Origin of the sequence: Streptomyces sp. 35G-GA-8, assembly GCF_023534745.1 — a bacterium.
In the GTDB taxonomy this organism is placed as follows: Bacteria; Actinomycetota; Actinomycetes; order Streptomycetales; family Streptomycetaceae; genus Streptomyces.
The window spans coordinates 173,015-229,105 of record NZ_JAMHJQ010000014.1 but is presented as its reverse complement, the minus strand read 5'-3'; the positions used below and the strand labels follow the sequence as shown (position 1 = coordinate 229,105).

Annotated in this window: 55 protein-coding genes (2 of these 55 only partly in view); 23 read left to right on the top strand and 32 right to left on the bottom strand. The window is 70.5% G+C overall.

All coding sequences use genetic code 11. The annotated features are described in order from the left end of the window. From M1203_RS29755 to cseC, 6 genes are all read left to right on the top strand, one after another. On the top strand, nt 1–87 hold the 3' end of the coding sequence (locus M1203_RS29755) for a phosphatase PAP2 family protein (protein ID WP_249952905.1). 573 nt of this gene lie to the left of the window's left edge; only the last 87 of its 660 coding nucleotides appear in the window; its start codon lies off the left edge, out of view; it ends in the stop codon at nt 85–87. Nucleotides 88–276: 189 nt separating this feature from the next. Beyond that, nucleotides 277–1,212, top strand: a complete 936-nt coding sequence (locus M1203_RS29750; protein ID WP_249952904.1) for an A/G-specific adenine glycosylase — start codon at nt 277–279, stop codon at nt 1,210–1,212. 227 nt (nt 1,213–1,439) lie between these two features. After that, nucleotides 1,440–2,102: a SigE family RNA polymerase sigma factor gene (locus M1203_RS29745; RefSeq protein WP_249952936.1), complete on the top strand. Its 663-nt coding sequence runs from the start codon at nt 1,440–1,442 to the stop codon at nt 2,100–2,102. Next, nucleotides 2,090–2,755 carry a hypothetical protein gene (locus tag M1203_RS29740; RefSeq protein WP_249952903.1) on the top strand — a complete coding sequence of 222 codons (666 nt, stop codon included), beginning with the start codon at nt 2,090–2,092 and terminating at the stop codon, nt 2,753–2,755. Before M1203_RS29745 ends, M1203_RS29740 begins: the two co-directional genes overlap by 13 nt. Nucleotides 2,756–2,772: 17 nt before the next feature. After that, nucleotides 2,773–3,477, top strand: coding sequence for a two-component system response regulator CseB (cseB, locus tag M1203_RS29735; protein WP_249952902.1), 705 nt, complete (start codon nt 2,773–2,775; stop codon nt 3,475–3,477). After that, nucleotides 3,474–4,787, top strand: coding sequence for a two-component system sensor histidine kinase CseC (gene cseC / locus M1203_RS29730; protein ID WP_249952901.1), 1,314 nt, complete (start codon nt 3,474–3,476; stop codon nt 4,785–4,787). The genes cseB and cseC overlap by 4 nt, the downstream gene beginning before the upstream one ends. Before the next feature lie 47 nt (nt 4,788–4,834). Here cseC and M1203_RS29725 read toward each other — a convergent pair whose 3' ends face one another. Then, nucleotides 4,835–5,275, bottom strand: coding sequence for a VOC family protein (locus M1203_RS29725; protein WP_249952900.1), 441 nt, complete (start codon nt 5,273–5,275; stop codon nt 4,835–4,837). A 193-nt stretch (nt 5,276–5,468) separates the two neighbouring features. Then, complete coding sequence (locus tag M1203_RS29720) at nt 5,469–7,049, bottom strand: MDR family MFS transporter (protein ID WP_249952935.1); 1,581 nt, start codon at nt 7,047–7,049, stop codon at nt 5,469–5,471. Nucleotides 7,050–7,205: 156 nt separating this feature from the next. On the opposite strand from M1203_RS29720, the gene M1203_RS29715 reads away from it, so the two are divergent. Beyond that, nucleotides 7,206–7,784, top strand: a complete 579-nt coding sequence (locus tag M1203_RS29715; RefSeq protein ID WP_249952899.1) for a TetR/AcrR family transcriptional regulator — start codon at nt 7,206–7,208, stop codon at nt 7,782–7,784. A 4-nt stretch (nt 7,785–7,788) separates the two neighbouring features. Here M1203_RS29715 and M1203_RS29710 read toward each other — a convergent pair whose 3' ends face one another. After that, nucleotides 7,789–8,472, bottom strand: coding sequence for a M23 family metallopeptidase (locus M1203_RS29710; RefSeq protein WP_249952898.1), 684 nt, complete (start codon nt 8,470–8,472; stop codon nt 7,789–7,791). A gap of 864 nt (nt 8,473–9,336) precedes the next feature. After that, the gene (locus tag M1203_RS29705; RefSeq protein WP_249952897.1) at nt 9,337–11,859 is read right to left on the bottom strand and encodes an ATP-dependent Clp protease ATP-binding subunit; all 2,523 of its coding nucleotides are present in this window, start codon (nt 11,857–11,859) and stop codon (nt 9,337–9,339) included. Nucleotides 11,860–12,293: 434 nt separating this feature from the next. On the opposite strand from M1203_RS29705, the gene M1203_RS29700 reads away from it, so the two are divergent. Beyond that, nucleotides 12,294–12,932: an SCO3374 family protein gene (locus tag M1203_RS29700; protein WP_249952896.1), complete on the top strand. Its 639-nt coding sequence runs from the start codon at nt 12,294–12,296 to the stop codon at nt 12,930–12,932. On the opposite strand, the gene M1203_RS29695 is transcribed toward M1203_RS29700, so the two are convergent. The 11 genes from M1203_RS29695 to M1203_RS29645 form a co-directional block, all read right to left on the bottom strand. Then, nucleotides 12,911–13,246, bottom strand: a complete 336-nt coding sequence (locus M1203_RS29695) for an Lsr2 family protein (protein ID WP_030354444.1) — start codon at nt 13,244–13,246, stop codon at nt 12,911–12,913. The two genes, M1203_RS29700 and M1203_RS29695, sit on opposite strands and share 22 nt — an antisense overlap. A gap of 144 nt (nt 13,247–13,390) precedes the next feature. Beyond that, nucleotides 13,391–13,930: an amino-acid N-acetyltransferase gene (locus M1203_RS29690; RefSeq protein ID WP_249952895.1), complete on the bottom strand. Its 540-nt coding sequence runs from the start codon at nt 13,928–13,930 to the stop codon at nt 13,391–13,393. 9 nt (nt 13,931–13,939) lie between these two features. Then, nucleotides 13,940–14,452 carry a BlaI/MecI/CopY family transcriptional regulator gene (locus M1203_RS29685; protein ID WP_283959186.1) on the bottom strand — a complete coding sequence of 171 codons (513 nt, stop codon included), beginning with the start codon at nt 14,450–14,452 and terminating at the stop codon, nt 13,940–13,942. A gap of 120 nt (nt 14,453–14,572) precedes the next feature. Then, on the bottom strand, nt 14,573–14,761 hold the full coding sequence (locus M1203_RS29680) for a hypothetical protein (RefSeq protein WP_249952893.1): 189 nt from the start codon (nt 14,759–14,761) through the stop codon (nt 14,573–14,575). A gap of 14 nt (nt 14,762–14,775) precedes the next feature. Further along, on the bottom strand, nt 14,776–15,384 hold the full coding sequence (locus M1203_RS29675; RefSeq protein WP_249952934.1) for a hypothetical protein: 609 nt from the start codon (nt 15,382–15,384) through the stop codon (nt 14,776–14,778). Nucleotides 15,385–15,575: 191 nt separating this feature from the next. Continuing rightward, complete coding sequence (locus M1203_RS29670; RefSeq protein ID WP_249952892.1) at nt 15,576–16,373, bottom strand: type III pantothenate kinase; 798 nt, start codon at nt 16,371–16,373, stop codon at nt 15,576–15,578. Continuing rightward, nucleotides 16,373–17,419, bottom strand: coding sequence for a carboxylating nicotinate-nucleotide diphosphorylase (nadC, locus tag M1203_RS29665; protein WP_249952891.1), 1,047 nt, complete (start codon nt 17,417–17,419; stop codon nt 16,373–16,375). Before nadC ends, M1203_RS29670 begins: the two co-directional genes overlap by 1 nt. Before the next feature lie 2 nt (nt 17,420–17,421). Continuing rightward, entirely contained in the window at nt 17,422–19,212 is a 1,791-nt protein-coding gene (locus M1203_RS29660; RefSeq protein WP_249952890.1) for an L-aspartate oxidase, read from the bottom strand. Continuing rightward, the gene (gene panC / locus M1203_RS29655) at nt 19,209–20,228 is read right to left on the bottom strand and encodes a pantoate--beta-alanine ligase (RefSeq protein WP_249952889.1); all 1,020 of its coding nucleotides are present in this window, start codon (nt 20,226–20,228) and stop codon (nt 19,209–19,211) included. The genes M1203_RS29660 and panC overlap by 4 nt, the downstream gene beginning before the upstream one ends. After that, nucleotides 20,225–20,365, bottom strand: a complete 141-nt coding sequence (locus tag M1203_RS29650; protein ID WP_249952888.1) for a hypothetical protein — start codon at nt 20,363–20,365, stop codon at nt 20,225–20,227. The genes panC and M1203_RS29650 overlap by 4 nt, the downstream gene beginning before the upstream one ends. Then, complete coding sequence (locus tag M1203_RS29645) at nt 20,362–21,315, bottom strand: Rossmann-like and DUF2520 domain-containing protein (protein ID WP_249952887.1); 954 nt, start codon at nt 21,313–21,315, stop codon at nt 20,362–20,364. The genes M1203_RS29650 and M1203_RS29645 overlap by 4 nt, the downstream gene beginning before the upstream one ends. Nucleotides 21,316–21,448: 133 nt before the next feature. Here M1203_RS29645 and M1203_RS29640 point away from each other — a divergent pair, with 133 nt between their 5' ends. Together M1203_RS29640 and M1203_RS29635 are read left to right on the top strand one after the other, a co-directional pair. Then, nucleotides 21,449–22,765: a low specificity L-threonine aldolase gene (locus M1203_RS29640; protein ID WP_249952886.1), complete on the top strand. Its 1,317-nt coding sequence runs from the start codon at nt 21,449–21,451 to the stop codon at nt 22,763–22,765. 202 nt (nt 22,766–22,967) lie between these two features. Next, nucleotides 22,968–24,056, top strand: coding sequence for a DUF5937 family protein (locus M1203_RS29635; protein WP_249952885.1), 1,089 nt, complete (start codon nt 22,968–22,970; stop codon nt 24,054–24,056). Nucleotides 24,057–24,128: 72 nt separating this feature from the next. On the opposite strand, the gene M1203_RS29630 is transcribed toward M1203_RS29635, so the two are convergent. Next, a complete protein-coding gene (locus tag M1203_RS29630) occupies nt 24,129–24,800 on the bottom strand; it encodes a response regulator transcription factor (protein WP_249952884.1) in 672 nt (223 codons plus the stop codon). A gap of 126 nt (nt 24,801–24,926) precedes the next feature. After that, nucleotides 24,927–26,129 carry a sensor histidine kinase gene (locus tag M1203_RS29625; protein ID WP_249952883.1) on the bottom strand — a complete coding sequence of 401 codons (1,203 nt, stop codon included), beginning with the start codon at nt 26,127–26,129 and terminating at the stop codon, nt 24,927–24,929. Nucleotides 26,130–26,336: 207 nt separating this feature from the next. On the opposite strand from M1203_RS29625, the gene M1203_RS29620 reads away from it, so the two are divergent. Next, the gene (locus M1203_RS29620; RefSeq protein ID WP_249952933.1) at nt 26,337–27,326 is read left to right on the top strand and encodes an SAM-dependent methyltransferase; all 990 of its coding nucleotides are present in this window, start codon (nt 26,337–26,339) and stop codon (nt 27,324–27,326) included. After that, nucleotides 27,323–28,474, top strand: a complete 1,152-nt coding sequence (locus M1203_RS29615) for an NADH-quinone oxidoreductase subunit D (RefSeq protein ID WP_249952882.1) — start codon at nt 27,323–27,325, stop codon at nt 28,472–28,474. The genes M1203_RS29620 and M1203_RS29615 overlap by 4 nt, the downstream gene beginning before the upstream one ends. Nucleotides 28,475–28,548: 74 nt before the next feature. Here the strand turns inward: M1203_RS29615 and M1203_RS29610 are convergent, their stop codons facing one another. The 4 genes from M1203_RS29610 to M1203_RS29595 all read right to left on the bottom strand — a co-directional run bounded on the left by M1203_RS29610 (nt 28,549) and on the right by M1203_RS29595 (nt 32,187). Further along, nucleotides 28,549–29,589 (bottom strand): hypothetical protein, encoded by a 1,041-nt coding sequence (locus M1203_RS29610; protein ID WP_249952881.1) that lies wholly within the window; start codon nt 29,587–29,589, stop codon nt 28,549–28,551. A 153-nt stretch (nt 29,590–29,742) separates the two neighbouring features. Next, a complete protein-coding gene (locus tag M1203_RS29605) occupies nt 29,743–30,729 on the bottom strand; it encodes an ABC transporter substrate-binding protein (RefSeq protein WP_249952880.1) in 987 nt (328 codons plus the stop codon). Between the two features lie 37 nt (nt 30,730–30,766). Then, entirely contained in the window at nt 30,767–31,459 is a 693-nt protein-coding gene (locus M1203_RS29600) for an ABC transporter permease (RefSeq protein ID WP_249952879.1), read from the bottom strand. A 2-nt stretch (nt 31,460–31,461) separates the two neighbouring features. Continuing rightward, the gene (locus tag M1203_RS29595) at nt 31,462–32,187 is read right to left on the bottom strand and encodes an ABC transporter permease (protein ID WP_249952878.1); all 726 of its coding nucleotides are present in this window, start codon (nt 32,185–32,187) and stop codon (nt 31,462–31,464) included. A gap of 141 nt (nt 32,188–32,328) precedes the next feature. Here M1203_RS29595 and M1203_RS29590 point away from each other — a divergent pair, with 141 nt between their 5' ends. After that, nucleotides 32,329–33,501 carry an ABC transporter ATP-binding protein gene (locus tag M1203_RS29590; protein ID WP_249952877.1) on the top strand — a complete coding sequence of 391 codons (1,173 nt, stop codon included), beginning with the start codon at nt 32,329–32,331 and terminating at the stop codon, nt 33,499–33,501. Nucleotides 33,502–33,530: 29 nt separating this feature from the next. On the opposite strand, the gene M1203_RS29585 is transcribed toward M1203_RS29590, so the two are convergent. Beyond that, nucleotides 33,531–34,643 (bottom strand): esterase family protein, encoded by a 1,113-nt coding sequence (locus M1203_RS29585; protein WP_249952876.1) that lies wholly within the window; start codon nt 34,641–34,643, stop codon nt 33,531–33,533. A gap of 146 nt (nt 34,644–34,789) precedes the next feature. Between M1203_RS29585 and M1203_RS29580 the strand changes: the two genes are divergently transcribed. The 6 genes from M1203_RS29580 to M1203_RS29555 all read left to right on the top strand — a co-directional run bounded on the left by M1203_RS29580 (nt 34,790) and on the right by M1203_RS29555 (nt 39,806). Further along, entirely contained in the window at nt 34,790–36,664 is a 1,875-nt protein-coding gene (locus M1203_RS29580) for a phosphatidylglycerol lysyltransferase domain-containing protein (RefSeq protein WP_249952875.1), read from the top strand. Nucleotides 36,665–36,777: 113 nt separating this feature from the next. Beyond that, nucleotides 36,778–37,638, top strand: coding sequence for a dihydropteroate synthase (folP, locus tag M1203_RS29575; RefSeq protein ID WP_249952874.1), 861 nt, complete (start codon nt 36,778–36,780; stop codon nt 37,636–37,638). Nucleotides 37,639–37,694: 56 nt separating this feature from the next. Continuing rightward, complete coding sequence (locus M1203_RS29570; RefSeq protein WP_249952932.1) at nt 37,695–38,093, top strand: nuclear transport factor 2 family protein; 399 nt, start codon at nt 37,695–37,697, stop codon at nt 38,091–38,093. A 188-nt stretch (nt 38,094–38,281) separates the two neighbouring features. After that, nucleotides 38,282–38,641 (top strand): dihydroneopterin aldolase, encoded by a 360-nt coding sequence (folB, locus tag M1203_RS29565; protein WP_030354471.1) that lies wholly within the window; start codon nt 38,282–38,284, stop codon nt 38,639–38,641. Continuing rightward, nucleotides 38,638–39,252 (top strand): 2-amino-4-hydroxy-6-hydroxymethyldihydropteridine diphosphokinase, encoded by a 615-nt coding sequence (gene folK, locus M1203_RS29560; RefSeq protein ID WP_249952873.1) that lies wholly within the window; start codon nt 38,638–38,640, stop codon nt 39,250–39,252. The genes folB and folK overlap by 4 nt, the downstream gene beginning before the upstream one ends. A 62-nt stretch (nt 39,253–39,314) precedes the next feature. Next, nucleotides 39,315–39,806: a DUF3180 domain-containing protein gene (locus M1203_RS29555; RefSeq protein ID WP_249952872.1), complete on the top strand. Its 492-nt coding sequence runs from the start codon at nt 39,315–39,317 to the stop codon at nt 39,804–39,806. A 41-nt stretch (nt 39,807–39,847) separates the two neighbouring features. Here M1203_RS29555 and folE read toward each other — a convergent pair whose 3' ends face one another. From folE to dacB, 6 genes are all read right to left on the bottom strand, one after another. Then, nucleotides 39,848–40,453, bottom strand: coding sequence for a GTP cyclohydrolase I FolE (folE, locus tag M1203_RS29550; RefSeq protein ID WP_249952871.1), 606 nt, complete (start codon nt 40,451–40,453; stop codon nt 39,848–39,850). A gap of 110 nt (nt 40,454–40,563) precedes the next feature. Next, nucleotides 40,564–42,591, bottom strand: a complete 2,028-nt coding sequence (ftsH, locus tag M1203_RS29545; protein WP_249952870.1) for an ATP-dependent zinc metalloprotease FtsH — start codon at nt 42,589–42,591, stop codon at nt 40,564–40,566. Between the two features lie 234 nt (nt 42,592–42,825). After that, nucleotides 42,826–43,386, bottom strand: a complete 561-nt coding sequence (hpt, locus tag M1203_RS29540; protein ID WP_030354476.1) for a hypoxanthine phosphoribosyltransferase — start codon at nt 43,384–43,386, stop codon at nt 42,826–42,828. A 77-nt stretch (nt 43,387–43,463) separates the two neighbouring features. Beyond that, nucleotides 43,464–44,489 (bottom strand): tRNA lysidine(34) synthetase TilS, encoded by a 1,026-nt coding sequence (gene tilS / locus M1203_RS29535; protein WP_249952869.1) that lies wholly within the window; start codon nt 44,487–44,489, stop codon nt 43,464–43,466. A 187-nt stretch (nt 44,490–44,676) separates the two neighbouring features. After that, nucleotides 44,677–45,807 carry a zinc-dependent metalloprotease gene (locus M1203_RS29530; protein ID WP_249952868.1) on the bottom strand — a complete coding sequence of 377 codons (1,131 nt, stop codon included), beginning with the start codon at nt 45,805–45,807 and terminating at the stop codon, nt 44,677–44,679. Between the two features lie 97 nt (nt 45,808–45,904). Then, nucleotides 45,905–47,305: a D-alanyl-D-alanine carboxypeptidase/D-alanyl-D-alanine-endopeptidase gene (gene dacB / locus M1203_RS29525; protein WP_374404298.1), complete on the bottom strand. Its 1,401-nt coding sequence runs from the start codon at nt 47,303–47,305 to the stop codon at nt 45,905–45,907. A 177-nt stretch (nt 47,306–47,482) separates the two neighbouring features. Between dacB and M1203_RS29520 the strand changes: the two genes are divergently transcribed. Both M1203_RS29520 and M1203_RS29515 read left to right on the top strand, forming a co-directional pair. Further along, a complete protein-coding gene (locus tag M1203_RS29520) occupies nt 47,483–47,977 on the top strand; it encodes an inorganic diphosphatase (protein WP_003968257.1) in 495 nt (164 codons plus the stop codon). 202 nt (nt 47,978–48,179) lie between these two features. Continuing rightward, nucleotides 48,180–49,859, top strand: coding sequence for a threonine/serine exporter ThrE family protein (locus M1203_RS29515; RefSeq protein WP_249952867.1), 1,680 nt, complete (start codon nt 48,180–48,182; stop codon nt 49,857–49,859). A 21-nt stretch (nt 49,860–49,880) separates the two neighbouring features. Here M1203_RS29515 and M1203_RS29510 read toward each other — a convergent pair whose 3' ends face one another. Then, nucleotides 49,881–50,654, bottom strand: coding sequence for a VTT domain-containing protein (locus tag M1203_RS29510; RefSeq protein WP_249952866.1), 774 nt, complete (start codon nt 50,652–50,654; stop codon nt 49,881–49,883). A gap of 254 nt (nt 50,655–50,908) precedes the next feature. On the opposite strand from M1203_RS29510, the gene M1203_RS29505 reads away from it, so the two are divergent. Beyond that, nucleotides 50,909–52,207, top strand: a complete 1,299-nt coding sequence (locus M1203_RS29505; protein ID WP_249952865.1) for an ion channel protein — start codon at nt 50,909–50,911, stop codon at nt 52,205–52,207. A gap of 83 nt (nt 52,208–52,290) precedes the next feature. Further along, complete coding sequence (locus M1203_RS29500) at nt 52,291–53,727, top strand: glutamate decarboxylase (protein ID WP_249952864.1); 1,437 nt, start codon at nt 52,291–52,293, stop codon at nt 53,725–53,727. Between the two features lie 75 nt (nt 53,728–53,802). Here M1203_RS29500 and M1203_RS29495 read toward each other — a convergent pair whose 3' ends face one another. From M1203_RS29495 to M1203_RS29485, 3 genes are all read right to left on the bottom strand, one after another. Further along, the gene (locus M1203_RS29495; RefSeq protein WP_249952930.1) at nt 53,803–54,549 is read right to left on the bottom strand and encodes an ABC transporter permease; all 747 of its coding nucleotides are present in this window, start codon (nt 54,547–54,549) and stop codon (nt 53,803–53,805) included. A 92-nt stretch (nt 54,550–54,641) separates the two neighbouring features. Next, nucleotides 54,642–55,679 (bottom strand): ATP-binding cassette domain-containing protein, encoded by a 1,038-nt coding sequence (locus M1203_RS29490; RefSeq protein ID WP_249952863.1) that lies wholly within the window; start codon nt 55,677–55,679, stop codon nt 54,642–54,644. A gap of 90 nt (nt 55,680–55,769) precedes the next feature. Further along, nucleotides 55,770–56,091, bottom strand: partial view of a PadR family transcriptional regulator gene (locus M1203_RS29485; protein ID WP_249952862.1) — the 3' portion only. Its footprint extends 320 nt past the window's final position; only the last 322 of its 642 coding nucleotides appear in the window; the start codon falls outside the window, past its right edge — the gene reads right to left on this strand; the stop codon is at nt 55,770–55,772.

Here is a 56,091-nt window from a genome sequence, read left to right as displayed (position 1 = left end):
GGGCCGGCCCGCCTGCTCGCAGGACCGGGGCGGGTGCGCGCGGCCGATCACACAGGCGATCACCCGGGCGTGACCGAGCGGGTGTGACAGTTCGGGTGTGACCGAGCGGGTGTGACCGAGCGGGTGTGGCAGTTCGGGTGTGGCAGTTCGGGCCCGAGGGACCCGGCGGGCGGGGGCGAACGTGGGGCGCGCGCGGGACCGGGCGCGTGACACCTCGGCCCCGCCCGCGCCTGCCGCACCCTCCACGGCCCGGGACATGCCAGGATCGGTGCTGTCATGACTGCTACCTCCGCGCACTCCGCGTCCTCTCCGACCGCCGTCGATCCGGCCGCCCTCCACACCCCCGTCATCGCGTGGTTCGACTCGAACGCGCGCGATCTGCCCTGGCGCCGCCCAGAAGCGGGCGCCTGGGGGGTGATGGTCAGCGAGTTCATGCTTCAGCAGACCCCGGTGAACCGGGTGCTCCCGGTGTACGAGCAGTGGCTCAGCCGCTGGCCGCGCCCCGCCGATCTGGCCGCCGAGGCCCCCGGCGAGGCTGTCCGCGCCTGGGGCAGGCTCGGCTATCCGCGCCGTGCGCTACGTCTGCACGGCGCCGCGCAGGCGATAACGGAGCGGCACGGAGGCGACGTACCGCGCGAGCACGCGCAGTTGCTCTCGCTGCCCGGGATCGGCGAGTACACGGCCGCGGCGGTGGCCTCGTTCGCGTACGGGCAGCGGCACGCGGTGCTCGACACCAATGTGCGCCGGGTCTTCGCGCGCGCCGTGGCCGGTGTGCAGTACCCGCCGAACGCGACCACCGCGGCCGAACGCAAGCTGGCCCGCGCGCTGCTGCCCGAGGACGCGCCGACCGCCGCGCGCTGGGCGGCGTCCTCCATGGAGCTCGGCGCGCTCATCTGCACGGCGAAGAACGAGGGTTGCGTACGCTGCCCGATCGCCGACCGGTGCGCCTGGCGGCTGGCCGGGAAGCCGCGGTACGAGGGCCCCGCGCGGCGCGGCCAGACGTACGCGGGCACGGACCGCCAGGTGCGCGGCAAGCTGCTCGCCGTACTGCGCGAGGCGGTCGCTCCGGTGCCGCAGGTGGTCCTGGACGCGGTCTGGGACGAGCCGGTGCAGCGGGCCAGGGCGCTGGACGGACTGGTCGCCGACGGGCTGGTCGAGCCGATGGAGAACGGGGTCTACCGGCTGCCGCAGAGCCGGGCGGAACACCGCTGACACCGCTGACCTCGCCACCTCGCCACCCCGCCGACCGCGCGACGCGCCACCGGAACCGGACCGGCGGCCGTCGCGCCGTCGGGGCGGCGCGCGGTCGGCCGTTACACAACCGATGGACAGCCGTGCGTCCGCCGACGGCCGGCCCGCACAGCCCCGTGACAACCGCTCCGTAATTTCGGTGCCGTAGACGAACGGTACGGATGATCACGGGGTCGGAGGCGGTCGGCATGGCGCAGGGCGAGGTGCTCGGATTCGAGGAATACGTACGTACGCGGCAGGAGGCCCTGCTGCGGAGCGCCCGGCGCCTCGTGCCCGATCCCGTCGACGCGCAGGACCTGCTCCAGACCGCGCTGGCGCGTACGTTCGGGCGCTGGGACGGCATCGCCGACAAGTCGCTCGCCGACGCCTATCTGCGCCGCGTCATGATCAACACCCGTACGGAGTGGTGGCGCGCCCGCAAGCTCGAAGAGGTCCCCACCGAGCAGCTGCCCGACGCGAGCATCGACGACGGCACCGAGCAGCGCGCCGACCGGGCGCTGCTGATGGACATCCTGGGGGTGCTCGCGCCCAAGCAGCGCAGCGTGGTGGTGCTGCGGCACTGGGAGCAGATGAGCACCGAGGAGACGGCTGCCGCGCTCGGCATGTCGGCGGGTACCGTAAAGAGCACACTGCACCGCGCGCTGGCCCGGCTCCGTCAGGAGCTGGAGAGCCGGGAACTGGCCGGCCAGGACCTGGTGGACCGGGACCTGGATGTCCACGCGCCGGAGCGGTCGGATGTCCGTCGTGGCAGGAGCGGCGGGAGCGACAGGGGTGACGGTCGGGGCGCTCGCGGCACACGCGGCGGCCTTGTCGGTCACGAGGAGCGGGGGCGGGAGAGGTGCGCGGCCTGAAAGACCCAGAGCGGCCGGGGGGCAGATCCTTCGCGGTGGGTGCGGTGCTGTCCGCGCTCGCCGCTGTCGGCCTGCTCATGTCCGGCTGTTCGACCGGCGGTACGGGGACCAGGGACGAGGGCGCGGCCGTGACCTCTCCCGTGGAGCGGGGCGCGCCGACGCCCAGGGTGAGCGCCGCGACCCCCGCCAAGACCGTCAACGCGGTGGCGCTGCTCCGGAAGGACCCCGTGGTCAGCACGCGGGTCAAGGCCGATCTCAAACCGTGCGGCGAGGACGCGTACCCGGTCGACACCTCGTACGGGAATCTGACCGGCGGTACCGCGCCCGATCTGGTGATCAACGTGATGACGTGCGGTGACTCGGTGGGCGTCGGGACGTATGTGTACCGCGAGCGGAACGAGGAGTACCAGAACGTCTTCGCGGCGGAGGAGCCCGCCGTCTACGCCACGATCGACCGAGGTGAACTGGTCGTCACCCAGCAGGTGTACGCGAACGGCGACCCGCTGTCCTTCCCGTCCGGGGAGGACGTCGTGACGTACAGCTGGTCCGACAGCAAGTTCAGCGAGCGCTACCGGGTGCGCAACGACTACAGCCGAGCGGTGGGCAACGGCGACGGAACCGTTCCCGCCCCCTCGATGACGAACCCGAACTGAGAGCCGAGATCCACGGGATGGCCGAGACCCATGTCCTGTTCGTCGAGGACGACGATGTCATTCGCGAAGCCACCCAGCTGGCGCTGGAGCGCAGTGGCTTCGTGGTCACCGCCAGGCCGGACGGACTCTCCGGCCTCGACGCGTTCCGCGCGGACCGTCCCGACATCGCCCTGCTCGATGTGATGGTGCCCGGTCTGGACGGGGTCAGCCTGTGCCGACGCATCCGTGACGAGTCGACCGTGCCCGTGATCATGCTGTCCGCGCGCGCCGACTCGATCGATGTGGTGCTCGGGCTGGAGGCCGGCGCCGACGACTATGTGACCAAGCCCTTCGACGGTGCGGTGCTGGTCGCCAGGATCCGCGCCGTACTGCGCCGTTTCGGGCACGCGGGCGGGCCCGCCGGCGAATCGGGCGGACCGGGCGAGCCCGATGAGCACGGGCTGCTGTCCTTCGGCGATCTGGTGATCGACACGGAGGGCATGGAGGTACGCAAGGGCGGCGCGCCGGTGGCGTTGACACCGACGGAGATGCGGCTGCTGCTGGAGTTCTCGGCCGCTCCCGGCACCGTGCTCTCCCGCGACAAACTGCTTGAGCGGGTCTGGGACTACGGCTGGGGCGGTGACACCCGGGTGGTGGACGTCCATGTCCAGCGGCTGCGCACCAAGATCGGTCAGGACCGGATCGACACGGTCCGCGGCTTCGGATACAAGCTCAAGGCATGAAGCGGCCCGCCCTGCGCACCGGAGTCCGGTGGAAGATCAGCATCGCGATCGCGGCGGTCGGCGCGCTCGTCGCGGTGGCGCTGAGTCTGGTGGTGCACAACTCGGCGCGGGTCTCGATGCTCGACAACTCGCGCGAGGTGCAGATGGAGCGACTGCTGTTCGCGCAGCGGATGTACGACTCCACGAAGGAGCCCAGGCTCGGCACGAAGCTCAATGACCCGGCGCTGCCGCGCGGCCTGCACGCGAAGATGAAGCAGGGCCGGCGCGCGACCTATGTGGAGGAGACCGAGAGCGGGGTGCCCGACGTCTGGGCCGCCGTCCCGCTGAGCAATGGCACGGTGCTCTCGCTGCACAGCAAGTTCGCCGACCGCTCCGCGACGATCATGAAGGATCTGGACCGGTCTCTGATCATCGGTTCGGTCTCGGTGGTCTTCGGGGGCTGCGCGCTGGGTGTGCTGATCGGCGGGCAGCTCTCGCGGCGGCTGCGCAAGGCCGCCGCGGCGGCGGGGCGGGTCGCGCAGGGCAATACGGACGTACGCGTCGGGGACGCCGTCGGCGGTGTCGTACGGGACGAGACGGATGAGCTGGCCCGCGCGGTGGACGCGCTGACCGACGCGCTGAACGAACGCATCGAGGCGGAGCGCCGGGTCACCGCGGACATCGCCCATGAGCTGCGTACGCCGGTGACCGGGCTGCTGACGGCCGCCGAGCTGCTGCCGCCCGGCCGCCCCACGGAGCTGGTACGGGACCGGGCCCAGGCCCTGCGGACGCTGGTCGAGGACGTCCTGGAGGTGGCGAGGCTCGACAGCGCCTCGGAGCGCGCCGAACTCCAGGAGATCGCTCTGGGCGAGTTCGTCGAGCGGCGGGTGGGCGTGCTGAACCCCGCGATCAAGATCAAGGTCGTGCACGAGTCCTGGGTCAGCACCGATCCGCGCAGGCTGGAGCGCATCCTGGGCAATCTGCTGGCCAACGCCGCCAAGCACGGTGGGACACCCGTCGAGGTGACCGTCGAGGGCCGGGTGGTGCGCGTACGTGACCACGGCCCCGGCTTCCCGGACGCCCTGCTGCGGGAGGGCCCGAGCCGCTTCCGTACGGGCGCGACGGACCGCGCGGGCCACGGCCATGGGCTGGGCCTGACCATCGCGGCCGGCCAGGCCCGGGTCCTCGGCGCGCGGCTGACCTTCCGGAACGCCACGCCCGAGGGCATCGAGGGTCTGAATGGCGCGGGCGGCGCCATCGCGGTCCTCTGGCTCCCGGAACACGCCCCGACGACCACAGGCAGCTTCCCGATACTGAAACTGCCGGGCTGAAGCCGACTGAACCGTCGAAGCCGCCGGGCCGAACCCGCCCGGCCCCCTCAGGCCCATTCCTTGTCGAGGTCGAGCTCTTCGCGCTGCTGTGTGAACGAGAACCAGTTGCCGGAGTCGTCCCGCAGGATCGCCTCCGTACCGTACGGACGCTCCTGCGGCGGCTGGATGAACTCCACCCCGCGCGCCTTGAGCTTCTCGTAGTCCCCGTGGATGTCGTCCGTGGCCAGCGCCCCCGCGCCCAGCACGCCCTTCGCGACGAGCGTTCTGACCGCCTCGGCCGACTCCTCGTCCATCGCCGGGGCGCCCGGCACCATGAGGGTCAGCACCACCTCGGGCTGGTCCTTCGCGCCGACCGTCACCCAGCGCATCCCTCCCTCGCCGAGCGTCATGTCCATGCGCAGCTCCAGGCCCAGCTTCTCGGTGTAGAACTCCTTCGCGCGGTCCTGGTCCAGGACCCAGACGGTGGAAATGGCAAGACCCTTGATCATGGGACGCTCCCTCGAAAGTGCGGGCTGCGGGTGTCGGCGGCGGGCGGCCCCTGCCTCGCCACGGCGGGCGACTGTCCGCACTTCGATGCTGACACGCACCACTGACAACGGCCCCTGGCGCCGATGCGCGCCAGGGGCCGTTGTCGAGTCGTGCGAGGTCGTGCGTGGTCGTGCGTGGTCGTGCGCCGGAGGTTCAGGCCGACTGCGTGACCTTCCCGTCCGCCGCCGGGGCCGGGGCCAGGTCGGCCGCGTCGGCCGGCTTCTGCTCCCCGCCCCGCAGCGGGACCTCCTTGACGAAGAACGCCGCGACGAAGCCGATCACCGCGACGGCCGCGCCCAGTGTGAACGCCGCGTTCGTACCGGTCGACACCGCGTGCTGGTACGCCTCGCGCACCATGTCCGGCAGCTTCGCCAGGCTCGCCGCGTCCAGCTGGGTCGTCTGCTCGGTGGCACCCGCCCCGCCCGCGCCGGCGCGGGAGGCCATCTCGTCCTGTACCCGGCTGGTGAACAGGGCGCCCATGATGGCGGCGCCGAAGGAGCCGCCGAGCGTACGGAAGAGGGTGGTGGTGGACGAGCCGACGCCCATGTCCTTCATCTCGACGCTGTTCTGCGCGACGAGCATGGTGATCTGCATCAGGAAGCCCATGCCCGCGCCGAGGACGGCCATGTAGAGGCCGGAGGTCAGCCGCGAGGTGCCGGTGTCCATCTGCGCCAGAAGGAACAGGCCGACGACCATCAGGCCGCCGCCCAGGATCGGGAAGATCTTGTACTTGCCGCTGCTGGTGGTGACCCGGCCCGCGATCAGCGAGACGAGCATCATCGACAGCAGCATCGGCAGCAGGAGCAGACCGGAGTTGGTGGCCGAGGCGCCCTGTACGGCCTGCTGGTAGAGCGGGAGGAAGAGCACCGCGCCGAACATCACGAAGCCGGTCAGGAACCCGATCACGGACATCAGCGAGAAGTTGCGGCTGCGGAAGATGTGCAGCGGCATGATCGGCTCGGGGACCCTGGTCTGCACGAAGACGAAGCCGATGAGGGAGGCGACGCCGATGGCGATCAGCTCCATGATCATCGCGGAGCTCCAGGCGTACTCCGTGCCGCCCCAGGTGGTGACCAGCACAATCGCCGTGATGCCGATGGTCAGCAGCGCGGCACCGAGATAGTCGACCTTGGCCTTCGTCCGGTCCTTGGCGGGCAGATGCAGGACGGCCGTGATCATCACGAGCGCCAGCGCGCCGAGCGGGAGGTTGATGTAGAAGCTCCAGCGCCAGCCGAGGTGGTCGGTGATGGTGCCGCCGACCAGCGGTCCGCCGATCATCGCGAGCGCCATGACGCCGGCCATCATGCCCTGGTACTTGCCCCGCTCCCGGGGCGGGATCAGGTCGCCGATGATCGCCATGACGCCGACCATCAGACCGCCGGCGCCCAGACCCTGGACGGCCCGGAAGCCGATGAGCTGGCCCATGTCCTGGGCCATTCCGCTCAGCGCGGAGCCGATCAGGAAGACCACGATCGAGGTGAGGAAGACGCCCTTGCGGCCGTATATGTCGCCGAGCTTGCCCCAGATCGGCGTGGAGGCGGCGGTCGCCAGGGTGTACGCGGTGACCACCCAGGACAGATGCGCGAGACCCCCCAGCTCACCGACTATGGTCGGCATCGCGGTACCGACGATCATGTTGTCCAGCATGGCCAGCAGCATCGCGATCATGAGCGCGAGCAGCACCACGCGCACACTGCGCGGCTGCCGCCCTGGTTTCTCCGCCGGCTCCGCCATCTCCGGCTGCTCGGTCTGCTTCCCGGTCGGACTCATCGTCCCCACTCCCCTGCACTCCCCTGACACTTACTTGCCGCCCGGCAAGCTGACTACACTGGGGTAAGGTAGACCCCAACTTGCCGGGCGTCAAGTAAGTTATTTCTCGGGAGAGCACCCATGGGCAGCACACAGCACCCTCGGCGGGGAAACACCCGCCAGCGCATCCAGGACGTCGCGCTGGAGCTCTTCGGGGAGCAGGGATACGAGAAGACGTCGCTACGGGAGATCGCCGAGCGGCTGGATGTCACGAAGGCGGCGCTGTACTACCACTTCAAGACCAAGGAAGACATCCTGATCAGCCTCTTCGAGGATCTGTCGCGCCCGCTGGACGATCTGATCACCTGGGGCCGTACACAGCCGCACACCCTGGAGACCAAGGAGGAGATCCTGCGGCGCTACAGCAGGGCACTGGAGAACGCGGCCCCGCTCTTCCGCTTCATGCAGGAGAACCAGGCGACCGTCCGCGAGCTGAGCATCGGCCATACGTTCAAGGAACGGATGATCGACATGCTCGATCTGCTCCAGGACCCGGACGCGTCCCTGAAGAACCGGGTCCGCTGCGTCAGCGCGCTCTTCACGATGCACGCGAGCACCTTCGCCCTCAAGGACGTCGAAGGAGACCCCGAGGAGAAGCGCGAAGCCATCCTTGAGGTCTCCATCGAGCTGATGAGCCAGGCTCATCGGGTCACGCCCTGACGGGTCACACCTTGACGCCCACCGAGCGCAGGAACGGGACCGGGTTGACGGCCGAGCCGTAGTTCGGGGTCGTACGGATCTCGAAGTGCAGGTGCGGACCGCTGGAGTTACCGGTGTTGCCGGAGAGCCCTATCAGCTTGTCGGTCTTGACGTGCTCACCCACATACACCTTGATCTGGGACAGGTGCGCGTACTGCGAGTACGTGCCGTCCTTGTGCTTGATCACGATGGCGTTGCCGTACGCGGGGCCGTCACCGGCGCCGTTCGGGCCGGCCTTGACGACGGTGCCGGTGTGGACGGCGTGGACGGGCGTGCCGACCGGCACCGCGAAGTCCTGGCCGGAGTGCTTGTGCGCCCACCTGCTGCCGCCGAGACCGAAGCCGGCGCTGAGCTGGTAGCGCTTGACCGGGTCGGTCCAGGACGGGGCCTTCTTGGCGTCGGCCTTCGCCTTCGCGGCCTTGGCCTTGACGTCGTCGGCCTTGGAGGCGGCGGCGTGCTGCTTGACGGCCGAAGCGGCCGAGACGGTCGAGGTGGTGGCCGGGGCGGCGGTGGCCGCGCCACCGCCGGTCGCGGCGAACGCGGCCCCGGTTCCGGCCGCCAACGACACTCCGAGTCCGGCAGCCAGAACGCCGGCACGGGTACGAAGGACGGACGGTCGGGTCAGACGGGACAGCTTGCGCTGCGACATACGGGTAAACCTCCGGGCATCAAGGGACCCGGCACACGAGAGCCGGGCTGGCCACACCTTGGTAACCCGGCCCCCACCTCATCCCAAAACACCCCATCTACGGCATCACGTCGTAGCGATCCCCACGGCAATGCGCCTCTTGACCGCCAGGATCGGCACGCCACGATCGTGCGGTATTAGATGATTTAAACCTGTTTAAGCGCACGTGAAACGCCGAGGAATCCGCATCCGGCCCCGGCGCCCGGCCCGGCCGTCACCCTCCCGCCGAACGACCCGCCCCCGGCAGGGCCGAACGTCCCGGCGGAAGCCCGGCGCCGCGACTATCGGGGCTAGTAGGGCCAAAAACGCCTGTGCTGCTTGTCACGGCCACCGGGTAGAAATGCCTTCCGATTCAGGACCAAAGTCCCGGTTGCTCCGAGACGAGCCGGGACCTGTCGCGAGCCGTTGCGCGCCGCACGAAAGCGCTTCGATGTGGTCGCGGTTCACGACGGGCCGAAGCCGATTCCCGGCGGGGGGGGAGTACAGGCGGGAGGCACTGGCCCGCATGCCCTTCACGGACACGACGCTCACCATGACCGATGCCGATCAATTGCGGCATCTTCGTGAACTGCCCGCCTTTCATTCGCTCTTGTTCCTCGGCAGTTGCAACGGAGCACAACTGGGCTCATTTCTTGCGGGTTTTGGCTTCGGGGGGCTGCTCATACTCTCCAGCAAAACGCTGGACGAGCTGTCGTTCCTCCGTGAGCCGCCGCGGCTGAACAGGCCGACTTTATCCGGCTGTTCATCGGAAAAGGGGCTGCCCCGGACCGTGAAAAACACGGTCCGGGGCAGCCCCTTCAGTCACTCACCCCAAGGGCGTGAGCCTCACACGTCCTTCGTCAGGTTCGGGCCGCCGCCGGCCGCCTGCTCGATCGGAGGGACGTCCGGCAGAGGCGACTTCTCCTCGCCGCGGAAGGTGAACTTCTTCGCCTCACCCTCGCCCTCGGTGTCCACGACCACGATGTGACCGGGGCGCAGCTCACCGAAGAGGATCTTCTCGGAGAGGACGTCCTCGATCTCGCGCTGAATCGTCCGGCGCAGCGGCCGGGCGCCCAAAACGGGGTCGTAACCCTTCTTGGCCAGCAGCGACTTGGCGTTCGCGCTCAGCTCAAGGCCCATGTCCCGGTCCTTCAGCCGCTCGTCCACCTTGTCCACCATGAGGTCGACGATCTGGATGATGTCTTCCTCGGTGAGCTGGTGGAAGACCACCGTGTCGTCGACGCGGTTGAGGAACTCCGGCCGGAAGTGCTGCTTCAGCTCTTCGTTGACCTTGTTCTTCATCCGCTCGTAGTTGGTCTTGGTGTCGCCCTGGGCGGCGAAGCCCAGGTTGAACCCCTTGGAGATGTCCCGGGTCCCGAGGTTGGTCGTCATGATGATGACCGTGTTCTTGAAGTCCACGACCCGGCCCTGGGAGTCGGTCAGCCGACCGTCCTCCAGGATCTGGAGCAGGGAGTTGAAGATATCGGGGTGGGCCTTCTCGACCTCGTCGAAGAGGACGACGGAGAACGGCTTCCTGCGCACCTTCTCGGTGAGCTGGCCGCCCTCCTCGTACCCCACGTATCCGGGGGGAGAGCCGAAGAGACGCGAGACGGTGTGCTTCTCGCTGAACTCCGACATGTCGAGAGCGATCAGCGCGTCCTCGTCGCCGAACAGGAACTCGGCGAGCGTCTTGGACAGCTCCGTCTTACCGACACCGGACGGGCCGGCGAAGATGAACGAGCCACCGGGGCGCTTGGGGTCCTTCAGACCCGCTCGCGTACGGCGGATCGCCTGCGAGAGCGCCTTGATGGCGTCCTTCTGGCCGATGACGCGCTTGTGGAGCTCGTCCTCCATGCGCAGCAGCCGCGAGGACTCCTCCTCGGTGAGCTTGAAGACCGGGATGCCCGTGGCCGTCGCCAGCACCTCGGCGATCAGCTCCTCGTCCACCTCGGCGACGACGTCCATGTCGCCGGCCTTCCACTCCTTCTCCCGCTTGGTCTTCGCGGCCAGCAGCTGCTTCTCCTTGTCACGGAGAGACGCCGCCTTCTCGAAGTCCTGGGAGTCGATGGCCGACTCCTTGTCACGGCGGACGCCCGCGATCTTCTCGTCGAACTCGCGGAGGTCCGGCGGAGCGGTCATCCGGCGGATACGCATCCGGGAGCCGGCCTCGTCGATCAGGTCGATCGCCTTGTCCGGCAGGAAGCGGTCCGAGATGTAGCGGTCGGCGAGCGTCGCGGCGGCGACCAGGGCGGAGTCCGTGATGGACACGCGGTGGTGCGCCTCGTAGCGGTCGCGCAGGCCCTTGAGGATCTCGATCGTGTGCGGCAGCGACGGCTCCGCGACCTGGATGGGCTGGAAGCGGCGCTCCAGGGCCGCGTCCTTCTCCAGGTGCTTGCGGTACTCGTCGAGCGTCGTCGCACCGATGGTCTGCAGCTCGCCGCGGGCCAGCATCGGCTTGAGGATGCTCGCCGCGTCGATCGCGCCCTCGGCGGCGCCCGCACCCACCAGGGTGTGGAGCTCGTCGATGAACAGGATGATGTCCCCGCGGGTGCGGATCTCCTTCAGGACCTTCTTCAGGCGCTCCTCGAAGTCACCGCGGTAACGCGAACCGGCGACGAGCGCGCCGAGGTCGAGGGTGTAGAGGTGCTTGTCCTTGAGGGTCTCGGGCACCTCGCCCTTGACGATGGCCTGGGCCAGCCCCTCGACGACCGCCGTCTTGCCGACGCCGGGCTCGCCGATGAGCACGGGGTTGTTCTTCGTACGGCGGGACAGCACCTGCATGACCCGCTCGATCTCCTTCTCGCGCCCGATGACCGGGTCGAGCTTGGATTCACGGGCGGCCTGGGTGAGATTCCGGCCGAACTGGTCGAGGACCAGGGACGTGGAGGGCGTGCCCTCGGCAGGACCGCCCGCGGTGGCGGCCTCCTTGCCCTGGTATCCGGAGAGCAGCTGGATGACCTGCTGCCGCACCCGGTTGAGATCGGCGCCCAGCTTCACGAGGACCTGGGCGGCGACGCCCTCGCCCTCGCGGATCAGGCCGAGCAGGATGTGCTCGGTGCCGATGTAGTTGTGGCCCAGCTGAAGAGCCTCGCGGAGCGACAGCTCCAGGACCTTCTTGGCACGGGGCGTGAAGGGGATGTGGCCGGACGGGGCCTGCTGGCCCTGGCCGATGATCTCCTCCACCTGCTGGCGGACCGCCTCGAGCGAAATCCCGAGGCTCTCCAGGGCCTTAGCGGCGACACCCTCACCCTCATGGATAAGGCCCAGGAGGATGTGCTCGGTGCCGATGTAGTTGTGGTTGAGCATCCGGGCTTCTTCCTGAGCCAGGACGACAACCCGCCGCGCGCGGTCGGTGAACCTCTCGAACATCGTTAATCGCTCCTCAGAGCGGTCAGGCAGTAAAGGGGTCGGTCCCCTCCCTGTCCTTCCGCAGCTTAGTCCCGCAAGCGGGGACCGCTCATTCCAACTGCCGACTACCTGTCCCAGGCTCCCAGCCCCGAACGCCGGACAACAGCTCCAACCCGATGGTGCGAGACGATGTTCCCGCAGGCCAGGCATATACCCCCACCATCAGTACGCCGATGGCGAACGTGAGACGCCCGGTAACCGCGTGTCGCCCCTTCCCACTAGGAATGTCTTACCCGCAAGCAGTGACACTCCATGCGGCGCACCCCGGTTCCCTCCGCTACGGGCGAACACCCTTGCACTCCCGAACGCGCCCGCACGCCCCCGAGTTGACCACTCTCCGCAATCGAATACGAACCCAGCGTAACTCCGGGCGGGGTTGGGGAGTTGCCCCGGGTATGTCCTTCACCGTCCCGCTCCCCCGCACCCCGCTCGAAGGGGAGCGCGCGCAGTGGCACGACCACACGCACGACCGCTGGTCGGTCGCGCGGTGGTACGAGAAAGGGCTGGGCTGGGCGACCGTCGCGGGGCCGCCGGTCCAGCTGCTCACCGGGCTCCGCTTCGACGTGCTGGAACTGCCCGCGGACGCGGGGGACGCCGTGCTGCGGCTGACCGGCGCGACGGGGCCGGTGGCGCTGCACGGGGAACGGATGGCGTTTCTGGTGGCCGCCGGGAGCGCCGATGAGGTGCCGGGGCTGCTCGACTGGCTGGAGTGGGGCGGGATCGCCCTGGGCCTGACCGCGCTCGGCGCGGACGGACGGATGCCGGCCCCCGCACCGCCCCGGTGGCCTTCCGCCACGGCTGACGCCGCGCAGGGGACCGCTGTCTGGCTGCGGCCCCCCGAGCCCGGACGGGAGGTGGAGCCGGCACTGCCGGCGCTCGCACCGTTCGGGTACGGCGGCGGTGACGGGGGCAGCGGTGGGGGTGCCCCCGATCTCGTACGACTCGTGGACGCGGCGGCGACTGAGTGCCACCGGGCCCGCTTGATGCGCGGAAATACTCTTCGTACGAGAACTCAGCCGTTGGCCTTCTCGTAGGCTTCACGGATCTCGGCGGGAACACGGCCGCGGTCGTTGACGCTGTAGCCGTTCTCCTTCGCCCACTTGCGGATTTCCGCGGTGTCCTTGTTACCGCCCGCGGCGACACGGCCCTTGCCACGGCTGCCCGCGGCGCGACCGCCGGTACGCCGGCCACCCTTGGTGTACGGATCGAGGAGACCCCGCAGCTTGTCCGCATTGGCGGTCGTGAGGTCAATCTCGTAGGTCTTGCCGTCCAGAGCGAACGTCACCGTCTCGTCCGCCTCGCCGCCGTCGAGGTCATCGACAAGAAGGACCTGAACCTTCTGTGCCACCGGATTCCCTTTCATCGAAAATGCAGTACGCGGAAAGGAAACCGCTTTTCTCAGGAAAACACAAACCCCCGGCAGAGGTTCAGTCCAGCGAGAACACGGGAAACGTGCGCGATTCGGACATAGGGTCTGGTGTCTTCCCGGCGATCACAGGTGCAGAAGCATCCGGCTGTTGCCCAAGGTGTTCGGCTTCACCCGTTCGAGACCGAGGAACTCCGCAACACCCTCGTCATAGGAACGCAGCAGCTCTCTGTACACATCTCCGTCGACCGGCGTCTCGCCGATCTCCACGAAGCCGCGCTTCGCGAAGAACTCGACTTCGAAGGTGAGACAGAATACGCGCCGCACTCCGAGCCAGCGGGCGGTCTCCAGCAGCTTGTCCAGTAGTTGATGCCCGGCGCCGGTGCCCCTGGCCGCGCGATCCACCGCGAGTGTGCGCACTTCGGCGAGGTCTTCCCACATCACATGCAAGGCGCCACAGCCGATGACAGTCGCGTCCTCGTCGCGTTCCGCGACCCAGAACTCCTGGATGTCCTCGTAAAGCGTCACCGGTGCTTTGTCGAGCAGGATGCCTTCGCTCACGTAAGGGTCCACGAGACGGCGGACCGCCGGTACATCCCTGGTCCTGGCGCGTCTGACGGTGAGGGCATTTGCTTCGGCATTGGGAAGCGGAACGGCTGACGGCATGGCTGGACGCTATCGCCCCGACTCGCGCCCGGTGTCGGCGCCCTCGTCCGGCTCTTCGGACGCGTCGGGCTGTTGCGACTCTTCGGCTTCTTCCCGGTCTTGTACACCGGCGCCTTCGTTACTGACCGTTTCCGTTTCCGTACTGATCGCTTCCGTATCGGCTTCTTCGGAAGTGTCCCGCCGTACCAGGGCGACCGCGTCCTCCAGTGACCGGCGCTGCTCGGACGACATCATGCCGAAGAAGGCGACAAGAGCGGCGGCGGGGTTGTCACTCTTCGACCATGCTTCGTTCATCAGGGCCGCCGCGTAGGCGGCGCGGGTGGAGACCGCCGTATATCGATAGGCGCGGCCGTCGACTTCCCTGCGCACCCAGCCCTTCTGATGGAGATTGTCCATTACGGTCATGACGGTGGTGTAGGCGATGGACCGCTCCTGCTGAAGGTCTTCGAGGACTTCCCGGACGGTGACCGGACGGTTCCATTGCCAGACGCGTGTCATGACGGCGTCTTCCAGGTCTCCCAATTGTCGGGGCACAGCGCCACCATAGTGCGAGATGTCCGAATGGCCGGTTATTGACGTAACAAAAAGGACGTACGACTGGAATCAGTCGTACGTCCTGGTCATATGTTGAGCGCGTATGCCTCAGGCGCCGCGCGGATCCGGGGTACGGCCCTGCTCCTGGGCGGCCTCCGCGCGAGCGATCGCCGCGTCGACGGCGGCGTCCTCCTTGGACTTGTTGGGACCGCCCTGACTCTTGACGATCGTCACGACCAGGCCGATGAAGAAGGCGGCCATCACCACGGGAGGCAGGAGCGCGGATACGTAGTCCATGCCGTCCAGAGTAGCTATCCGGCGGCGCGCTCCTCCGGCGGGGGCGCGGGTCGGCGGCGGGGCGGGAAGACCTCGGACGGCTTGGGCATCGGCCGGTCCTTCTCCGGGTGCTCGGGGCGCTCGGGCCGGCGGGGCTCGCGGGGCTTGTCGGGCTTGTGGGGTTCGCGGGGCTCCTGGGCCGGTTCGTCGGCGGCTCGTCCACCGGGGAGCGCGAGGAGGCGGGTGCGGGGAGCGGGGGCCGTGGCGGCGCGGGCGCCGGCCAGATGGGCGACCACCGAGCGGTCCGTGAGCCGCCGGCAGCGGTCGAGCAGGGCCGCCGCGACCGGGTTGGCGCGCAGGGCGCGCAGCGCCGCGAGGTCGTCGGGCCGGGGGTGGTAACCGGCCGCCAGTGCGTCCTGGAGCAGCTCCAGATAGCCCGTGAGGGACCCGGGAAGCGCTTGCCGGTACCTCGCGAGGTCGGCCTGGAGAAAGGCCCGCAGACGCCCGGCCTCGCGCATCGCCTCGTCCACGGACTCGGCGAGGGCCAGGCAGGCCCGGACGTCCTCGTTCGGGAGCGGGGCGGGGTGAAGGGCAACGGCGAGGGCACGTCGGAGCACACTCAGCTCGTCCGCACCGAAGGCCATGCCGCCGCGTGATCCGTATGGCGTGGGCATGCGGCGACACTACGCGCCAAAGGGACAAAATCGGCTTAACGCCCCTCTTCTGGCGCGGCCCGACCGCCGAACGAGGGACGGACGAACGAGGGACGGACGGACTGAGGAGGGACCCCGCTCTTTGGCCCCGGCCACGGGGCAGGGCCGCGCCCCCCGCCCGCTCACATACGCGAGACGTTGCGCTCGTACACCAGGCGCAGGCCGATCAGGGTGAGCCAGGGCTCGTGCTCGTCGATCACGGACGCCTCGCCCAGCACCATCGGTGCCAGGCCGCCGGTCGCGATCACCGTGACCTCCTCGGGATCCTCGGCCAGCTCGCGGGCCATCCGCGCCACCACCCCGTCGACCTGGCCGGCGAAGCCGTACAGGATGCCCGCCTGCATCGCCTCCACGGTGTTCTTGCCGATCACGCTGCGCGGCCTGGCCAGCTCGATCTTGCGGAGCTGGGCGCCCTTGACGCCGAGCGCCTCGACCGAGATCTCGATGCCGGGGGCGATCACACCGCCCGCGTACTCACCGCGCGCGCTGACCGCGTCGAAGGTCGTCGCCGTACCGAAGTCGACGACGATCGCCGGGCCCCCGTACAGCTCGACCGCCGCGACCGCGTTGATGATGCGGTCGGCGCCGACCTCCTTGGGGTTGTCCATCAGGATCGGCACGCCCGTCTTGATGCCGGGTTCCACGAGGACGGCGGGGACATCCCCGTAGTAGCGGCGGGTCACCTCGCGCAGTTCGTGCAGGACGGAGGGGACCGTCGAGCAGATCGCGATCCCCTCGATGCCGTCGCCCAGTTCGTCGCCGAGCAGCGGGTGCGTCCCCATCAGTCCCTGGAGGAGCACGGCGAGTTCGTCGGCGGTGCGGCGCGCGTCGGTGGAGATGCGCCAGTGCTCGACGATCTCCTCGCCGTCGAACAGGCCGAGGACGGTATGGGTGTTGCCGACGTCGATCGTGAGCAGCATCAGGCGCCGGCCTCTCGCAGGTCGAGGCCGATGTCGAGGATCGGGGAGGAGTGGGTGAGCGCCCCGACCGCGAGGAAGTCGACGCCCGTCTCCGCGTAGGCGCGCGCGTTGCCGAGGACGAGCCGGCCCGAGGACTCCAGGACCGCGCGGCCCGCGACGATGGCCACGGCCTCCGCGGTCTCGGCCGGGGTGAAGTTGTCCAGCAGGATCAGATCGGCGCCCGCGTCCAGGACTTCGCGGACCTGGTGGAGGGTGTCGACCTCGACCTCGATCGGTACGTCGGGGAACTGGTCCCGTACGGCCTTGAACGCCTCGGCGACCCCGCCCGCCGCGACGACGTGGTTGTCCTTCACCAGGGCCGCGTCGGAGAGCGACATCCGGTGGTTGACCCCGCCGCCGCAGCGCACCGCGTACTTCTCCAGGGCGCGCAGCCCGGGAGTGGTCTTGCGGGTGTCGCGGACCTTGGCGCCGGTGCCTTCGAGCACATCGGCCCAGGCGCGCGTGGCGGTCGCGATACCGGAGAGCCGGCACAGCAGATTGAGCGCGCTGCGCTCGGCGGTGAGCAGATCACGGGTGCGGGTGGTGACGCTGAGCAGCTTCTGGCCGGCCTCGACACGGTCGCCGTCGGCGGCGTGGCGCTCCACGGCGAACTCCTCCGTGCAGACGAGGGAGAGCACGGCCTCGGCGATGTGCAGGCCCGCGACCGTACCGCCCTCGCGCGCGGTGAAGTCGCCGGTGGCGACGGCGTCCTCGGGGACGGTGGCGACGGTCGTCACGTCCACGCCGTGGTCGAGGTCCTCCGCGACGGCGACATGCGCGACGTCCTCGACCTGGACGGGGTCCAGGCCCGCGTCGGCGAGCAGTTGGGCGAGGGCGGGGTCGAGGCCGCACTCCAGGTCGTCGGGTCCGTAGCCGTCCTCGCCCGCGGAGCAGCCGCAGCCGTCGCCGCAGCCGCCCGGCGGGGCCGGCGCCGCGGCCGGGGCGCCGATCTGGATGAGCGGTACGTCCACGGGCTCGGGGCGCGGACTGTCTTCGGGCGTGCTCACGGTTACGGCTCCCTGGGGGCGTCGGCGGGGGGTGAAGTTGCGGAGCTGGGTGCGGCGATGGCCACAGGACCGGGGTCCACGGGCGGGAACGCGGCGGTCGCGGTACGGCGCAGTACCGGCCGGCGGTCGGGCGTCAGGGTGATGACGAGATGGCGGGCCCAGTCGGCGTCGTCGCGCTCCGGACGGTCCTCGCGCCAGTGGCAGCCGCGGGTCTCCTCGCGCTCCAGGGCCGCGGCGACCAGGACCCGGGCCACACAGAGCAGATTCGACGTCTCCCAGGACTCGACGCCGGGGACGGCCGCCTTTCCGGGGCCGTCGTGGTCCTGAGCCTGCTCGTACACGGCCTCCAGGGCCGCGGCGGCGGTGCCCAGGCTGCCGGCTGATCTGAGCACGCCCGCGCCCTCGGACATGATCCGCTGGATTCCGGCGCGGGCCTCGGGGGCGATCAGCGGCAGCAGGACGGTGGTGGCCGACGGTTCGACGGGGGGCGGGGCGGGATCGGCCGTGCCGTCGGCGGTGCTGTCCGCCGTACCGCCCGCCGCTATGTCCGCCGCTATGTCCGCCGCTATCCGCTCCGCGAAGACCAGCCCCTCCAGGAGGGAGTTGGAGGCCAGCCGGTTCGCGCCGTGGACGCCCGTACAGGCGACCTCGCCGCACGCGTACAGCCCCGGTACGGTCGTCCGCCCGCGCAGATCCGTGCGGACTCCGCCCGACGCGTAGTGGGCGGCGGGCGCCACCGGGACGGGCTCCGTGACCGGGTCGATGCCGTGCGCCCGGCAGGCCGCCAGGATGGTGGGGAAGCGGGTCTCCCACATCGCGGCGCCGAAGTGCCTGGCGTCCAGATACATGTGCTCGGCGCCCTGCTCCCGCATCCGGCGCGTGATCGCCTTGGCGACGATGTCGCGGGGGGCCAGCTCCGCCAGTTCGTGCTGTCCGAGCATGAAACGGACGCCGTCTGCGTCGACGAGATGGGCTCCCTCGCCCCGTACCGCCTCCGAGACCAGCGGCTGCTGGCCCTCCGCGCCCGTGCCGAGGAAGAGCACCGTCGGGTGGAACTGGACGAACTCCAGGTCGGAGACCTCCGCGCCCGCACGCAGCGCCAGCGCCACGCCGTCGCCGGTGGAGACCGGGGGGTTGGTCGTCGCTGAGAAGACCTGGCCCATGCCGCCGGTGGCCAGGATCACCGCGGGGGCGCGCACCGCGCCGACGCCGTCGTGCTGGCCCTCGCCCATCACATGGAGGGTGACGCCCGACGTACGGCCGCGCTCGTCCGTCAGCAGGTCGAGGACCAGCGCGTTCTCGACCGTACGGAGCGCGGCGTCGCGTACCGCTTCCACCAGGGCGCGGGAGATCTCCGCGCCGGTCGCGTCGCCGCCCGCGTGGGCGATACGGCGGCGGTGGTGGCCGCCCTCGCGGGTGAGCTGGAGCTCGCCGGTGGCGGAGGTGTCGAAGTGCGCGCCCGTGCCGATCAGCCGCCGTACGGCCGCCGGACCTTCGGTGACGAGGGTGCGGACCGCCTCCTCGTCGCACAGGCCCGCGCCCGCGACGAGGGTGTCCGCCAGATGCTGTTCGGGGGTGTCGCCCTCGCCGAGCGCCGCGGCGATGCCGCCCTGCGCCCAGCGCGTGGAGCCGTCGTCGAGCCGGGCCTTGGTGACGACGACCGTACGGAGCCCGGCGGCGGTGCAGCGCAGGGCGGCGGTGAGACCGGCGACGCCGGAGCCGACCACGACGACATCGGCGTCGATGGCCCAGCCGGGCGCGGGGGCGGTCAGCCGTATACCGGTTCCGGTCACTGGGAGGCTCCGAAGGTCAGCGGGATGTTGTCGATCAGCCGCGTGGCACCGACGCGCGCGGCGACGGCGAGGACCGCCTCGCCGGTGTGGTCGTCGGGGACCTCGGTGAAGTCGGCGGGGTCGACAAGGGCGAGATAGTCGAGGGCCAGCGGCGGTACGCTCCTGGCCGCCTCGTCGAGGACGGCGCGGGCCGCGGCCCGTACGCCGTCCGCCCCGTTCCAGTCCTCACCGGCGCTGCCGGCGGCGGCCACCGCGTGGGCGTCGGCCGCGAGCCTGGCCTCACCCAGCTTGGAGAGCGCGGCGGCCCGCGCGCCGGGCGTGGGCGCGTACTCGGCGCGGGCGCGCAGGGCCTGCTGGGCGGCGAGCCGGTCGCGGGCGGCGAACAGGGCCCGGGAGAGCGCGAGGGCGGTACGGCGCTCGGGGACCGACAGATAGCGGTTGCGGCTGGAGAGCGCGAGACCGTCATCGGCACGGACCGTCGGTACGCCGACGATCTCGGCCGGGAAGTTCAGATCGCGGGCCATCCGGCGGACCAGGGCGAGCTGCTGGGCGTCCTTCTGGCCGAAGAACGCGGTGTCCGCCCGGGTGAGGTGGAGCAGTTTGGCGACGACGGTCAGCATGCCGTCGAAGTGTCCCGGGCGCGAGGTGCCTTCCAGCCGCGCGCCCATGGCGCCCGCGGTGATCGTGACCTGGGGGGCGCCGCCCGGGTAGACCTCGTCGGCGGACGGTGCGAAGACGGCGTCGGCGCCCGCCTCCGCCGCGGTCTTCAGATCGGCTTCGAGCGTGCGGGGGTAGCGCTCAAGATCCTCGCCCGCGCCGAACTGGAGCGGGTTGACGAAGACGGTGACCACCACGAACCCGTCGGCACCGGCATGGGCGCGGGCGGCCCGTACGAGGCTCGCGTGCCCGTCGTGGAGCGCCCCCATGGTCATCACCACCGCGATACGGCCGGGGGCCGCGCGCCTCTCCAGGAGGCGGTCGAGGTCCGCGCGCGTGGGGGCGAGTTCGAGGCTCATCGGATGGTCTCCACGTCTCCAGGATGCGCGTGCGCGGCGCTCTTCGCGGTGCCCTTGGCGGTCCTCTTCGCCGTGCCCTTGGCGGTCCTCTTCAGATGCGCGTCAGGACGCGCGTCAAGAAGCGTGCGTGTGGTCATCGGGAGTCCCCGGCACCGTCGCCGCGGGCGTCCCCGAGGGCGTCGCCGCCGGCAAGGACGTCGAGAAGGTCCTCCGCCAGCTCGGGCTTGAGCAGACCGTGTGCCAGCGCCCGGTCCGCGGTCGTACGGGCCATCGCGAGATACCCCGCCACGGCGCCCGGCGCGTGTGTGCGCAACTCCGCGACATGCGCGGCGACCGTACCCGCGTCCCCGCGCGCTACAGGCCCGGTGAGCGCGGCGTCCCCGGAACGCAGCGCGTTGTCCAGCGCGGCGCCGAGCAGCGGGCCGAGCATCCTGTCGGGCGCTTCGACCCCGGCGGTGCGCAGCAGCTCCATCGACTGGGCGACCAGCGTGACCAGGTGGTTCGCGCCCAGGGCGAGGGCCGCGTGGTAGAGCGGACGCGACTCCTCCGCGATCCACTCGGGCTCGCCGCCCATCTCGATGACCAGCGCCTCGGCCGCCAGCCGCAGCTCCTCGGGGGCGGTGACGCCGAAGGAGCAGCCGGCCAGCCGCTGGACGTCCACGGACGTGCCGGTGAAGGTCATCGCGGGGTGGAGGGCAAGCGGCAGGGCGCCCACGCGCAGGGCCGGGTCGAGCACCTTGGCGCCGTACCGCCCCGAGGTGTGCACGAGGAGCTGTCCCGGCCGTACGGCACCGGTCTCCGCGAGCCCGTCGACCAGTCCTGGCAGGGCGTCGTCGGGAACGGTCAGCAGCACCAGATCGGCGCGGGCGAGGACTTCGGCGGGGGTGACGATCGGGATGTCGGGCAGCAGCGCGGCGGCCCTCCGCACAGAGGCGTCCGATACGCCCGAGACGGCGACCGGACGGTGTCCGGCGAGCCGGAGCGACGCGGCCAGGGCCGGGCCGACGCGGCCCGCTCCGACGACACCGACCGTGAGCCGCGCGGGGCGGTCCCGGGGATCGAGGGGTTCCTGTGCTGTTGGGTTCACGCGGTGGGGCCTTCCGTTCCAGTCCGCGGTGGGTACCGGACGATTTCTCGCCATGCTACGCCAGCCTCGCGGCCCGCCACTTGGCTGTCCACAGGCTGTGGGCAGGGGGCCGCGCGTGGGCGATGATCGGTCCATGGGAAAGACAAGTGAGCAGGCCGGTGGCGGCGATCGGGCGGACCGGGCGGACCGGGCCGACCTGTTCGATCAGGCCGACCGGGCAGACCGGGCTGACCGGGCGGACCGGGCTGACGGGGCTGACCGCGCCGATCGGATCCAAGAGGCCGGGTGGCCCGACAGCGAGAAGACCGCGCAGGAAGCGCGGCGACGCAGACTGGCCGCGTGGCGGGCCTCGGAGCGGCTGATGCTCCGGGCGCCGATGGACCTGCCGATGGGCGAACGGCTGACCGCTCTGGCCGCGGACGCGGGGTCCGTGTACGACATGGACGAGCATCCGGACCTGTACGGCGACGGGATCGTCGCGGAGCTGGAGCGACGGGTGGCCGCGCTGCTCGGATTCCCGGCCGCGGCCTTCTTCCCGACGGGCACGATGGCGCAGCAGGCGGCGCTGCGCAGCTGGGCGGGGCGTACGGGCAACAGCACGGTGGCGCTGCATCCGCTCGCCCACCCCGAGGTGCACGAGGCCGGTGCGCTGTCGGTGGTCAGCGGGGTGCGTACGGTCCATCCGACCAAGGAACCGCGGTTGCCGACCGCCGAGGAGATCCACGACCTGGCCGAGCCCTTCGGCACGCTGATGCTGGAACTGCCGCTGCGTGACGCGGGGTTCGTCCTGCCGTCCTGGGACGAGCTGGTGGCGACCGTGGCCGCGGCGCGGGAGCGGGACGCGGTGGTGCATGTCGACGGCGCGCGGCTGTGGGAGTGCGCCTCGCACTTCGGGCGTCCGCTCGACGAGATCGCGGGGCTCGCGGACAGCGTGTACGTGTCCTTCTACAAGTCGCTCGGCGGGCTGTCGGGCGCGGTGCTCGCCGGTCCCCGGGAGCTGGTGGAGGAGGCGCGGGTCTGGCGGCACCGCTATGGGGGCCAGGTCTTCGAGCAGTACCCGGCGGCGCTGACGGCCCTCCTGGGCCTGGAGCGCGAACTGCCGAAGCTGCCCTCGTACGTGGCGCACGCGCGCGTGGTGGCCGCGGCGCTGGCGGAGGGCCTGGCGGCGTCCGCCGTCCCGTGGTTCCGCGTACACCCGGAGCCGCCGCACACCCATCAGTTCCAGGTGTGGCTGCCGTACACCCCGGATGTGCTGAACGAGGCGGCGGTGCGGCAGGCGGAGGAGACGAAGACGGCGCTGTTCCGGGTCTGGTCGCCGCCGCCCGCCGCCCTTCGCGGTCTTGCCTTCACGGAGGTCACGGTGGGGGAGCCGGGGCTGGAGTGGACGGCGGAGGAGGTACGGGCGGCGGTCGAGGAGTTCGTGACCCGGGTGCTGGAGGCGCGGTCCTGAGGGGCTGAACGGTCCTGAGGGGCTGAACGGTCCTGAGGGGCTGAACCGGTCCTCAGGGGCTGAACGGTCCTGAAGGCGGGTGCGGAGGGCAGGTCCGGAGGGGTGCCCTCCGGGCCCGCCCCATCGCGTCCGCGTCCGCCCCGCTTGACGCGGGCCGTCAATCGGCGGACCGGTTGTCAGTGGCGGCGTGCACCATGGCTTCATGAGCGTGTTCATCGACATCACCGGCCTGCCCCGGGAGCGGATCACCTTCGGCCCGTCCCCGCTGGCGGAGCTGGGTGCCGCCCTGCACGTGCTCTCCGAGCCCGCACACCACGCCGGGCTGCACGGCTGGATCACCACCACCAGCGCCGCGCTCAAGCCCGAGCTGGCCGACCGGCTGCACGAAGCGGACTTCCTCTGGCGGTCGGCCCGCGCCGACATCCTGCTGCCCGCCGTGCCCCGGGAGACCCTCGCGGAGGAGCTGGACGACCTCGATCTGGTGGACGACGAGACGTATGTGGCGGCGGCCCTGGAGATCTCCTGCGCCAGCCAGTACGGCGACGGGCTGCCCTCGCCGCTCGTCGACGCGGACGTGCGGCGGCGCGCGCTGGAGCTGGCGACGGCCCGCGGTCCACGCCAAGCCGCGTTCGTACGCCAGATGCTGGCGGATCCGCCCGGGGTCAGGGCCTGGATACGGCGGCTGCTCGAAGACTGCGAGGAGGCGTTCTTCGCGGACACCTGGCGGCGCGTCCGGGTCCAGCTCGCCGCCGACGCCCGGCACAAGACCGAGATGCTGCGCCGCAAGGGCCTCGCGGAGGCCGTCGCCGCGGTCTCCCCCGCCATCGCGCTGGAGGAGGACGGGCTCCGTACGAGGATCGTGATCGACAAGCTGGCCCACGGCCGTGGGGCCGCGACGGGACGGGGGCTGACGTTCCTGCCCACCGCCTTCGGCTGGCCCCATCTGGTGGCGCTGCACACGCCCGGCTGGCGGCCGGTCGTGCAGTATCCGGTCTCCGCGCGTGAGCTGACGGACGCCACGTCCGTCGACACGGTCAAGCTGCGGCTGGAGGCAGTCGCCCACCCCATGCGGATGCGGCTGTGCCGGAGCCTGGCCCGCGGCTCGTACTCGACAGGCGAGTTGGCCGATACGTACGGGATCACCGCGCCCGAGGTCTCCCGGCATCTGGCAGTGCTGCGGAAGGCGGGGCTGCTGACGACCCAGCGGCGCGGGCGCTATGTGCTGCATCAGCTGGATGTCGCCGTGGTGGCCCGGCTCGGGAGCGACTTCCTGGAGGGGGTGCTGCGCTGACGGCCCGCCACCCCGGGGTCGGCCGGTCCGTACGGATGTGCTCGGCGAGCAGCGCGAAGTGCCCCGCCCGGCTCAGCCTCCCCCGCCGCCGGCCCGCACCAGTCCCGTCTCGTAGGCGAGGACGACCACCTGCACGCGGTCGCGCAGTCCGAGCTTGGTGAGGATCCGGCCGACGTGCGTCTTCACGGTCGCCTCGGAGAGCACCAGCCGGCCGGCGATCTCCCCGTTCGACAGCCCCTGCGCGACCAGCAGCAAGACCTCGCGCTCGCGGTCGGTCAGCCGGTCCAGCTCCTTGTGCCGCGGCTTGTCCTGGCTGGGCAGCATCGGCGCGAAGCGGTCCAGCAGCCGCCGGGTGGTGGACGGGGCGACGACGGCGTCACCGCTGTGCACCGAGCGGATCGCGTTGAGCAGTTCGCCCGGCGGCACATCCTTCAGCATGAAGCCGCTCGCCCCGGCCTTGAGCCCGGAGAACGCGTACTCGTCCAGGTCGAAGGTGGTCAGGATGAGCACCTTCGGAGCGTTGGGCTCCGCACAGATCCTGCGGGTGGCCTCGACGCCGTCCAGCCGGGGCATACGGACGTCCATCAGGACGACATCCACGGCGGTGGCGCGGAGGTTCTCGATCGCCTCCGCGCCGTCCCCGGCCTCCGCGACGACCTCCATGTCGGGCTGCGCGGCCAGCACCATACGGAATCCGGTGCGCAGCAGCACCTGGTCGTCGACGAGCATGACGCGGATCGACATCTGCGGGGTCCTTGTCCGGTAGGAGGAAGTGGGCCGGTGAGAGGGGCTGGGCGCGGACGCTTGTGCCGACCGCGCGGCCGACACGCTGTTCGGTGCGCCGTTCGGTGCGCTGTTTCGGCGCACCGCTCAGTGCGCGGGTTTCAACGGCAGCAGCGCGCTGATCCGGAAGCCGCCGCCGGGGCGCGGCCCGGCGTCCAGTGTGCCGCCGACCATACCCACCCGCTCCCGCATGCCGATGAGCCCATGACCGCGCCCGTCGGCCCCGCCGTCCACGTACAGCTCGTGGGCCGCGCCCCGCCCGTCGTCCTCGACGAGCAGCCCGAGCCCGTCGTCGAAGTAGACCAGACGGACGCTGGCGCCCACATCGGGTCCGCCGTGCTTGCGGCTGTTGGTGAGGGCCTCCTGCACAATGCGGTACGCGGTCAGCTCCACCCCGCTGGGCAGCGGCCTCGGGGTGCCCTCGATCCGGAAGTCCACGGTCAGCCCGGCGCCCCGCACGTTCTCGATCAGTTCCTCGATCTGTCCGACATCGGGCTGCGGAACGTATTCGCCGCCCTCCTTGGCGTCACCGGTCCGCAGCACGCCCAGCAGTCTGCGCATCTCGGCGAGCGCCTGCCTGCCGGTGCTCGAAATGGTTTCCAGTGCCTGTTTGGCCTGGTCGGGGGCGGCGTCCAGCACATAGGCGGCGCCGTCGGCCTGGACCACCATCACGGAGACGTTGTGCGCGACGACATCGTGCAGCTCGCGGGCGATCCTGGCCCGCTCGGCGGCGACCGCCACCTTGGCCTGCGCCTCACGCTCCTTCTCCAGCCGGGTGGCGCGCTCCTCCAGCTGGTCGAGATAGGCCCGGCGGGTACGGACGGAGTCGCCGAGCACCCAGGCGAGGACGAACGGCACGCAGATGACGATGGTGACGAAGACCTGGCCCAGGACGCTCTCGGTGGGATCGTCCCGCCAGCGCGCCTGCGCCGCGGGGGTGGCGAGCAGTCCGCCGGTCAGCGCGAGCCGCGAGGCCCAGCGCGGCCCGCCCTGCGCGGCGACGGTGTAGATGATCACGAGCATCGCGAAGTCGGCCGGATTGGGCCGCACATCCAGGGCGAGCTGGGCGAGGCCCAGGCCCAGCACGAGCAGCAGCACCTTCTCCGGCGCGCGACGGCGCAGCGCGACGGACAGGCTCAGCAGCAGGACCAGCGGGATGGCCGCCAGCCTCGTGCCGACGCCCTCGTTGTCCTGCACCACCCACAACAGGGACAGCCCGAAGAGCAGGACAGCCCAGAAGCTGTCGACGCCCGTCGGGTGTCCGCGGAGAAAGTCGTAGAAGCGCTGCACGTAACCCAGCGTAGTGAGGCGGACAAGGGGGACGGGTCAGCCGGAGGGCCGATCCGATCGGCGGAATCGTACTCCCCAAGGTGGAGACTTGACGCCGTGACGGATGAGACGTGTAAGTCGCCCGGGGCTCCGGGTACGGCGCGAGGCGCGACGGACGGCCGGTGCGCCCCCGGAGCGCTCCGCTGGCGTACGGCAGCCGAGCGCGCGCTGTACGGCCCGGACGGCTTCTATCTGCGCCCCGAGGGACCGGCCGGGCACTTCCGTACGTCGGTCCACGCCTCCCCGCTCTTCGCCGCCGCGGTCGCCCGGCTGCTGGCCGGGACCGCCGAGCGGCTGGGCATGGACGAGGTGGCGTTCGTCGATGTCGGCGCGGGCCGCGGCGAGCTGCTTTCGGGGGTCCTGGCCGCGCTCCCGGACGGGCTCGCGGTGCGGCCGTACGCCGTCGAGCGCGCCCCGCGTCCCACGGGCCTGGACCCCCGTATCGAGTGGTGCCCGGAGCCGCCGCCCGGGGTGAGCGGGCTGCTCTTCGCGAACGAATGGCTCGACAACGTCCCCGTCGACATCGCCGAGACCGGCCCCGACGGGGTCGTACGGTACGTCCTCGTCCGGCCGGACGGCTCCGAGGAACCGGGCGACCCGGTCGAGGGCCCCGACGCCGAATGGCTCGCCCGCTGGTGGCCGCCGGCCGGCCCCGGCACCCGCGCGGAGATCGGCCGGCCGCGCGACGAGGCGTGGGCGGCGGCCGTCGCCACCCTGGAGCGGGGGCTCGCGGTCGCGGTCGACTACGCGCATGTACGGGACGCCCGGCCGCCCTTCGGTACTCTGACGGGCTTCCGGGCGGGCCGGGAGGTGCCCCCCGTACCGGACGGCACCCTCGATCTCACGGCCCATGTGGCGCTGGACGCCTGTGCCCTGCCCGGCGCGGAACTGCTGGGCCAGCGCGAGGCCCTGCACCGGCTGGGGGTGAGCGGCCGACGGCCGCCGCTGTCCCTCGCCACCACGGATCCGGCGGCCTATGTGCGGGCGCTCGCGGCGGCCGGGGAGGCGGCGGAGCTGACGGCCCGTGGCGGCCTCGGGGACTTCGGCTGGCTCATGCAGCCCATCGGCCTCGGAGGCACAAGCGGAGGCACGGGCGAAGGCACGATCGGAGGCATCATCGGAGGCACGACCGGCGCTCTGAGAGACTGTCGCCCATGACGGAGACCACCCGGACGACGGTCGGTATCGGCGGCGCGGCCGAGAGCACGGACATGGTGCTCAACATCGGCCCGCAGCACCCCTCCACCCACGGGGTGCTCCGGCTCCGGCTCGTGCTCGACGGCGAGGTGATCCAGCAGGCGGAGCCGGTCATCGGCTATATGCACCGGGGCGCGGAGAAGCTTTTCGAGGCGCGCGACTACCGGCAGGTCCTGGTCCTCGCCAACCGCCACGACTGGCTCTCGGCGTTCTCCAACGAGCTGGGCGTGGTGATGGCCGTCGAGCGGATGCTCGGCATGGAGGTGCCCGAGCGCGCCGTATGGACCAGAACGCTGCTCGCCGAGCTGAACCGGGTGCTCAACCATCTGATGTTCCTCGGCTCGTACCCCCTCGAACTGGGCGGTATCACCCCGGTGTTCTACGCGTTCCGGGAGCGCGAGGAGCTTCAGGGCGTGATGGAGGAGATCTCCGGCGGCCGGATGCACTACATGTTCAACCGGGTCGGCGGCCTCAAGGAGGACCTTCCCGCGGGCTGGCAGGGGCGCGCCAGGTCCGCGATCGCGTCCGTGCGCTCGCGGATGGACGTGTACGACCGGCTGGTGCTCGGCAACGAGATCTTCCGGGGCCGTACCCGCGGGGTTGGGGTGCTGTCGCGGGAGACGGTCCACGCGTACGGGGTGTCCGGGCCGATCGCCCGCGCCTCCGGGGTCGACTTCGATCTGCGCCGCGACGAGCCGTACCTCGCGTACGGCGAACTGCGCGACACGCTCAGGGTCGTGACCCGCGAGGAGGGCGACTGTCTGGCGCGGTTCGAATGTCTGCTGGAGCAGACGCACAACGCGCTGGCCCTGGCGGACGCCTGTCTGGACCGGATCGCGGAGCTGCCGCCCGGGCCGATCAACCAGCGGCTGCCCAAGGTGCTGAAGGCGCCCGAGGGGCATACGTACGCGTGGACCGAGAACCCTCTCGGCATCAACGGCTATTACCTGGTGTCGAAGGGCGAGAAGACGCCGTACCGGCTGAAGCTGCGCTCGGCCTCGTTCAACAACATCCAGGCGCTGACCGAGTTGCTGCCCGGGACGCAGGTCGCCGACATGGTCGCGATCCTGGGCTCGCTGTTCTTCGTCGTCGGCGACATCGACAAGTAACGCGCCCCGGGGGCCGCGCCCCCACGCGCCCCCCTCGCCGCTCCGCCTCGCGCTCGCTCAGCGGCCTGCCGTCATCAGCCGCTGATCGCGTCGCGCAGCTCTCCCATTTCGAGCGGCTCGGTCTCGTCGTGCACGGTCAGATCGATGACCTGCCCGATACCCCGCTCCTCGGCCCTGCGCCGCTCGGCGAGAGCCTCCTCGCCCACCACGTCCGCGAGGTCCTCGCGCTCGACGCGCGCCAGTTCGGCGGCCGGTGCGGACCCCTTGGTGTCGTCCGCGTCCGCCTTCTTGAGCCCGCCGGGCGCGTTCTGCGCGGTGGCCTGCGCACCGAAGAAGTCGAAACCGCCCTCGGGCCGCCGCGCGGGACGGCCCTGCGGGGCGTACGGGACGATCGCGGAGGCCGTGGGCACGCGGGTGGCCGGGAGGGCGGACGACGGGCGGTTGTGCTGTTCGGCCCCGGCGCCCGCCGCGTGCTTCCCCCGCGACTCCCCCGCCTCCGTGGACCGCTCCGCGAGATCGCGCGCACGCGCCGCCTCGACCGTATGCCTCGCCTGCTGGACCGCGGCGTTGCGCGACAGTTCGTCCAGGGCCCGCGCGGCGCTGACGAACGCCGCCTTGGTGGGCGTGCTGCCCGCGGCGGGCAACGCCTTGGGGACGGCCGACGCCTCCAGGGCGAGCTGACGCCGCCCCTCCAGCGCGGTGGCGCGCTCGGTCTCCGCGGTGGCGTACCGGCGCAGCAGCGCGGCGTGCTCACCGCGCAGCCCGGCCAGCTCGATCCGCTTGGCGCGCAGTTTGGCCTCAAGCTTGAGGCGCAGCTCGCGCGACTCCTCGACGTCGCCTTCCAGTTCGGCTATGCGCTCCTCGGCCTTCCAGCCGTCGCTCTCCCGCGCGCGCGTCAGCTCGGCGACCCGGCGGCCGGCGGCGCGGTCCCAACCACGCATGAAGACCGCGCCGGTGACCGCCGCGGCGGCCGTCACCGCGACCAGACCGCGGAGCACCACGGGCTCCGCGAGGAACCAGGCGCCCGCGGCACAGAGAACCGCGGCTCCGGCGACCGCCGTCGGCGGCAGAAGCTTGTGGAGGGGTGGGGAATGGCGGTGGCGTCCACGTGGCATGGCCTGAAATTTACCGTGCGTGGAGACCGAATGGGGGGCCGGTCGGACAATCTTTCTCGGCCCGTTGCCGGCCTTCCTCCCCATCCACTCCTGTTTCCTCTACAGAACTCCGTTTTGCCTGGCGCCGGTTACCGCGCGGACGCCGTCCGGCCACTACTTCTTGACCAGACCTTTGGACTCCAGGTACTCCTTGGCGACATCCTCGGGCTTCGCACGCTCGGCATCGACCTTGAGGTTCAACTTCGCCAGATCGTCCGTGGTCAGCGCGTCGGTCAGCTTGCCCAGCACATCGGCTATCTCCGCCGAACCGGCGTCCTTGGCATTGACCACCGGCAGTACGTTGTCGGCGTTCTGGAGCTTCTTGTCGTCCTCAAGCACGACGAGTCCGAAGCTGTCGAGCGTGCCATCGGTGGTGCTGCTCAGAACCACCTGGTCCACACCGTCCTTGACGGCCTGCTTGGACTGCGGGGTGCCGACGCCCTTGGGGTCGATGCCCGCCACATCGATGCCGTACGTCTTCTTCAGACCCGGCGCGCAGAAGGGCCGGACCTCGCACTCGTCGCCCGCCGCGATCTTCACCTTGATCTTCGACTTGCCAAGATCGGAAAGCGTCTTCAGCTTGTTCTTCTCGGCGAATTCCTTGGTCACCGCGAAGGCATTCTGATCGACGGCCTGACCGGCGGGCAGCACCTTCAGTCCCAGCGGCTCGGCGAGCTTCGTCAGCTCGGCGACCGTCGCGGCGGCGTCGCTGGACGCGAGCGGCTTCTCCTCGGCCGCCTTGGCGCCGTTCACCTTGGCGTTGAGGAATTCCGTGATCGTCGCGGCGTATTCGGGCACCACGTCGATCTCGCCCTTCTCCAGGGACGGTTCGTACAGCTCACGGTTCTTCACCGTGGTGACGGACGTGGAGTAGCCGGCGTCGCCCAGGATCTGGGCGTACAGCTCCGCCAGCACCTTGGACTCCGTGAAGGCCGCCGCGCCGATGACGAGCGAGCCCTTCTCCCCCGAGCCGGAGCCGGAACCGGAGTCGGCGGCGCCGCTCTTGTCCTTCTCCAGGCTGTCGCCGCCGCACGCGGCGAGCGAGGTGGTCAGGGCCACCACTCCCAGTACGGCACCCGCGAGGCGCGAGGTCTTGCTCATGAGGTTCACCATCTCCAAGAAGCCATTGGGTCGGTCGTCAGACGGTCGTGCGCGAGGGCCGGGCGGCGAGCGAGGGCGCCGGGTCGATGACCCGGTCCAGCGCCACCAGCACGCCTTCGACGAGCAGCGCGAGCAGCGCGACGAGCAGTGCGCCCGCGACCACCTGCGGGGTGTTGTACGTGTTGAAGCCGGCGGTGATGATCCGGCCGAGGCCGCCCTGTCCCACCATCGCCGCGATGGTGGCGGTGGCCACCACCTGTACGGAGGCCGAGCGGAGCCCGGTCATGATCAGCGGGTACGCGAGGGGCAGTTCGACCCGTACGAAGAGCTGGCGCCCGGACATGCCCATCCCCCGGGCGGCCTCCACGACCGCGCTGTCCACCTCCCGCATCCCGACATAGGCGTTGGTCAGCAGGGGCGGCACGGCGAAGAGCACCAGCGCGATGATCGTCGGCACCGAGCCCGAGTTGCGCAGCGGCGAGACCATGAACAGGGCGAGCACGGCGAACACCGGCACCGCACGGCCCACATTGGAGATATTGATCGCGAGCGCGCCGCCCTTGCCGATATGCCCCAGATAAAGGGCTATGGGCAGGGCTATGGCGCACGCCAGCGCGAGGGCGACCCCGCTGACAAGTGCGTGCTCTTCCAGCCGCCGCCACACCCCGCTGTCGCCGGACCAGTTGGCACCGGTCGTCAGCCAGCTGACCGCCTCTCCCAGAACTCCCATGGTCAGCCCACCGCCTTCAGCGCGTCGGCCGGCACGGCTTTACGGCCGGACGTACGTGTCGGACGTATGCGCGTCCAGGGCGTCAGCAGCCGCTGCGCTCCGAGCAGCAGCAGATCGGCGACCACCGCGAGCAGCACACACAGCACCGAGGCCGTCAGCACCTGCGCCTTGAAGAAGCTCGGCAGCGCGTCCTCGATGAGATTGCCGAGCCCGCCCCGGCCGACGATCGACCCGACGGTGGTCAGCGCGACCGTCGACACCGTCGCTATGCGCAGGCCCGCCATCAGCGCGGGCAGCGCCAGGGGCAGCTCGACCTCCCAGAGCAGCCGCCCCGGTCCGTATCCCATCCCGCGGGCCGCCTCCCGTGCCTCTTCCGGCACCGCTTCGAGCCCCGCGATGATGTTCCGCACGAGAATCGTCAGTGAATAGAGCACCAGGCCGGTGATCACCAGACCGGCGGAGAGCCCGAAGAGCGGCAGCAGCAGCGAGAACATCGCCAGCGACGGAATCGTGTAGAGCAGCGTCGTCAGCCCCAGCACCGGTCCGGCGAATGACGGCCTGCTCCGCGCCAGCAGGGCCAGCGGAAATGCCACCAGCAGCCCTATGACGACCGAGACCGCGGTGATCCACACATGCTGGACCGTGGCGTCGATCAACTCCTGACTACGGGAGCGGAGATATTCCCCGCAGATCCAGTCGTTCGCCGCCAGGCACCCTTGCGTACTCATCCATCCCCGCCTCCCCCGTCTTCCCGAACGTATGTCTGGCTCTATGCCCTGGCGACCCTAACCCCGACCACTGACATTCGCGGAAGCCCGCCACATTCCAGCAACATGGCCTTCACACAACACGTCGCACAATGGGGAACCATGATCCGATTCGAGCACGTCACCAAGCGGTACCCGGACGGTACGACCGCTGTCGACGACCTCTCCTTCGAGGTCCCCCAGGGCGAACTGGTCACGCTCGTCGGGCCTTCCGGCTGTGGCAAGACCACCACGATGAAAATGGTCAACCGTCTCATCGAGCCGACCGAGGGACGGATATTCCTCGACGGGGACGACATATCCGCCATCGACCCGGTGCAGCTCAGGCGCCGTATCGGCTATGTCATCCAGCAGGTCGGTCTCTTCCCGCACAAGACGGTCCTGGAGAACACCGCGACCGTCCCGCATCTGCTGGGCTGGCAGCGCGCCAAGGGCCGTGAGCGCGCCGCCGAACTCCTCGACCTGGTCGGTCTCGACCCGTCCGTCTACGGCGACCGCTACCCCGAGCAGCTCTCCGGCGGCCAGCGCCAGCGCGTCGGCGTGGCCCGCGCCCTGGCGGCCGATCCGCCCGTCCTGCTGATGGACGAGCCGTTCGGCGCGGTCGACCCCGTCGTACGCGACCATCTCCAGAGCGAGTTCCTCAAGCTCCAGGCGGCGGTCCGGAAAACTGTGCTGTTTGTCACGCACGACATCGAGGAAGCGGTCCGGCTCGGTGACCGTATCGCCGTCTACGGGCAGGGCAGGATCGAACAGTTCGACGCCCCCGCCGCCGTGCTCGGCGCTCCCGCCACCCCGTATGTCGCCGATTTCGTCGGCGCGGACCGGGGTCTGAAGCGGCTCTCCGTCACCTCCATCGAGGAGGGCGACCTCGAACAGCCGCCCGTCGTCCATCTCGACGACCCGCTGGCCCGCGCCGCGGCGAAGCTCGCCAAGGAGGGCGCGCGCTGGGCCGTCGTCCTGGACTCGGCCGACAATCTGCACGGCTGGATCTCCACCGAGCAGACCGGCGCCTCCGGGACCGTACGGGAGCACGCGCGCCGGATGGAGGCATGGCTGCCGGTCGGCGCCTCCCTGAAGCAGGCGTTCGCCACGATGCTCCAGCACGACGCGGGATGGATCGCGGTGATCGACGAGGCGGAGACGGGACGCTTCCTCGGGGTCCTCACACCGGCCAGGCTGCACGAGGCGCTGCGCCGGTCGATCGACGCGGACGCGCAGGCCATCCCCCGTACGGAGGTGGAGCTGGAGACGGTCAGCAAGGTCGCCTCCGTCTGAGGGCCGCCGCCACAACGACGGCTGGGCGATCAGTTCGAGTAGAGCCGCCCGCTCATCCACTCCAGGGCCGGCGGGATCTCCCGGCGCCAGGTGTTGAAGTTGTGCCCGCCGCTGTCGAGGATGATCGACGACACATGCGAGGGCGCCTTGACCTTGCTGATGAACGTCCGCGTGGCCTTGAGATTTCCCTCGCCCTTCTTGGACGAGGTGACCAGGAAGGACACCGGGCCCTGCGGCCGGTTGTCCAGGCTCCACAGCAGGTCGGAGCGGTTGCGCAGCTGCTTGTCGCCCCGGAAGAGATCACCGGTCGTCGGATCGACGGGCGCCTTGTAGTACGCCGAGAGCCCGACGCCCACGGAGTACCGCTCCGGATGGTGCATGGCGATCTTCAGCGCGCAGTAGCCGCCGGTGGAGTTGCCGATGATGCCCCAGCTCTTCGGCTCGCGCCCGACCCGGTACGTCCGGGACATCGCCAGCGGCAGATCCTTGGCGAAGAACGTCTCCGTCTGCGGACCGCGCGGGATGTCCACGCACTCGGTGTCCCTCGGCGGCGCCACCGTGGGCCGCAGCATCACCAGCACCATCGGCTGCATCTTGCCGTCCTTGGCCAGCTGCCAGGCGGTCTTCGGATAGTTCAGCTGCTTGATCAGGTTCTCCGCCATCCCCGGATAGCCGGTGAGCACCACGGCGACCGGGAAGGTCCGGTGCACGAATCCCCGCCGGAAGTACTCCGGTGGGAGATAGACGTACGCGGTGCTGTCGATCCCGGACTTCGGGCCGCTGACGACGATCCGCTGGACCTGGCCGGCCACCGAGGGCACCGAACCGCCGGGCGTGGGCGTCCGCTGGGTGTCCATCACCGTCACGTGAGTGCCCCCGGCCGAATGGTCGACGACCGCCCCCAGATCCTGCTTGCGCCCGAACAGGTCGGACCACGATCCGTAGAAGAGGAAGGAGTTGTTGGCGACGAGACCGACCGCCATGAACACCGCCACCTGCGTGGCCAACAGCAGTCCGATCCGGCCGAGCACCACGCGTGGCGTACCGCGCGACAGGCGCGGCCAGAGCCAGATGGTCACGACGAACAGCCCAACAGCCAGCAGGACGGCCAAGATCAGGACTTTACGGCTGGTAAGACCCATATCGACCGAGCTTTCTCCTGTGAGATTTTCCGAAACGCTGAGGAACCCGACCTCCGAAAGCCCCGTCCTAGAGGTCGCAAAATGTCCGGCCCGCGAAGAAGAGGCGGAGACGGGCACCACACTCTCTCGCGGAACCACGGGAAGCGATGTCTGTGACTCAGGATGGGGATAAATCGGGATCGGTTCCGGGTCGGTCACAGCACAACACGGGCATACCGCCTGGGCCACTGACACGCCGTCCGCTCCGCGGCCCGCGCCCCGAATCCGTCCCCGCACTGGTCGGCACCGCCTGCACTCTCGTCGGGCTGATGGATATCGCCACCGGCGTCTTCCCCCGCTTCCGCCACAGCCGGATGCACGCCTTCGCCGAGGTGCTGCCCGGGGCGCTCGGACCCCTGTCCGCCGCGCTCTCCATCAGCGCCGGCGTACTCCTGCTGCTGCTCGCGCACGGTCTGAAACGCCGTAAACGCCGCGCCTGGCGGGCCGCGGTCGTCCTGCTGCCCGGGGGCGCCGTGGCGCAGTTCGGCTACCGGCACTCGCTCCTGGGCACCCTGCTCCCGCTGATACTGCTCGCCCTGCTGCTGCGCCACCGCCGGGAGTTCGCCGCGCTGCCCGACCCGCACAGCCGCTGGAAGGCGCTGGCCAACTTCTTCCTCATGGGCGCGGGCTCCATCGGCCTCGGACTGATCGTCGTCAGCGTCCATCCGCACCGGACCGTCGGCAACCCCGGCCTCGCCGAACGGCTCGAACACGTGCTGTACGGCCTGATCGGCCTCGACGGGCCCATCGACTACAGCGGCGTCGTGAGCGGCACCGTCGGCGACTCCCTCGGCGCGCTCGGCCTGCTCACCGCCCTCACCACCGGCTATCTCGCCTTCCGCCCCGAACACCCCGCCGCCCGCCTCACCGAGGACGACGAACGACGGCTGCGCGCCCTGCTCGCCCGGCACGGCGGACGTGACTCCCTCGGCCACTTCGCCCTGCGCCGCGACAAGGGCGTGGTCTTCTCCCCCAGCGGCAAGGCCGCCGTCTGCTACCGCGTCGTCTCGGGGGTGATGCTCGCCAGCGGCGACCCGATCGGCGATGTCGAGGCCTGGCCCGGCGCCATCGAACGCTTCATGGACGAGGCCAAGGCCCACTCCTGGACGCCCGCCGTCATGGGCTGCGGCGAGACGGGCGGCGAGGTCTGGACCCGCGAGACCGGACTCGACGCGCTGGAGCTGGGCGACGAGGCGGTGGTGGACGTGCCGGATTTCTCCCTGCACGGACGCGCCATGCGGAACGTACGCCAGATGGTGAAGCGCATCGAGCGCGCCGGCTACGAAACGCGGGTGCGGCGCGTCCGTGACCTCTCCGCCGGCGAGCTGGCCAGGATCCGCGGCGCCGCCGCCGACTGGCGCGGCACCGACACGGAACGCGGCTTCTCCATGGCCCTCGGGCGGATCGGCGACCCCGCCGACGGCGACTCCGTGATCGCCACGGCCCACAAGCCCGGCGAGGACGCCACCGGCCCGTACGGCGACCTGAAGGCCGTACTCCACTTCGTCCCGTGGGGTACGGACGGGATGTCCCTGGACCTGATGCGCCGCGACCGCTCCGCCGACCCCGGCATGAACGAACTGCTGATCGTCGCCGCCCTGCACGCCGCCCCCGCGCTCGGGGTGGCACGGATCTCCCTCAACTTCGCGATGTTCCGCTCGGCGCTCGCCCGCGGCGAACGACTGGGCGCGGGACCGGTCCTGCGCGGCTGGCGGAAGCTGCTGGTCTTTCTCTCCCGCTGGTTCCAGATCGAGTCGCTGTACCGCTTCAACGCCAAGTTCCAGCCGCGCTGGGAGCCCCGCTTCGTGGTCTTCCGCAGCACCGGCGAACTGCCCAGGATCGGCCTCGCCGCGATGCGGGCCGAAGGCTTCGTCACCCTCGCGCTGCCCCGCCCGCTGCGCCGCCTCACCCGCGACCGGCACCCCCGCCCCTGCGCCCACGACACCGCGGGCCCGCCCGACCACGAGATCCGTACCGCCTGAGGATGCGTCCGGCCCGCCCGGGAGTGTGTCACTCGCCCGTCGCGCGGATCCGGCCCCGTCGCGCGGATCCGGCCGGGCGGCCCACCCCCGGGGAGACCCCCTAGGGTGGGCGTATGAGTACGTTGCGCGCGCGGGGCGCGGTCGAGGGGCTCCCGGAGTGGGACCGCTGTGCGGTGATGGGCGTCATCAATGTGACGCCCGATTCCTTCTCCGACGGTGGCCGCTGGTTCGACACCACCGCCGCCGTCAAGCACGGTCTCGATCTTGTCGCCGAGGGCGCGGACCTGGTGGACGTCGGCGGTGAGTCGACCAGGCCCGGCGCCACCCGCGTGGACGAGGACGAGGAGCTCAGGCGCGTGATCCCCGTCGTACGGGGCCTCGCGGCCGAAGGCGTCACCGTCTCCGTCGACACCATGCGCGCCTCCGTCGCCGAGCAGGCCGTCGCGGCCGGTGCCGCGCTGGTCAATGACGTCAGCGGCGGACTCGCGGACCCCGCCATGGTGCCCGCGGTCGCCGCCGCGGACGTGCCTTTCGTGGTGATGCACTGGCGCGGTTTCAGCGAGCGGATGAACAGCCGCGCCATCTATACGGACGTCGTCGCGGAGGTCGTCGCCGAACTGCGCGCCCGGATGGACGCCGTGGTGGCCGGAGGCGTCGCCCCCGAGCGGCTTGTCATCGATCCCGGCCTCGGCTTCGCCAAGCAGGCCGAGCACGACCTCGCGCTCCTGGCGCACCTCACCGAGCTGCGTGCCCTGGGCCGGCCGCTTCTGGTCGCGGCCTCCCGTAAACGCTTCCTCGGACATGTCCTCGCCGGCGGCGAGGGCTCCCCGCCGCCCGCCCGCGAGCGCGACGCGGCCAGCGCCGCCGTCTCCGCGATCGCCGCCCACCAGGGCGCCTGGGCGGTCCGCGTCCATGAGGTACGGGCCACCGCCGACGCGGTACGGGTGGCCCGCGCCGTCGAGGGAGCCCAGTGACCGCGCGCACGGACAACGAACAGGTCGAGGTGGCCAACACCACCTTCTACGAGGCGATGGAGCGCGGTGACTTCGACGCCCTGTCCGCGCTCTGGCTGGACGGCGACGAGGACGGGATCTCCTGCGTCCACCCCGGCTGGCCCGTGCTCACCGGCCGCGGGGAAGTGCTCCGCTCGTACGCGCTGATCATGGCGAACACCGAGTACATCCAGTTCTTCCTGACCGATGTCGTGGTGTCGGTCTGCGCCGACACCGCGCTGGTGACCTGCACGGAGAACATCCTCAGCGGTGGCCCCGCCGAGGAGAGCGGCGAGCTCGGACCGCTCGTCGGCCAGCTGGTCGTCGCCACCAACGTCTTCCGCCGCACACCCGAAGGGTGGAAAATCTGGTCACATCATGGCTCACCGGTTCTGGCCGAAACCGATGAGGAAACGGACGACGAGACACCCGCGTGAGTGGGTAGGCAGCTCCTGCGGGCCGATCGGCGGTCCCGGGCAGGGCCGGCTGCCGGGCAACCCCACACCTGTCCCTCACCCCCGCACGAGAGCACTGTCCGTGCCCGCGGGTAGATTCAAATGAGGGAACCCAGCCGCCCGCACCCGGCCGGGTGCCCCGACGACCAACGACAGCAGGAGTGATTCGCGTGGATCGTGTCGCGCTGCGCGGCCTGAAGGCCCGCGGGCATCATGGCGTCTTCCCCCGGGAGCGCGAGGAGGGCCAGACCTTCATCGTGGACCTGATGCTCGGCCTAGACACCCGCCCCGCGGCTGCCGACGACGACCTGGCGAAGACCGTGCACTACGGGATCGTGGCCGAAGAGGTCGTGGAGGTCGTCCAGGGAGAGCCGGTCGATCTGATCGAGACGCTGGCGGAACGGATCGCCCAGCAGTGCCTGAAACACGACGGCGTCCAGGAGGTCGAGGTGGTCGTACACAAACCCGACGCCCCGATCACCGTCCCCTTCGACGATGTGACCATCACCATCACCCGGAGCCGAGTATGAGTGTGTTTTCCGCCAACGGTCCCCAGGGCGACCCGACCGTACAGCCGGTGCCCGCCTCCGTGGTCGCCCAGGTCGACGCCGCCGACACCACGCTGTCCAACCCGAAACGCGCCGTGGTCTCCCTCGGCTCCAACCTCGGCAATCGCCTGGAGACGATCCAGGGCGCCATCGACGCCCTGGAGGACACCCCGGGACTGCGGGTCAAGGCGGTCTCCCCGGTGTACGAGACCGAGCCCTGGGGCGTCGAGCCCGGCTCCCAGCCGTCCTACTTCAACGCGGTCGTCGTGATCAAGACGACGCTGCCGCCGTCCTCACTGCTGGAGCGCGGCCAGGCCATCGAGGAGGCCTTCGACCGGGTCCGCGAGGAGCGCTGGGGGGCGCGCACCATCGATGTGGACATCGTGGCGTACGCGGATGTCGTCTCGGACGACCCGCTGCTCACCCTCCCCCACCCCAGGGCCCATGAGCGCGCCTTCGTCCTCGCCCCCTGGCACGACGTGGAGCCGGAAGCGCAGGTCCCGGGCCGAGGCCCGGTCGCCGAACTGCTGGCGGACATCGGCCGAGGCGGTGTCCAGACCCGGACCGATCTGGAACTCCGCCTGCCCGAGTAGTGGTTAGGCTCAGCGGGGTCGGTACGGCGAGGATCGGTACAGCGAGGCGAAGGGCTTTCTCGGTGAAGCAGTTGCGGATCGGCGTCCTCGCCGGGCTGTTCGTGGTGGCGGGTGTGCTCTCCTGGGGCGCCGCCCGCCTGTGGGACTCCTTCGGGACACTGCCGAGCGTCCCCCTCGCGGCGCCGATCGTGCTCGCGGTGATCGCCGTGGTCCTGGCCGCGACGGCCCTCTCGCTGCGCGCGCGGCTGAAGGCCCAGCGGGAGCGCCGCCCCGGCGCGCAGGGCGTGAACCCACTGATGGCGGCCCGCGCGGTCGTCTTCGGCCAGGCCAGCGCCCTGGTCGCGGCCCTCGTCTCCGGAATGTACGGCGGCACGGGCGTCTTCCTGCTCGGCTCCCTCGACATCCCCGCCCGCCGCGACCAGGCCATCTACGCGGCGTTCTCCGTTCTCGCGGGCATCGCGGTGATCGTCGCGGCGTTCTTCCTGGAGCGGGTCTGCAAACTCCCGGAAGACCACGACAAGAACGGCACCGCCCCGGCGGGCCCCAGCACCTGAACGGAAGCGCCCTCGGGCGGCGCCGCTCGGCCCGGCCCGACTCAGCGGGCCATTATCAGACTCATCGCCTCCGCGCGCGTGGCCGGAACGCGCAGCTGCCCGCGGACGGCCGAAGTGATCGTCTTGGCACCCGGCTTCCGCACTCCTCGCATGGTCATGCACATGTGCTCGCACTCGATGACCACGATCACCCCGCGCGGGTCCAGGATCTCCATCAGCGAGTCGGCGATCTGCGTCGTCAGCCGCTCCTGGACCTGCGGCCGACGGGCGAAGACATCCACCAGCCGGGCCAGCTTGGACAGTCCGGTGATCTTGCCGTCCGAGGACGGGATGTAGCCGACATGGGCGACCCCGACAAATGGCACCAGATGATGTTCACATGAAGACATCACCTCGATGTCCTTCACGAGGACCATCTCGTCGTGGCCGAGGTCGAACGTCGTGGTCAGCACCTCTTCAGGCGTCTGCCAGAGCCCGGCGAATATCTCCCTGTACGCCCGCGCCACCCGGCCGGGAGTCGCCCGCAGTCCCTCTCGGTCCGGGTCCTCCCCCACCGCGATCAGCAGCTCGCGCACCGCATTCTCGGCCCGCTTCTCATCGAATTCGCGGATGGGGCTCTCCCCGTCCAGCATCACCGGGTCGGTCATGTGTGCCTCGTTCCTGTGCCGTTCTGTGGGCGGGCAAACGAATGCCGCGCCCCCACAGGCTAAAACCTGGGGGGCGCGGCATCCATTCCGGGCCAGGTGAGGCGCCCGGATCAGCTCTCGGGACGCTCCTCGGGAACCGCCTCGCCGGCCGTCTCGCCGCTCGTCACCGCGGGCATCCCGCCGTTCGAACCGGAGGCGCCATTGGTCAGCGCCAGCTCCTTGGGCGAAAGCACCGGCGGCCGTGTCGAGGGGGTACGACGCGAGGAGCCGGTCCATGCCGGACGGGACGGACGCTTCACGATGGTCGAGAAGATCTCGGCGATCTGCTCCTTGTTCAGCGTCTCCTTCTCCAGGAGCGCCAGGACCAGATTGTCGAGCACATCGCGGTTCTCGACGAGAATCTCCCACGCCTCGTTGTGCGCGGTCTCGATGAGCTTCTTGACCTCTTCGTCGACCAGCGCCGCGACCTCTTCCGAGTAATCGCGCTGATGCGCCATCTCCCGGCCGAGGAACGGTTCGGTGTTGTCGCCGCCGAACTTGATCGCGCCGAGCCGCTCGGTCATGCCGTACTGCGTGACCATCGCCCGAGCCGTGGCCGTGGCCTTCTCGATGTCGTTGGCCGCGCCCGTCGTCGGGTCGTGGAAGACCAGTTCCTCGGCCGCGCGCCCGCCCATCATGTAGGCGAGCTGGTCCAGCATCTCGTTGCGCGTGGTCGAGTACTTGTCCTCGTCGGGCAGGACCATGGTGTAGCCCAGGGCCCGGCCGCGCGACAGGATCGTGATCTTGTGGACCGGGTCGGAGTTCGGAGACGCCGCGGCGACCAGGGCGTGACCGCCCTCGTGGTACGCGGTGATCTTCTTTTCCTTCTCGGACATGATCCGGGTCCGCTTCTGCGGGCCCGCCACGACGCGGTCGATCGCCTCGTCCAGGGAGTGGTTGTCGACGAGCTTCTTGTCGCTGCGCGCCGTCAGGAGCGCCGCTTCGTTCAGCACGTTCGCCAGATCCGCGCCGGTGAAGCCGGGCGTACGACGGGCGACGGCGCCCAGATCGACGTCCGGGGCGACCGGCTTGCCCTTCTGGTGGACCTTCAGGATCTCCAGCCGGCCCTGCATGTCCGGGCGGTCGACGGCGATCTGCCGGTCGAAGCGGCCCGGGCGCAGCAGCGCGGGGTCGAGGATGTCGGGCCGGTTCGTGGCGGCGATCAGGATGACGCCGCCCTTCACGTCGAAGCCGTCCATCTCGACGAGCAGCTGGTTCAGCGTCTGCTCGCGCTCGTCATGGCCACCGCCCAGACCCGCGCCGCGGTGCCGGCCGACGGCGTCGATCTCGTCGACGAAGACGATCGCCGGGGCGTTCGCCTTGGCCTGCTCGAAGAGGTCACGCACCCGAGAGGCGCCGACACCGACGAACATCTCGACGAAGTCGGAACCGGAGATCGAGTAGAACGGCACCCCGGCCTCACCCGCGACCGCGCGGGCGAGCAGCGTCTTGCCCGTACCGGGCGGGCCGTAGAGCAGCACACCCTTCGGGATCTTGGCGCCGACGGCCTGGAACTTCGCCGGCTCCTGGAGGAACTCCTTGATCTCGTGGAGCTCCTCGACCGCCTCGTCGGACCCGGCCACATCGGCGAAGGTCGTCTTCGGGGTGTCCTTGGTGATCAGCTTGGCCTTGGACTTCCCGAACTGCATGACACGGGAGCCGCCGCCCTGCATCTGATTCATCAGGAACAGGAAGACCACGACGATCAGGACGAAGGGGAGCAGCGAGAGCAGCACCGAGACGAACGGGCTCTGCTTCGACGGCGAGACCGTATAGCCCTTGCTGATGTCGCCGTTCTGGAACTTGGTCTGGAGCGTCTTGGCGAGCGTCGCACCCTGGCTGCCGATATAGCTCGCCTGGATCTTGTCGCTGCCGTTGATCTTCTGGCCGTTCTTGAGGTCGACCTTGATGATCTGTTCGTCGCCGGTGGTCAGTCTGACCTGCTCGGCCTGGTTCTTGTCGATCGCCTGGACGACCTGACCGGTGTCCACTGTCTTGTAGCCGCCCGACGAGCCGACGACCTGCATCAACACGACCACGGCGAGGACGGCCAGCACGATCCACATGACCGGCCCACGGAAGTATCGCTTCACGTCCATCCATACGGAGCGAAGTCGCCCCGTCCCTCCTGCCCGTAGGTAAATGCTGCTGTGAGAAAAGACTGTTCTTCGGACGGTACCCCAGCATTGTGGCCCGCGACCGCACGGGACGGCTGGCAAACCCGTCTTCCCATGCTCCAACGGCGCGAGGGGGTCTGGGGTTCCCGGCCGCGGCGAAGCCTTTCCCTGGAACTTCGCCGCTCTTCGGCGCGCTCAGGTGCGCCGAGGTGCGCTCTAACCGCCGTACACATGTGGAGCGAGCGTCCCGACGAAAGGCATGTTGCGGTACTTTTCCGAGTAATCCAGGCCATATCCCACGACAAACTCATTGGGAATGTCAAAGCCGATCCATTTGACGTCGATCGCGACCTTTGCGGCATCCGGCTTACGGAGCAGGGTGCAGACTTCGAGCGAGGCCGGCTCCCGCGAACCGAGGTTGGAGAGCAGCCACGACAGGGTCAGACCCGAGTCGATGATGTCCTCGACGATCAGTACGTGCTTGCCCTTGATGTCGGTGTCCAGATCCTTGAGGATCCGGACCACACCGGAGGACTGCGTGCCCGCTCCGTACGAGGAGACGGCCATCCAGTCCATCGTCACGGGGGTGGACAGCGCCCGCGCCAGATCCGCCATGACCATCACGGCGCCCTTGAGGACTCCGACGAGAAGCAGGTCCTTGCCCGCGTACTCCGCGTCGATCTTCGCGGCCAGTTCGGCCAGCTTCGCGTCGATCTCTTCCTTGGTAATGAGCACCGACTGGAGGTCGTTGCCCATGTCCTTGTCGTCCACCCGCATCACTTTCGTCGTCGGCCATGGGTCCGGGGCCAAGGCACTGGCGGCCCGGGAGACACAGCCGTAAGTGCATCAGCGCTTCAGCCCTGCCGGATGACCAGTCTGCCACCCTGCCTGCGGGCCTCCACGCGGCCGGGCAGGTTGATGGCTCCCTGGCCGCGCCAGCCGGTGATCAGGCGGTCGACCTCTTCGATGTGACGGGCGAACAGCGAACCCGCGGGGGCGCCCGCGGCGATGACCGCCCGGCGCAGCACGCGACGGCGGACGGCGGGCGGGAGGACGTACAGCTTGGCGCACTGCAATTGCCCGGAATCGTCCCGTACGGACTCCTCGACGGTGGCGGCCCAGGTGTCCAGGGCGTCGGCGTCGTCGCGGGAGAGCTGTGCCGTACGGGCCAGGGCCTCGACGACGCCCTTGCCGAGCGCCTTCTCCAGGGCCGGCAGCCCTTCGTGGCGGAGTCGTGAACGGGTGTACGCGGGGTCGGTGTTGTGCGGGTCGTCCCAGACGGGGATCGACTGGACCAGGCAGGCCTTGCGGGCCGTCTGCCGGTCGAGCTGGAGGAAGGGGCGCCGATAGCGGCCGGCCGCCCCCGAGACGGCGGCCATCCCGGACAGCGAGCGGGTGCCCGAGCCGCGGGCGAGCCCGAGCAGCACGGTCTCGGCCTGGTCGTCGCGGGTGTGGCCGAGCAGGACGGCGGCGGCCCGGTGGCGCTCCGCGGCGGCGTCGAGCGCGGCGTAGCGGGCGTCGCGCGCGGCTGCCTCAGGACCGCCCTCCCGGCCGACGGTCACGGCGACGGATTCGACGGGGTCCAGGCGCATGGCACGGAGTCGGGTGACGACTTCGGCGGCGCGGAGGGCGGAGCCGGCCTGGAGGCCGTGGTCGACGGTGACGGCTCCGGCGCGGACGGAAAGTTTGGGGGCCTCGAAGGCGAGGGCGGAGGCGAGCGCCATGGAGTCGGCGCCGCCGGAGCAGGCGACGAGCACGAGGGGCGGCTCGCCGGCGGGGACGGGGCCGGCGGAGAAGTTCTCCGGCCGGTCGGTGAGGACGTCGTGGAGTACGCGGCGGACCGCCAGGCGTATCGCCGCGACCGCAGGATGGGGACCCATATCCGGTGCCCTTCGTGATGTTATTTGGGGGGTGCCTCGGTCGGAGTAAGGACGGAGAGCGTCACTCAGAGTGCGTCGATGGTGACAGAACCGAGCCATTACCCGAGCATTGCACGCCTATCCCTCACCCACGGTCCCTCGGATGGGTGATACCTGAGGCGTACTTCTGCCGTGAGCCGCGCCCGTCTCAGGAGTCCGCCTTGCGGTGCACCCGTGCGATCCAGTCCGCCGGTTTAGCGATCTCCGCCTTGGTGGGCAGGGTGTTCGGCGAGGTCCAGACCCGGTTGAAGCCGTCCATGCCGGTCTCCTCGACGACGGCCCGTACGAACCGTTCCCCGTCCCGGTACTGGCGCAGCTTGGCGTCGAGGCCGAGCAGTTTGCGCAGCGCCTGGTCGAGGCGGCCGGCGCCCCGGGCCCTGCGCTGCTGGAACTTCTCGCGGATCTCGGCGACCGACGGCACGACGGCCGGTCCGACGCCGTCCATCACATAGTCGGCGTGCCCTTCGAGCAGGGACATGACGGCGGTGAGCCGGCCGAGGATCTCGCGCTGTCCGGGTGTCTGCACCAGCTCGACGATGCTGCGTCCGTCCTCGTTCTCCTCGCCCTCGGGGCGACCGCCGGCGAGCGACTGAGCGGCCTCGCGGAGCCGTTCGACGAGGGTCATCGGGTCGACCTCGGTCTGGTCGAGGAATGACTGGATCTCGCCCTGGAGATGGTCGCGCAGCCAGGGCACGCCGGTGAACTGCGTGCGGTGGGTCTCCTCGTGGAGGGCGACCCAGAGCCTGAAGTCGTGCGGCTGCACGTCCAGTTCGCGTTCGACGTGGACGATGTTGGGGGCCACGAGCAGCAGTCGGCCGCCGCCGTTCGCGGCCGCGGGGAGATCGCGGGTGGCGGGGGCGAACGTCTCGTACTGGCCGAGGACACGGGACGACATGAACGACAGCAGCATGCCCAGCTCCACGCCGGTCACCTTGCCGCCGACCGCGCCGAGCACGGCGCCGCCGGGACCGCCGGGGCGGCGCTCCTGCATCTTCGACAGGAGGGGCTTGAGCAGCTCGCGGAATCCGGCCACGTTCGCCTTGACCCAGCCGGCCCGGTCCACGACCAGGACCGGGGTGTCGGGCGGCTCATGGCCGTCGGGAACCATGCGCGTGTACGCGCGGACGTGCTCCTCCGAGGACTTCGCGTGCCGCCGCAGCTCGGCGACGATCTCTCGCGCCTCGTCGCGGGTCACTTCAGGTCCCGGCCGCACGAGGCGGGTCGCGGTCGCCACCGCGAGATTCCAGTCGACCATCTGGGCACCACCGATGCTCGTCATGCGTCAACCGTACGTGCTCGGCACGGGGAGCGGTGGGGTGTGGGTGGCCCGGTTCTTCCCCTACGGGACCCTTACGGGACCCTCAGGGGGCGCCTGATCACGGGACCAGGGCCGCGGACAGCCGGTCCAGGGCCTTCTGGGCGGAGTCGGGGGCGGGGGTGGCGCCTGCCATGAAGGCGAAGGCCAGCAGCCGGCCCCGGGCGTCGACGACCGTGCCCGCCAAGGCGTTCACCCCGGTGAGCGTGCCGGTCTTGGCGCGGATGAGTCCGGCGGCGGGCCCGTCGTCCGCGTACCGGCTCCGGAGGGTGCCGTTGAACCCGGCGACCGGCAGTCCCGTGAGTACGGGGCGCAGCTCGGGGCGGGCGGGGTCGGCCGCGCGGGCCAGCAGCGCGGTGAGGAGAGCGGCGCTGACCTTGTCCTGGCGGTTGAGGCCGCTGCCGTCGGCGAAGCGGGCGCCGGCGACCGGCAGTCCGAGCTTCTTGAGCTCGGCGCCGACGGCGCGGCCCGCGCCGTCGAAACTGGCGGGTTCGCCCGCCGCGAGGGCGGTCTGCCGGGCCAGGGATTCGGCGATGTCGTTGTCGCTGTCGGTCAGCGCGCGTTCGGCGAGATCGGAGAGCGGGCGTGAGTAGGTCCTGGCGACGGTCTTCGAGCCCTTGGGGGTCTTGCCGGGCTCGGGCGCCGCCGAGGTACGGACGCCGCGCTCGCGCAGCAGTGCGGCGAAGACGCGGGCGGCGTCGCCCGCCGGATTGCCGCTGCGGGGGGCGGGTCCGCTGCGGGAGGTGTCGAGCCGGCCCTGATCGGCCATCAGGGCGACGACGGGGGCGATGTTGTCGTTGGGGCCGATCGGGTGCTCCCGGCGGCCGGAGTAGAGGGAGGTGTCGTAGCGGAGCTCGACCTTGGTGATGCCCCGGTCGCGCAGCGCGCGGGCGGTGTCCTCGGCGAGGGCGCTCAGTCCTGACCGGCCGAGGGTGGCGTCACCGCCGCCGACCAGGGTGATCCTCCGGGCGTCCGCGGTGGAGGTCACCGTGGTGGCGATGCGGTGGTCGGGGCCGAGCGCGGAGAGCGCGGCGGCCACCGTCGCGACCTTGACCGTGGAGGCCGGGGTCATCGGGGTGCCGGCCGCCTTCCCGTACAGCTGCTCACCGGTGGTGGCGTCGATGACGGACGCCGACCGGGCCTCGCCGAGCGCGGGGTCGTCGAGGAGCGGTCCGAGCTTCTTCCCGAGATCCACGGACGCGGTTCCGGCATTCGGGGGGTCGCTGTCGGGTGCGGAGAGCGCGGAGAGCACGCCGGCGGCGCTGGGGGCGGGCACGGGCGTACGGGGGGCGGACGGGCCGTGATGTGCGCCACCCGTACGGCTCTGCGCGACCACCCATTCCCGCTCGGCCTTACGCTGACCGGAGTCCCAGGGGCCGGCCGCGGCCACCGCCACGGCGGCGAGCGCCATGCCGATCACGACGGAACCCGCCGTGACCTGCCACACTTTCGGCTCAAGCACGGTTGACCAGCCCCTTTCGCGATCACACTGCTGCGTGGGGGACACTTAATCACTGCGCCTTGCCACGAGCATGGCACCCCGGCCAGGAGTGGGCCCGCTGTCCGCTCCCGGACGGGGGGTCTCCTGCGTGAAGTCGCAGCACCACTGACAAATGTGTTGATCATGGAGGAGCCACCCGTGGAGTTCGACGTCACCATCGAGATCCCTAAGGGTTCGCGGAACAAGTACGAGGTGGACCACGAGACCGGTCGGATCCGTCTTGACCGTCGTCTCTTCACCTCGACCAGCTACCCGGCCGACTACGGGTTCGTCGAGAACACCCTCGGCGAGGACGGCGACCCGCTGGACGCGCTGGTCATCCTCGACGAGCCGACCTTCCCGGGCTGCCTCATCAAATGCCGTGCCATCGGCATGTTCCGGATGACGGACGAGGCCGGCGGCGACGACAAGCTGCTGTGCGTCCCCGCGTCCGACCCCCGGGTGGAGCACCTGCGCGACATCCATCACGTCTCGGAGTTCGACCGCCTGGAGATCCAGCACTTCTTCGAGGTCTACAAGGACCTGGAGCCCGGCAAGTCCGTCGAGGGCGCCGACTGGGTCGGCCGCGCCGAGGCCGAGGCCGAGATCGAGGCCTCCTACAAGCGACTTGAGGCCCAGGGCGGCGCGCACTGACCAGGCCCTGACCGGGCACCGGCCGCCGGACGGATGACAGGCGGATGACGGGCGGCGTACCCCACGCGGGGTACGCCGCCCGTCCGCGTGTGTGACTCATCCGCGTGTGTGACTGTCCATGTCCATGCCCATACTGGGCAGACGTGTGACTGCGCGGCGACCGGACAGGACCGAGATCGCCCCAGGAGCGAGGGAGCGGTGGGTGGTGGCGGAGTCCGGCGGTCAGGAGGACCGGAAGCCTCAGACGGACGAGGCGCACAGCGCCTTCACCCCGCCGTTCGGAGTGGAGCAGCCGCCGCTTCCCGAGGACGACCATCCGACGTCGGAGTTCGCCCTTCCCGAGGGGCTGAATACGGAGCAGCCGGCCGAGTCGGAGGGCTCGGCCTTCGATCTGCCGGGCGGTACGCCGCCCGGCGCGGCCGGCGGGCGGCAGTCGCCCCACGCGTACACCCCCGCCCGGGGCGTCCCGGTGATCCAGTTGAGCAAGGAAGCACCCTGGCAGGACCGCATGCGCACCCTGCTGCGGATGCCGTCGGGCGAGCGCCCCGTACCGGAGCGGGTCCAGCGCCACGACGACCAGGGGCCCGCCGTGCCCCGGGTGCTCGACCTGACACTGCGTATCGGTGAGCTGCTGCTGGCCGGCGGCGAGGGCGCCGAGGATGTCGAGGCCGCCATGTTCGCGGTCAGCCGCGCGTACGGCCTCGACCGCTGCGAGCCGACCGTCACCTTCACCCTGCTGTCCATCTCCCATCAGCCGTCGCTGGTGGACGACCCGGTGACGGCCAGCAGGACCGTACGCAGACGGGGCACCGACTACACCCGGCTGTCCGCCGTCTTCACGCTCGTCGACGACATCACCACCGAGGACACGGACGTCACGCTGGAGGAGGCGTACCGGCGGCTCGCGGAGATCCGCCGCAACCGGCACCCGTACCCCGGCTGGGCGCTGACCGCGTCCAGCGGGCTGCTGGCCGGGGCGGCGTCCGTGCTGGTCGGCGGTGGCGTGGTGGTGTTCGCGGCGGCGGCGCTCGGCGCGATGCTCGGCGACCGGCTGGCCTGGTTGTGCGCCGGGCGCGGGCTGCCGGAGTTCTATCAGTTCGTGGTGGCCGCGATGCCGCCCGCCGCGATGGGGGTGGCGCTGACGCTGCTCGGCCCGCATGTCTCGTGGGAGGGCCGGCCCTCGGCCGTGATCACCGGTGGTCTCTTCGCGCTGCTGCCGGGGCGGGCGCTGGTGGCGGGGGTGCAGGACGGGCTGACGGGCTATTACATCACCGCCGCCGCACGGCTCCTGGAAGTCATGTACTTCTTCATCGCGATCGTCGTCGGTGTGCTGCTCGTGCTCTATCTGGGCGTTCAGCTGCACGCGCAGCTGACGCCGGAAGCGGCGCTGCACAGCGAGGTACGGCCGGTGGCCCAGACCCTGGCGGCGGTGACCCTGAGCTTCGCCTTCGCGATCCTGCTCCAGCAGGACCGCTCGACCGTGCTGATGGTCTCGCTCAACGGCGGTGTGGCCTGGATCGTCTACGCGGCGATGCATGACGTGGGCGGTATCTCGCCGGTGGCCTCGACGGCGGTCGCCGCCGGTCTGGTGGGGCTCTTCGGGCAGCTCTTCTCGCGCTACCAGTTCGCCTCCGCGCTGCCCTACATCACGGCGGCGATCGGACCGCTGCTGCCGGGCTCGGCGACCTACTTCGGGCTGCTGGGCTTCGCGCAGAACGAGCCGGCCAGCGGGCTCACCTCGCTCTCCCAGGCGGTGGCGCTGGCGCTGGCGATCGCCGTCGGGGTGAATCTCGGCGGGGAGATCGCCCGGCTCTTCCTCACGGTGCCGGGAGCGGGCCGGGCGTCGAGCCGCCGCGCGGCCAAGCGGACGCGCGGCTTCTGAGGGGTCTCGTCGAGGTGGTGGTCAGCGCTTGGCGTGACGGCCGCGGCCACCGCCGCCCGGGGCGCCCGGCGTACCCGGAGCGCTCGGCGGCGTCATCGGCGCACGCCCGTCCGTCGCGGCCGTACCCGGACCGACCAGACCGTCATCGACGCCCGGCTGCCGCGCGGCTTCCTTCTTGGACTTGGAACGTGCCCGCAGGAACTCGATCACGATCGGCAGCACCGAGAGCACCACGATGCCGATCAGGATCATCTCGATGTTCTCGGTCACGAACTCGATCTTGCCGAGGGCGGCTCCCAGCAGCGTGACGCCCGCGCCCCACAGCGTGCCGCCGACGATGTTGTACGTGATGAACGAGCGGTAGTTCATCTGGCTCACACCGGCGATGATCGGCGTGAACGTACGGACGACGGGCACGAAGCGCGCCAGGACCAGCGACTTGGGGCCGTACTTCTCGAAGAACTCGTGCGCCTTCTCGACGTTCTCCTGCTTGAAGAACTTGGAGTCCGGGCGCTTGAACAGCGCGGGACCCACCTTCCGGCCGAAGAGATAGCCGACCTGGTCACCGATGATCGCGGCGAGCACGATCAGCAGACAGACCAGCCAGAGCGGGGTCTTGAGGGTGCCGGCCGTCACCAGCAGGCCGGTGGTGAAGAGCAGTGAGTCGCCCGGCAGGAAGAAGCCGATGAGCAGGCCGGATTCGGCGAAGACGATGACCAGAACACCGATCAGCCCGAAAGTCCCGATCAGATAATCCGGATCCAGCCAGCTGGGTCCGAGCGCAAGGGTGGTCACGGGTTCCGGACTCCTGTGTCATTAGTCGGTCGATCGTCGATTCGGCGTGGTCGGCCGCGCACAAGCTATCAACGCCTACCTGCCCTTCCAGGTTCCACCCGGCCCCTTACCGACGCACTCCGGATCCGGCCGGGGGCCCACACCGGACGCAGCCGGGGCAGACCCTCCCAAAGCAGCGGGGCCCCACGGCGCGACCGCGCCCGGGGAACGGCAGGGAAGCGTTACGGATGGTGACGGATGGTTACGGTGAGCGCGTGCCCCATGACGTTCCGCCCGCCGCCCCGTCTCCCGCCCCGCCGCCCGCTCCGGATCCCTCGGCCCGCACCCTGCTGCCCGTCGTCGTGCCCGCCCTGGTGGTCGGTGCGGCCTCGGCGCTCGTACTGCTGGGCGTGGACGCGCTCGCGCACCGGCTGGAGGACGTGCTCTGGGAGACGCTGCCCGACGCCCTCGGGGTCGGTCGCCACTCCACGCTCTGGATCATCGTGATGCTCACGGCCACCGGGCTCGCGGTGGGGATCGTCGTACGCCTGGTGTACGGGCACGCCGGACCCGACCCGGCCACCACCGGACTGGTCGAGGATCCGATGGCGCCCGGGGTGGTGCCGGGGCTGCTGGTGGTCACGGTGCTGGCGCTGGCCGGCGGGGTGAGCCTCGGCCCGGAGAATCCGATCACCGCCGTCAATATGGCGCTCGCCTACTGGCTCGGCCGCAAGGCCGCGCCCAACACCCCGGCGGCACTCTGGCTCTCGCTCGCCGCCGCGGGCACGATCGGGGCGCTGTTCGGTACGCCCGTGGCCGCCGCGCTGATCCTCACCGAGACATTCACCGCGCGACCGGGACCCGGCTCGCTCTGGGACATGCTGTTCGGCCCGCTGCTCGCGGCCGGCGCTGGCGCGCTCATCACCGTTCTGGTCGCCCATCCGACCTTCGACCTCGCCCTGCCCGCGTACACCGGCACCCACTGGAGCGATCTGCTGGCGGCGCTCGTGATCACCCCGCTCGCGGCGGCGCTCGGGCTGGCGGCCGTCTACGCGTTCCCGTACGTCCACGCCTTCTTCCGGCGCCTCGGCCACCCGGTACTGGCGATCACCGCGGGCGGACTGGTCCTCGGTCTGCTGGGGGCGCTCGGCGGGCCGCTGACGCTGTTCAAGGGGCTGGAGGAGGTGAAGACGCTGGCCGCCGATCCGGAGGGCTGGTCGGCCGGCTCGTTCGCGCTGATGACGGTGGTGAAGGTGGCCGCGCTGCTCACCGCCGCCGCCTGCGGCTTCCGCGGCGGGCGGATCTTCCCCGCCGTCTTCGTCGGGGTCGCGCTCGGTCTCTGCGCCCACGCGCTGATCCCGGCCGTACAGCCCAGCCTGGGGGTGGTCTGCGGGGTGCTCGGCGTTCTGCTCGCGATCACCCGGCAGGGCTGGCTCAGCCTGTTCACCGCGGCGGTCCTGGTCGCCGATCCGAATGTGCTCGCGCTGCTCTGTGTCGCCGCGCCGGCGGGCTGGCTGCTGGTGACGGGCCGCCCCTGGATGCAGCTTCGCGAGGATGGCACACCGCTGCGCTGACCGGCCCGGCCCCGACGGGCGGTTCGTACCGTTCGTCCGTATTCTCGCGGTGGGAACCGTACCCACCGCGAGGAGATTCGCCGATGCCACTCCACCGAGGCGCGGACAAGGCGGCCTCAGTGCCCCGGAGCGAGCGCGACGAGATGCTCAGGCTCTCGATCAACCCCTTCTACGGGAAGGCCGATCCCACCAGCGAGATGACCTCGGCACCGGCCACCCAGCGGCTTCCCGACACCCCGACCCCGCCGGACACGGCGTACCAGCTGGTCCACGACGAGCTGATGCTCGACGGCAACTCGCGGCTCAACCTCGCGACCTTCGTCACCACCTGGATGGAGCCGCAGGCCAGGAAGCTGATGTCGGAGTGCCGGGACAAGAACATGATCGACAAGGACGAGTACCCGCGCACCGCCGAGCTGGAACGGCGGTGTGTGGCGATGCTCGCGGACCTCTGGAACGCCCCCGACGCGGCGACGACCGTCGGCTGCTCGACGACGGGATCCAGCGAGGCCTGCATGCTGGCCGGGCTGGCGCTCAAGCGCCGCTGGGCCGCGCGCAACGCCTCGCGCTATCCGGCGACGGCCCGGCCCAATCTCGTCATGGGCGTCAACGTGCAGGTCTGCTGGGACAAGTTCTGCAACTTCTGGGAGGTCGAGGCGCGGCAGGTGCCCATGGAGGGCGAGCGCTTTCATCTCGACCCGGGAGCCGCCGCCGAACTCTGCGACGAGAACACCATCGGGGTGGTCGCCGTCCTGGGCTCCACCTTCGACGGTTCGTACGAACCCGTCGCCGAGCTGTGCGCGGCGCTGGACGCGCTCCAGGAACGTACGGGGCTCGACATCCCCGTCCATGTCGACGGGGCGTCGGGGGCCATGGTGGCGCCCTTCCTCGACGAGGACCTGGTCTGGGACTTCCGGCTGCCGCGCGTCGCCTCCATCAACACCTCCGGGCACAAGTACGGGCTGGTCTACCCGGGCGTCGGCTGGGCGCTGTGGCGTTCGCCCGCCGAGCTCCCCGAGGAGCTGGTCTTTCGCGTCAACTACCTGGGCGGTGACATGCCCACGTTCGCGCTGAACTTCTCCCGGCCGGGCGCGCAGGTCGTGGCGCAGTACTACACGTTCCTGCGGCTGGGCAGGGACGGTTACCGCGCCGTCCAGCAAACGGCGCGGGACATCGCCGGGAGACTGGCCGGACGGATCGAGGAGCTGGGCGACTTCCGGCTGCTCACGCGGGGGAACGAACTGCCCGTCTTCGCGTTCACCACCGCCCCCGGCGTGACGTCCTTCGACGTCTTCGACGTCTCGCGCCGGCTGCGCGAGCACGGCTGGCTCGTGCCCGCGTACACGTTTCCCGCCAACCGCCAGGATCTGTGCGTGCTGCGGGTGGTCTGCCGCAATGGCTTCTCGGCCGATCTGGGGGCGCTGCTGGTGGCCGACCTGGAACGGGTACTGCCCGAACTGCGCGCCCAGAAGCACCCGTTGAGCCGGGACAAGGCGAGGGCGACGGCCTTCCATCACTAGATCCCTCCGGGCCAGCCGTACGGAAGTCCCGCCCCCGGAACCGTTCTCCGGGGGCGGGACCGACGCGCCGCGTGCTCAGCGGCTGAGCCGCCCGAACCGCCGTACCGCCAGCGGGAAGAAGAGCGCGAGCAGCACCAACGGCCAGAGGACCGCCAGCGTCCCGGCGTGCTCCGCCGCCCAGGAACCGCCCGCCCCGCCCGGGCTGCCGAACAGATCGCGTACCGCCGTCGCCGTGGCCGACATGGGGTTCCACTCCACGACCGACCCCAGCCAGCCCGGCATGGACTCGGGGGTCGCGAACGCGTTGGAGAGGAAGCCGATCGGCCAGACCAGGATCTGGACCGTCTGCACCATCTCGGGCCGGCCCGCCACCATCGCCAGCTGGATCCCGAGCCAGAGCATCGCGAAGCGGAACAGCAGCAGCAGTCCGAGAGCGCCGAGGAACGACGCGGTGCCGTCGTGCCAGCGCCAGCCGATCGCGTAGCCGACGCCGGTCATCACGATCAGGCCGACCGCCGACTGGAGCATGTCCGCCACGCTCCGGCCCACCAGGACCGCCGACGACGCCATGGGCATCGAACGGAAGCGGTCCACCACCCCCTTGTTGAGGTCCTGGGTGACGGCGAGCATCGTGGACTCCAGGCCGAAGGCCATGGTCAAAGCGAGCATGCCGGGGACGAGGTAGTCGACGTACGCCCCCTCGATCTCCCGTCCGCCGCCGATGAGGTAGCCGAACATCAGCAGCAGCATCACCGGGAAGACCAGCCCGACGACGACCTGGACCGGCTGCCGTCCCCAGTGGGCGAGTTCGCGCCGGGTCATGGTCCAGGAGTCGGCGAGCGCCCAGCCGAGCCTGCTGCCTCCAGGGTTCGTGTCCGCGCCCGTGGACGCCGATGCCGTGGCGTTCACCGTCGTCACGCCGTCACCTCCCGCTGCTTGCGCCGATCCCGGCGATCGCGCCGATCCCGCCGACCCTGTGGGGCGCCGCCGGTGTCTTCCTCGTCGGCGTCCTTGCCCGTGAGATGGAGGAAGACCTCGTCCAGCGTCGGCCGGCGCAGGGCGATGTCCTCCGCCTCGATCCCCTCCGCGTGCAGGGCCCGTACGGTCTCCGTCAGCGCCGCCATCCGGTCACCCACCGGCGCGCTCAGCAGCCGCCGGTCCACGTCCGTACTGACGGCGTGCGTACCCGTTGTGCGCGCAAGCGCCCGCGCGCCGTCCGCGAGCCGGTCCGCGTCCCGCAGGACGACATCGATGCGGTCGCCGCCGATCCGCGCCTTCAGTTCGTCCGCCGTGCCCTCCGCGATGACCCGTCCGCTGTCCACCACCGAGATACGGTCGGCCAGTTGGTCGGCCTCCTCCAGATACTGCGTCGTCAGCAGGACGGTCGTACCGCCGCCGACCAGCGAGCGCACCGCGCTCCACACCTCCGCCCGGCCGCGCGGATCGAGTCCGGTCGTCGGCTCGTCCAGGAAGAGCACCTCCGGGTCGGTGATCAGGGACGCCGCCAGATCGAGCCGTCGCCGCATGCCGCCGCTGTACTGCTTGACGGCCTTGCGCCCGGTGTCCGCCAGGCCGAACCGCGCCAGCAGTTCGTCGGCACGCTCCCCCGCGCGCCGGGCGCCGAGGTGGTAGAGCCGTCCGAACATCTCCAGGTTCTGCCGGCCGCCCAGCTCCTCGTCGAGGGCCGCGTGCTGTCCCAGCAGCCCGATCCTCCGCCGTACGTCACGCGCCCGGGTCCGCACATCGAGCCCGGCCACCCGCACCAGCCCCTCGTCGGGCCGCAGCAGCGTGGTCAGGATCCGTACGGCCGTGGTCTTGCCCGCGCCGTTCGGTCCGAGCACGGCGTGCACCGTGCCGCGTGCCACCCTCAGATCGAACCCGTCGAGGGCCCGCTTCTCGCCGTACCGCTTCCGCGCTCCCGCCACCACGATCACGTCGGTCGCATCAGTCACATCGGTCAAAGTCTTCGCCTCCCACCCAGTAATCAAACTTGACTACCGGGTCGGAAGAGTAGCCCCGGCCCCTCTATTGGTCAAACTTGATTAGCGAAGATCTCCGTCATGGGGAACGCCCGTCGCGTACGGGTTCTCCTCGCCCTCGCCGAGCACCGCCACAAAGGGCTCGCCCTCACCCGCGAAGGTGTACGCGCCGCCCTCGATGCGCTTGATCAGCCCCCGCGTCCACTGCGCGCCCGAGTCCGCCGAGTGCACCCAGAGGTTCATGATCTCGCCGATGTGCCCGAGCTGTTCCGGGCCGTCCTCGGGCACATAGTGCTCGGTCACCGCGGCCCGCCAGGCCTCGATTGCGGCCACGCGCTCCTTGAGCAGTTCCACGACCTCGGCGCGCGGCAGATCGACGATGGCG

Bases quoted from the DNA above. Each gene is read 5' to 3' on its own strand.
- M1203_RS29585 (WP_249952876.1), bottom strand. From the start codon at position 34,643: ATGGGTCTTACCAGCCGTAAAGTCCTGATCTTGGCCGTCCTGCTGGCT.
- cseB (WP_249952902.1), top strand. From the start codon at position 2,773: ATGGCCGAGACCCATGTCCTGTTCGTCGAGGACGACGATGTCATTCGC.
- M1203_RS29650 (WP_249952888.1), bottom strand. From the start codon at position 20,365: ATGACCACACGCACGCTTCTTGACGCGCGTCCTGACGCGCATCTGAAG.
- M1203_RS29570 (WP_249952932.1), top strand. From the start codon at position 37,695: ATGGAGCGCGGTGACTTCGACGCCCTGTCCGCGCTCTGGCTGGACGGC.
- M1203_RS29700 (WP_249952896.1), top strand. From the start codon at position 12,294: ATGTCCTTCACCGTCCCGCTCCCCCGCACCCCGCTCGAAGGGGAGCGC.
- M1203_RS29635 (WP_249952885.1), top strand. From the start codon at position 22,968: ATGAGCGTGTTCATCGACATCACCGGCCTGCCCCGGGAGCGGATCACC.
- M1203_RS29690 (WP_249952895.1), bottom strand. From the start codon at position 13,930: ATGCCGTCAGCCGTTCCGCTTCCCAATGCCGAAGCAAATGCCCTCACC.
- folE (WP_249952871.1), bottom strand. From the start codon at position 40,453: ATGACCGACCCGGTGATGCTGGACGGGGAGAGCCCCATCCGCGAATTC.
- folP (WP_249952874.1), top strand. From the start codon at position 36,778: ATGAGTACGTTGCGCGCGCGGGGCGCGGTCGAGGGGCTCCCGGAGTGG.
- M1203_RS29640 (WP_249952886.1), top strand. From the start codon at position 21,449: ATGGGAAAGACAAGTGAGCAGGCCGGTGGCGGCGATCGGGCGGACCGG.
- M1203_RS29725 (WP_249952900.1), bottom strand. From the start codon at position 5,275: ATGATCAAGGGTCTTGCCATTTCCACCGTCTGGGTCCTGGACCAGGAC.
- M1203_RS29670 (WP_249952892.1), bottom strand. From the start codon at position 16,373: ATGCTGCTCACGATCGACGTCGGCAACACCCATACCGTCCTCGGCCTG.
- M1203_RS29580 (WP_249952875.1), top strand. From the start codon at position 34,790: ATGTCTGTGACTCAGGATGGGGATAAATCGGGATCGGTTCCGGGTCGG.
- M1203_RS29630 (WP_249952884.1), bottom strand. From the start codon at position 24,800: ATGTCGATCCGCGTCATGCTCGTCGACGACCAGGTGCTGCTGCGCACC.
- tilS (WP_249952869.1), bottom strand. From the start codon at position 44,489: ATGGGTCCCCATCCTGCGGTCGCGGCGATACGCCTGGCGGTCCGCCGC.
- cseC (WP_249952901.1), top strand. From the start codon at position 3,474: ATGAAGCGGCCCGCCCTGCGCACCGGAGTCCGGTGGAAGATCAGCATC.
- hpt (WP_030354476.1), bottom strand. From the start codon at position 43,386: ATGCGGGTGGACGACAAGGACATGGGCAACGACCTCCAGTCGGTGCTC.
- folK (WP_249952873.1), top strand. From the start codon at position 38,638: ATGAGTGTGTTTTCCGCCAACGGTCCCCAGGGCGACCCGACCGTACAG.
- M1203_RS29745 (WP_249952936.1), top strand. From the start codon at position 1,440: ATGGCGCAGGGCGAGGTGCTCGGATTCGAGGAATACGTACGTACGCGG.
- M1203_RS29610 (WP_249952881.1), bottom strand. From the start codon at position 29,589: ATGCCACGTGGACGCCACCGCCATTCCCCACCCCTCCACAAGCTTCTG.
- M1203_RS29595 (WP_249952878.1), bottom strand. From the start codon at position 32,187: ATGAGTACGCAAGGGTGCCTGGCGGCGAACGACTGGATCTGCGGGGAA.
- M1203_RS29720 (WP_249952935.1), bottom strand. From the start codon at position 7,049: ATGGCGGAGCCGGCGGAGAAACCAGGGCGGCAGCCGCGCAGTGTGCGC.
- M1203_RS29600 (WP_249952879.1), bottom strand. From the start codon at position 31,459: ATGGGAGTTCTGGGAGAGGCGGTCAGCTGGCTGACGACCGGTGCCAAC.
- ftsH (WP_249952870.1), bottom strand. From the start codon at position 42,591: ATGGACGTGAAGCGATACTTCCGTGGGCCGGTCATGTGGATCGTGCTG.
- M1203_RS29590 (WP_249952877.1), top strand. From the start codon at position 32,329: ATGATCCGATTCGAGCACGTCACCAAGCGGTACCCGGACGGTACGACC.
- M1203_RS29680 (WP_249952893.1), bottom strand. From the start codon at position 14,761: ATGGACTACGTATCCGCGCTCCTGCCTCCCGTGGTGATGGCCGCCTTC.
- M1203_RS29750 (WP_249952904.1), top strand. From the start codon at position 277: ATGACTGCTACCTCCGCGCACTCCGCGTCCTCTCCGACCGCCGTCGAT.
- M1203_RS29500 (WP_249952864.1), top strand. From the start codon at position 52,291: ATGCCACTCCACCGAGGCGCGGACAAGGCGGCCTCAGTGCCCCGGAGC.
- M1203_RS29675 (WP_249952934.1), bottom strand. From the start codon at position 15,384: ATGGCCTTCGGTGCGGACGAGCTGAGTGTGCTCCGACGTGCCCTCGCC.
- M1203_RS29615 (WP_249952882.1), top strand. From the start codon at position 27,323: ATGACGGAGACCACCCGGACGACGGTCGGTATCGGCGGCGCGGCCGAG.
- M1203_RS29715 (WP_249952899.1), top strand. From the start codon at position 7,206: ATGGGCAGCACACAGCACCCTCGGCGGGGAAACACCCGCCAGCGCATC.
- M1203_RS29705 (WP_249952897.1), bottom strand. From the start codon at position 11,859: ATGTTCGAGAGGTTCACCGACCGCGCGCGGCGGGTTGTCGTCCTGGCT.
- M1203_RS29710 (WP_249952898.1), bottom strand. From the start codon at position 8,472: ATGTCGCAGCGCAAGCTGTCCCGTCTGACCCGACCGTCCGTCCTTCGT.
- panC (WP_249952889.1), bottom strand. From the start codon at position 20,228: ATGAGCCTCGAACTCGCCCCCACGCGCGCGGACCTCGACCGCCTCCTG.
- M1203_RS29530 (WP_249952868.1), bottom strand. From the start codon at position 45,807: ATGACGAGCATCGGTGGTGCCCAGATGGTCGACTGGAATCTCGCGGTG.
- M1203_RS29605 (WP_249952880.1), bottom strand. From the start codon at position 30,729: ATGAGCAAGACCTCGCGCCTCGCGGGTGCCGTACTGGGAGTGGTGGCC.
- M1203_RS29495 (WP_249952930.1), bottom strand. From the start codon at position 54,549: ATGACCCGGCGCGAACTCGCCCACTGGGGACGGCAGCCGGTCCAGGTC.